General features: G+C 34.7%; 51 protein-coding genes and 1 riboswitch (2 of these 52 cut by a window edge). Of the genes, 34 read left to right on the top strand and 17 right to left on the bottom strand.

The features are described 5' to 3' along the window. On the top strand, positions 1–634 hold the 3' portion of the coding sequence (locus NBE98_RS06940) for a 3-oxoacyl-[acyl-carrier-protein] synthase III C-terminal domain-containing protein (protein ID WP_250814040.1). It extends 371 nt beyond the left edge of the window; the window shows 634 of its 1,005 coding nt (coding positions 372–1,005); its start codon lies beyond the left edge, outside the window; the stop codon is at positions 632–634. A gap of 38 nt (positions 635–672) precedes the next feature. Further along, complete coding sequence (locus NBE98_RS06935; RefSeq protein WP_250814039.1) at positions 673–2,205, top strand: methyl-accepting chemotaxis protein; 1,533 nt, start codon at positions 673–675, stop codon at positions 2,203–2,205. A 101-nt stretch (positions 2,206–2,306) separates the two neighbouring features. On the opposite strand, the gene NBE98_RS06930 is transcribed toward NBE98_RS06935, so the two are convergent. Beyond that, a complete protein-coding gene (locus NBE98_RS06930) occupies positions 2,307–3,245 on the bottom strand; it encodes a sugar-binding transcriptional regulator (RefSeq protein WP_250814036.1) in 939 nt (312 codons plus the stop codon). A gap of 319 nt (positions 3,246–3,564) precedes the next feature. Here NBE98_RS06930 and NBE98_RS06925 point away from each other — a divergent pair, with 319 nt between their 5' ends. The 9 genes from NBE98_RS06925 (at position 3,565) to NBE98_RS06885 (ending at position 13,353) form a co-directional block, all read left to right on the top strand. Next, positions 3,565–4,365, top strand: coding sequence for a class I fructose-bisphosphate aldolase (locus NBE98_RS06925; RefSeq protein WP_250814034.1), 801 nt, complete (start codon positions 3,565–3,567; stop codon positions 4,363–4,365). A gap of 56 nt (positions 4,366–4,421) precedes the next feature. Next, positions 4,422–5,456 (top strand): zinc-dependent alcohol dehydrogenase, encoded by a 1,035-nt coding sequence (locus NBE98_RS06920; RefSeq protein WP_250814032.1) that lies wholly within the window; start codon positions 4,422–4,424, stop codon positions 5,454–5,456. Positions 5,457–5,684: 228 nt separating this feature from the next. Then, positions 5,685–7,025 carry an APC family permease gene (locus tag NBE98_RS06915; protein WP_250814029.1) on the top strand — a complete coding sequence of 447 codons (1,341 nt, stop codon included), beginning with the start codon at positions 5,685–5,687 and terminating at the stop codon, positions 7,023–7,025. A 106-nt stretch (positions 7,026–7,131) separates the two neighbouring features. After that, positions 7,132–8,019, top strand: a complete 888-nt coding sequence (ribF, locus tag NBE98_RS06910) for a riboflavin biosynthesis protein RibF (protein ID WP_250814025.1) — start codon at positions 7,132–7,134, stop codon at positions 8,017–8,019. Between the two features lie 40 nt (positions 8,020–8,059). After that, complete coding sequence (locus NBE98_RS06905) at positions 8,060–9,550, top strand: aldehyde dehydrogenase family protein (protein WP_250814023.1); 1,491 nt, start codon at positions 8,060–8,062, stop codon at positions 9,548–9,550. Between the two features lie 62 nt (positions 9,551–9,612). Continuing rightward, positions 9,613–10,929, top strand: coding sequence for a glycine/betaine/sarcosine/D-proline family reductase selenoprotein B (locus NBE98_RS06900; RefSeq protein WP_490016183.1), 1,317 nt, complete (start codon positions 9,613–9,615; stop codon positions 10,927–10,929). A 4-nt stretch (positions 10,930–10,933) separates the two neighbouring features. Beyond that, positions 10,934–12,244, top strand: a complete 1,311-nt coding sequence (locus tag NBE98_RS06895) for a glycine/sarcosine/betaine reductase component B subunit (RefSeq protein ID WP_250814021.1) — start codon at positions 10,934–10,936, stop codon at positions 12,242–12,244. A 263-nt stretch (positions 12,245–12,507) separates the two neighbouring features. Beyond that, positions 12,508–13,053, top strand: a complete 546-nt coding sequence (locus NBE98_RS06890; RefSeq protein WP_250814016.1) for a ribonuclease domain-containing protein — start codon at positions 12,508–12,510, stop codon at positions 13,051–13,053. A 15-nt stretch (positions 13,054–13,068) separates the two neighbouring features. After that, positions 13,069–13,353 (top strand): barstar family protein, encoded by a 285-nt coding sequence (locus NBE98_RS06885; protein WP_250814015.1) that lies wholly within the window; start codon positions 13,069–13,071, stop codon positions 13,351–13,353. Positions 13,354–13,487: 134 nt separating this feature from the next. Here NBE98_RS06885 and NBE98_RS06880 read toward each other — a convergent pair whose 3' ends face one another. Then, positions 13,488–14,516 carry a DUF2804 domain-containing protein gene (locus NBE98_RS06880; protein ID WP_250814006.1) on the bottom strand — a complete coding sequence of 343 codons (1,029 nt, stop codon included), beginning with the start codon at positions 14,514–14,516 and terminating at the stop codon, positions 13,488–13,490. An 82-nt stretch (positions 14,517–14,598) separates the two neighbouring features. Next, entirely contained in the window at positions 14,599–15,459 is an 861-nt protein-coding gene (locus tag NBE98_RS06875) for an AraC family transcriptional regulator (protein WP_250814004.1), read from the bottom strand. Positions 15,460–15,724: 265 nt separating this feature from the next. On the opposite strand from NBE98_RS06875, the gene gnpA reads away from it, so the two are divergent. Then, complete coding sequence (gene gnpA / locus NBE98_RS06870; RefSeq protein ID WP_250814000.1) at positions 15,725–17,887, top strand: 1,3-beta-galactosyl-N-acetylhexosamine phosphorylase; 2,163 nt, start codon at positions 15,725–15,727, stop codon at positions 17,885–17,887. Positions 17,888–18,010: 123 nt separating this feature from the next. Here gnpA and NBE98_RS06865 read toward each other — a convergent pair whose 3' ends face one another. The 5 genes from NBE98_RS06865 to NBE98_RS06845 all read right to left on the bottom strand — a co-directional run bounded on the left by NBE98_RS06865 (position 18,011) and on the right by NBE98_RS06845 (position 23,928). Next, positions 18,011–19,306 (bottom strand): TldD/PmbA family protein, encoded by a 1,296-nt coding sequence (locus NBE98_RS06865; RefSeq protein ID WP_250813993.1) that lies wholly within the window; start codon positions 19,304–19,306, stop codon positions 18,011–18,013. Between the two features lies 1 nt (position 19,307). After that, complete coding sequence (locus NBE98_RS06860) at positions 19,308–20,681, bottom strand: TldD/PmbA family protein (protein ID WP_250817490.1); 1,374 nt, start codon at positions 20,679–20,681, stop codon at positions 19,308–19,310. 410 nt (positions 20,682–21,091) lie between these two features. Beyond that, positions 21,092–21,967, bottom strand: coding sequence for a sugar phosphate isomerase/epimerase family protein (locus NBE98_RS06855; RefSeq protein ID WP_250813990.1), 876 nt, complete (start codon positions 21,965–21,967; stop codon positions 21,092–21,094). Positions 21,968–21,990: 23 nt separating this feature from the next. Next, complete coding sequence (locus NBE98_RS06850; protein ID WP_250813987.1) at positions 21,991–23,058, bottom strand: Gfo/Idh/MocA family protein; 1,068 nt, start codon at positions 23,056–23,058, stop codon at positions 21,991–21,993. A 27-nt stretch (positions 23,059–23,085) separates the two neighbouring features. Further along, positions 23,086–23,928: a sugar phosphate isomerase/epimerase family protein gene (locus tag NBE98_RS06845; protein WP_250813979.1), complete on the bottom strand. Its 843-nt coding sequence runs from the start codon at positions 23,926–23,928 to the stop codon at positions 23,086–23,088. 192 nt (positions 23,929–24,120) lie between these two features. Between NBE98_RS06845 and NBE98_RS06840 the strand changes: the two genes are divergently transcribed. From NBE98_RS06840 to NBE98_RS06820, 5 genes are all read left to right on the top strand, one after another. Continuing rightward, entirely contained in the window at positions 24,121–24,948 is an 828-nt protein-coding gene (locus tag NBE98_RS06840; RefSeq protein ID WP_250813977.1) for an AraC family transcriptional regulator, read from the top strand. A 275-nt stretch (positions 24,949–25,223) separates the two neighbouring features. After that, positions 25,224–26,036 carry an ABC transporter permease gene (locus NBE98_RS06835; RefSeq protein ID WP_250813975.1) on the top strand — a complete coding sequence of 271 codons (813 nt, stop codon included), beginning with the start codon at positions 25,224–25,226 and terminating at the stop codon, positions 26,034–26,036. 57 nt (positions 26,037–26,093) lie between these two features. Then, positions 26,094–27,113, top strand: a complete 1,020-nt coding sequence (locus NBE98_RS06830; protein ID WP_250813973.1) for an ABC transporter ATP-binding protein — start codon at positions 26,094–26,096, stop codon at positions 27,111–27,113. Positions 27,114–27,115: 2 nt separating this feature from the next. Continuing rightward, a complete protein-coding gene (locus NBE98_RS06825; RefSeq protein ID WP_250813971.1) occupies positions 27,116–27,931 on the top strand; it encodes an ABC transporter permease in 816 nt (271 codons plus the stop codon). 53 nt (positions 27,932–27,984) lie between these two features. Beyond that, positions 27,985–29,034, top strand: coding sequence for an ArsR/SmtB family transcription factor (locus tag NBE98_RS06820; RefSeq protein ID WP_250813969.1), 1,050 nt, complete (start codon positions 27,985–27,987; stop codon positions 29,032–29,034). Between the two features lie 72 nt (positions 29,035–29,106). Here the strand turns inward: NBE98_RS06820 and NBE98_RS06815 are convergent, their stop codons facing one another. The 3 genes from NBE98_RS06815 to NBE98_RS06805 all read right to left on the bottom strand — a co-directional run bounded on the left by NBE98_RS06815 (position 29,107) and on the right by NBE98_RS06805 (position 31,521). Further along, positions 29,107–29,649, bottom strand: coding sequence for a tyrosine-type recombinase/integrase (locus NBE98_RS06815; RefSeq protein WP_250813959.1), 543 nt, complete (start codon positions 29,647–29,649; stop codon positions 29,107–29,109). 119 nt (positions 29,650–29,768) lie between these two features. Beyond that, entirely contained in the window at positions 29,769–30,407 is a 639-nt protein-coding gene (locus NBE98_RS06810; RefSeq protein WP_250813950.1) for a pentapeptide repeat-containing protein, read from the bottom strand. Continuing rightward, positions 30,394–31,521 (bottom strand): DEAD/DEAH box helicase, encoded by a 1,128-nt coding sequence (locus NBE98_RS06805; protein WP_250813948.1) that lies wholly within the window; start codon positions 31,519–31,521, stop codon positions 30,394–30,396. Before NBE98_RS06805 ends, NBE98_RS06810 begins: the two co-directional genes overlap by 14 nt. A gap of 547 nt (positions 31,522–32,068) precedes the next feature. On the opposite strand from NBE98_RS06805, the gene NBE98_RS06800 reads away from it, so the two are divergent. The 4 genes from NBE98_RS06800 to NBE98_RS06785 all read left to right on the top strand — a co-directional run bounded on the left by NBE98_RS06800 (position 32,069) and on the right by NBE98_RS06785 (position 36,670). Then, complete coding sequence (locus tag NBE98_RS06800) at positions 32,069–34,291, top strand: MASE3 domain-containing protein (RefSeq protein WP_250813946.1); 2,223 nt, start codon at positions 32,069–32,071, stop codon at positions 34,289–34,291. A gap of 228 nt (positions 34,292–34,519) precedes the next feature. Next, positions 34,520–34,900 carry a DUF2750 domain-containing protein gene (locus NBE98_RS06795; RefSeq protein WP_250813944.1) on the top strand — a complete coding sequence of 127 codons (381 nt, stop codon included), beginning with the start codon at positions 34,520–34,522 and terminating at the stop codon, positions 34,898–34,900. Positions 34,901–34,991: 91 nt separating this feature from the next. Continuing rightward, positions 34,992–35,711 (top strand): gamma-glutamyl-gamma-aminobutyrate hydrolase family protein, encoded by a 720-nt coding sequence (locus NBE98_RS06790; protein ID WP_250813941.1) that lies wholly within the window; start codon positions 34,992–34,994, stop codon positions 35,709–35,711. An 86-nt stretch (positions 35,712–35,797) separates the two neighbouring features. Then, the gene (locus NBE98_RS06785) at positions 35,798–36,670 is read left to right on the top strand and encodes a DUF1002 domain-containing protein (protein ID WP_250813933.1); all 873 of its coding nucleotides are present in this window, start codon (positions 35,798–35,800) and stop codon (positions 36,668–36,670) included. Positions 36,671–36,762: 92 nt separating this feature from the next. On the opposite strand, the gene NBE98_RS06780 is transcribed toward NBE98_RS06785, so the two are convergent. Continuing rightward, positions 36,763–37,779 carry a LacI family DNA-binding transcriptional regulator gene (locus NBE98_RS06780; RefSeq protein ID WP_250813931.1) on the bottom strand — a complete coding sequence of 339 codons (1,017 nt, stop codon included), beginning with the start codon at positions 37,777–37,779 and terminating at the stop codon, positions 36,763–36,765. A gap of 162 nt (positions 37,780–37,941) precedes the next feature. On the opposite strand from NBE98_RS06780, the gene NBE98_RS06775 reads away from it, so the two are divergent. The 9 genes from NBE98_RS06775 to NBE98_RS06735 all read left to right on the top strand — a co-directional run bounded on the left by NBE98_RS06775 (position 37,942) and on the right by NBE98_RS06735 (position 48,951). Next, on the top strand, positions 37,942–38,367 hold the full coding sequence (locus NBE98_RS06775) for a GNAT family N-acetyltransferase (RefSeq protein ID WP_250813929.1): 426 nt from the start codon (positions 37,942–37,944) through the stop codon (positions 38,365–38,367). Further along, complete coding sequence (gene rbsK, locus NBE98_RS06770; RefSeq protein ID WP_250813927.1) at positions 38,364–39,275, top strand: ribokinase; 912 nt, start codon at positions 38,364–38,366, stop codon at positions 39,273–39,275. The genes NBE98_RS06775 and rbsK overlap by 4 nt, the downstream gene beginning before the upstream one ends. An 18-nt stretch (positions 39,276–39,293) precedes the next feature. Further along, entirely contained in the window at positions 39,294–40,217 is a 924-nt protein-coding gene (gene rihC, locus NBE98_RS06765; protein WP_250813925.1) for a ribonucleoside hydrolase RihC, read from the top strand. Between the two features lie 22 nt (positions 40,218–40,239). Next, positions 40,240–41,646 carry a C4-dicarboxylate transporter DcuC gene (gene dcuC, locus NBE98_RS06760; protein WP_250813923.1) on the top strand — a complete coding sequence of 469 codons (1,407 nt, stop codon included), beginning with the start codon at positions 40,240–40,242 and terminating at the stop codon, positions 41,644–41,646. A 266-nt stretch (positions 41,647–41,912) separates the two neighbouring features. Further along, on the top strand, positions 41,913–43,994 hold the full coding sequence (locus NBE98_RS06755) for a sensor histidine kinase (RefSeq protein ID WP_250813921.1): 2,082 nt from the start codon (positions 41,913–41,915) through the stop codon (positions 43,992–43,994). Positions 43,995–44,233: 239 nt separating this feature from the next. Then, positions 44,234–45,622 (top strand): MATE family efflux transporter, encoded by a 1,389-nt coding sequence (locus NBE98_RS06750; RefSeq protein WP_250813920.1) that lies wholly within the window; start codon positions 44,234–44,236, stop codon positions 45,620–45,622. A gap of 261 nt (positions 45,623–45,883) precedes the next feature. Beyond that, entirely contained in the window at positions 45,884–47,593 is a 1,710-nt protein-coding gene (locus NBE98_RS06745) for a methyl-accepting chemotaxis protein (RefSeq protein ID WP_250813917.1), read from the top strand. 105 nt (positions 47,594–47,698) lie between these two features. Further along, positions 47,699–47,875: riboswitch (cobalamin riboswitch) on the top strand. Between the two features lie 118 nt (positions 47,876–47,993). Then, complete coding sequence (locus NBE98_RS06740) at positions 47,994–48,446, top strand: hypothetical protein (RefSeq protein WP_250813913.1); 453 nt, start codon at positions 47,994–47,996, stop codon at positions 48,444–48,446. A 1-nt stretch (position 48,447) separates the two neighbouring features. Continuing rightward, positions 48,448–48,951: a hypothetical protein gene (locus NBE98_RS06735; protein WP_250813908.1), complete on the top strand. Its 504-nt coding sequence runs from the start codon at positions 48,448–48,450 to the stop codon at positions 48,949–48,951. A 77-nt stretch (positions 48,952–49,028) separates the two neighbouring features. On the opposite strand, the gene NBE98_RS06730 is transcribed toward NBE98_RS06735, so the two are convergent. From NBE98_RS06730 to NBE98_RS22515, 3 genes are all read right to left on the bottom strand, one after another. Next, positions 49,029–49,787, bottom strand: coding sequence for a DUF975 family protein (locus NBE98_RS06730; RefSeq protein ID WP_250813906.1), 759 nt, complete (start codon positions 49,785–49,787; stop codon positions 49,029–49,031). Between the two features lie 382 nt (positions 49,788–50,169). Next, complete coding sequence (locus NBE98_RS06725; RefSeq protein ID WP_250813902.1) at positions 50,170–50,817, bottom strand: DUF4318 domain-containing protein; 648 nt, start codon at positions 50,815–50,817, stop codon at positions 50,170–50,172. Then, complete coding sequence (locus NBE98_RS22515; protein WP_250813894.1) at positions 50,814–51,266, bottom strand: LytTR family DNA-binding domain-containing protein; 453 nt, start codon at positions 51,264–51,266, stop codon at positions 50,814–50,816. Before NBE98_RS22515 ends, NBE98_RS06725 begins: the two co-directional genes overlap by 4 nt. 407 nt (positions 51,267–51,673) lie before the next feature. Between NBE98_RS22515 and NBE98_RS06715 the strand changes: the two genes are divergently transcribed. The 3 genes from NBE98_RS06715 to NBE98_RS06705 are packed head-to-tail and all read left to right on the top strand — an operon-like array spanning position 51,674 to position 55,363. After that, positions 51,674–53,011, top strand: coding sequence for a putative bifunctional diguanylate cyclase/phosphodiesterase (locus NBE98_RS06715; protein WP_250813892.1), 1,338 nt, complete (start codon positions 51,674–51,676; stop codon positions 53,009–53,011). A 46-nt stretch (positions 53,012–53,057) separates the two neighbouring features. Then, positions 53,058–53,651, top strand: a complete 594-nt coding sequence (locus tag NBE98_RS06710; protein ID WP_250813890.1) for a TetR/AcrR family transcriptional regulator — start codon at positions 53,058–53,060, stop codon at positions 53,649–53,651. Positions 53,652–53,689: 38 nt separating this feature from the next. Beyond that, positions 53,690–55,363, top strand: a complete 1,674-nt coding sequence (locus NBE98_RS06705; RefSeq protein ID WP_250813886.1) for a methyl-accepting chemotaxis protein — start codon at positions 53,690–53,692, stop codon at positions 55,361–55,363. 144 nt (positions 55,364–55,507) lie between these two features. Here the strand turns inward: NBE98_RS06705 and NBE98_RS06700 are convergent, their stop codons facing one another. Beyond that, on the bottom strand, positions 55,508–56,449 hold the full coding sequence (locus NBE98_RS06700) for a helix-turn-helix transcriptional regulator (RefSeq protein ID WP_250813879.1): 942 nt from the start codon (positions 56,447–56,449) through the stop codon (positions 55,508–55,510). An 88-nt stretch (positions 56,450–56,537) separates the two neighbouring features. On the opposite strand from NBE98_RS06700, the gene NBE98_RS06695 reads away from it, so the two are divergent. After that, complete coding sequence (locus NBE98_RS06695; RefSeq protein ID WP_250813875.1) at positions 56,538–57,488, top strand: quinone oxidoreductase family protein; 951 nt, start codon at positions 56,538–56,540, stop codon at positions 57,486–57,488. 164 nt (positions 57,489–57,652) lie between these two features. On the opposite strand, the gene NBE98_RS06690 is transcribed toward NBE98_RS06695, so the two are convergent. Next, a protein-coding gene (locus NBE98_RS06690; protein WP_250813872.1) for a VOC family protein crosses the window boundary here: on the bottom strand, positions 57,653–57,671 show its end. Its footprint extends 404 nt past the window's final position; 19 of the gene's 423 nt are visible here — the last part of the coding sequence; its start codon lies beyond the right edge, outside the window; its stop codon occupies positions 57,653–57,655.

Below are 57,671 nucleotides of genomic sequence, written 5' to 3'. Positions count from 1 at the left end.
CACAGGAATAGATATAGCTTCTAGATATTTAAAAACTGATAAGAAGTACAAAAGAATTCTAGTAGTAGGCTCAATGCACATAAGTCCTTTTGCTAAGGAAAATGATTTAGTTGTTTATGGATGTATTTCAGATGGAGCAGCAGCTGTAGTCCTAGAGGTAAGGGAAGAGCAGGAGGAAAGAGGATTTTTAGGCTCTAGAATGGATACTGATGATACCTATAATGAAACTATAAGGTTCCCTGCATGCGGTTTGTCTAACATACCTAACAAGGATATAGAGCCAGACGAAAAGAAGATGGAGTGGAATCCTTTTGACTTTAGCTTCCTTTCAGAAAAGTGGTCGGAATTAATAATTGGTCTCTTAGAGGAAAATGGATATACAGAAGAAGATGTTACACATTATTTCATGTCTCAATTTTCAAAGTTTGATTTAGGATTGACTATGGAGAAATTGGGCGCTTCTTTTGAACAGGCGACTTTTGTTGGAAATAAGTACGGATATACAGGCTGCACAAGCCCCATTATGGCATTGGATGACAGGCTAAATAAAGAGCAATTTAATAAGGATGAAATTTCAATATTTTGTTCAGTAGCAGGTGGATATACCATGGCAGCATTATTATATAAATGGTAAAAAAGTAAACAAGCATACTGAAGCGAAGGAGGATGTATATGGAAAAATCCGCAAGTATTTTAGTTGATTATCAAAAGAGAACTTTAAAATTTGTTTTAATTATTTATTCAATAAGCGCCTGCTTAGCAGGAGGATTGTTTGCATTTATGAAGTATATTGGCTTATACAGCGAAATGAGCTGGACTCCTATTTTAGGACTAATGGGGTTGGTTTTAATTGAACTAATAACCTTTAGGCTTATGTATAAAAACATCATGAAGGATGAGAAGAATTGGAATAGAAAGCTAATTGTGCTTAAAGCTGTTATATTACTGATTTCTTATACTAATTATATGTATATAACTCTTTTATTCCCATCTAAGGAGCTATGGATAAGTGTTTTTTATTTTGTAATCCTTGGTGCTATGTTTTTAGATACAAAGATGAATATAATATCATTAACAATAAGCATAATGTGTCAAATAGCTTTGTTTTTATTAAACCCAGTAGCGCTTCCAGATAAGCAAGTGCTTGTTAGAGAGCTAATTATAAGAGCTGTAGATATAAGCCTTGTTTCATTTGGTATCTTTATCTTTACCTTGTTTTCAGCCAGACTTCTTAAGGAGGTTGAGGAAAATCAGAATATACTGAGCGAAAAAAATAACAGTATATCAATGCTGTTTAATAAGATTTCTGAATTTTCAAAGGCTCTCTTAAGTTCTAGCGATTCATTAACAAATATTATAGAAGAAGAAAATAGTTCCATGCAAGAAATCGCAGGTGCTAGTATGGCCGTAAGCGAGGATGCAAATGAAATGCTGAATAATTCTCATAGAAGTAGACAAATTCTTGAAACTCTTCTGGATATAAATAAAACAGCATCTTCAAAAATTAAAGAAACTGAGGCAATTTCTGAGGAGCTGATGGAAGCTTCCAATAGCAATGAGAAATCTGTAAAGAATGTGCTTGATATTATGAATGGCGCAATGAAGAGTATAGTAATAACTTCAGAGGCAACTAAAATTCTAAAAGAAAAATCAAGACAAATGGATGAGATACTTTCAATGATTGGTGATATTGCCGACCAGACAAACCTTCTTGCACTAAATGCAAGCATTGAATCCGCAAGGGCAGGGGAAGCTGGAAGAGGTTTTTCAGTTGTTGCAGAGGAAGTTGGAAAACTAGCTGAACACAGCAGAAAGTCTTTAAGTGATGTAAGTGTTATCGTTAATGAGTTTAAAGAAAAAACATCACAGGTAGAAACACTTATGGTAGACAGCAATGAAAAGATAGAGTTTGGAAATAAGATTTTGAGTGAAACAGTTTCTAGTGTAATGAACATGCTAAATAAGCAGAAACTATCAGGTGAGAATATCAAAGAGGTTAATCAACTGATGACTAACCTGTTAGAAGAAACAAATAATGTTGTAGCCTTTAATTCAAACATAGTGGAGACAACAGAAAATACACTAAGCAGATTTGAAACAGTAACAAAGTCAGTAAATCAAACTGCCGCTGTAAGCGAAGAGATTGCTGCGAGCGCAGAAGAATTAAAAAATACTGCCATTGAAATGAATAGTTTGATAAAGTAAAAAAGGTGCTGCGGATTTTATAGTCTGCAGCACCTTACTTTGTCTAATGGGCGTAGCATGTCTTATTCATTATATACACAAGACTACAATTATAATATTAACTATAACATTTCAGATAGAGCTTGTGCTGTTTTAAAGTCTGTTATAAGTACATTTATTAGTTCTCCTCGTGCGGCGCCAAGTATGGAAGAAAGCTTTTCTGGGCCACAGCCAACCCCAATACGAATAGGAATGCTCTTATAGCTTTGCAAATCTATGGATAACACTCGGTCATTTAAACCGCTATCAATTATTTTTCCGTTTACATCAAAATAATGTGTACATATCTCCCCTACTGCATTTTTACTCTGAAGAATATAGGATTCTGATTTCGATATGAAATTTTTTTGCACAAAGTTAGATTTATCAGACATATCTCCAATACCAACAATTGCTATAGTACAAGACTTCATGACATCGTATACGCTAGAAAAAAAGCTTTCATTCATTAGAGAATCACGGAGCTTTTTGTTTTCTAAAATAATAGGAGCATACATAAAACATGGCTTTGCATTTAGAACTTCTGAGGAGTGAGCCACAATATAATCTGAATTAATATGGGATTCATCAGCATTAAGTCCGCCAACGAGTTGTGTGACTGTAAGATTCTTTTTATCCATTGGTCGAAGATTTTGTACTAGAGAAGACAAAGCTCTTCCCCTGGAGAAGCCAATTATATCATTAGCCTTTAAGACGCGTTCAAGGTAGGAGGAAGCTGCAGCTCCAAGGAATTCGTTGATTTCACCATCAGCATTATTTACAATAATCATCTCATTTAGCCCTAAAAGGGTTTCTAATTCAATTTCCAAATCCACATTTTGATTATCATATTCTTGTATAACGATTTTTACAATTCCTGTTTCAAGACACTTTTTAAGAATTCTATTAACTCTTTGCCTAGACGTGGACATTTTTTTTGCAATCTCATCTTGAGTCATTCCTAACTTGTAATAGTAGTAGGCAACCTTTGTATACTCATTTCTTATATTTATATCTTGCACAGTATCACCTTCCAAAATATGTTAAATTAGGCTTTTATTATACCATCTTATTATTAGTGCGTACAAGCTTATTGAGTTATATTTTTGTTAGTATTTAGAAATTAGGAGTTTAGAAATAATAGGCTAAATAATTTATTAAAAATAAATACAAGAGTAATGTTCTGTTACAAACGCTCATATAATGTACAAATGTAACATTTAAATATGTTTCTTTAAGCCTGTTATAGGGGAGCAAGCAGCTTGCAATATATTAAAACACTTTATATGTTAAAAACTTTACAGTCTATAATACATTTAAAAGAAAGGAAGTTGATTCAACATGGCAAACAAAGTACATCGTCTAAATCACGTATTCAGAGAGGATAAGAGAACATTTATCATGGCTATGGACCATGGAAACGGCTTTAATGTACTTCCTGCAATGAAGTATCCAGGAAAGATAATAAGCGAGGTAGCAAGAGCAGGAGCAGATGCATTTTTAGCAACAGTTGGACTTGCGGAAAAATTCGCTGATGATTTTCATGGCAAGGGCATTATTTTAAGACTTGACGGTGGTTCATCATTTTTAGGTTCTAAAGATAAGCCTCTTCAAGCTGTAGTAAATGTAGAAGATGCAATTAGGCTTGGAGCAGACTCCGTAATAAGTATGGGGTTTCCTGGCTCTAAGTGGGAAGATCAAACCTTAAAGAATTTATCTAGAAATATTCTTGACTGCAACAAATGGGGAATTCCTCTAACTGCAGAGATGCTTCCAAGAGGCTTTGAAGGCGGAGAAGATTCACGTACTCCAGCTAATATAACCTTTGTATGTCGCATGGGTGCGGAAATGGGGGCTGATATCATAAAGACTGAATATACTGGCGATCCTGAAAGTTTTAAGGAACTCTGTGAGAGTGTATATGTTCCGGTAGTTATATTAGGAGGCAGTAAAAAGGTATCAGAAGAAAAGCTTCTTACCGAGATTAAGGAAGCCCTTAGTGCAGGTGGAGCGGGAATCGCAATGGGGAGAAACATATGGAATCATGAGAATCCTGCTCGATATGCCAGTGCAATAGCTAGACTTATTCATGAAGACTGTAGCGTTGAATCAGCTTTAAAGGAATTAAATAAAAAATTCTAGGAGAATAAAATGAGGCGTGAAGACTGGTTATCTTTATGCTTTTACAGGAGGGTATTATGTCTAACACATATAGAGTTGCAATTATAACTGATGAGAAGAAAATAGAAATCACTGAAAAGGAACTTAAGCTGCCTGAAGGCAGCCAGGTTCTCATAAAGGTAGACAGCTGTGCTATTTGTACACTTGAGCAGAGGATATTTAACGGTGTTATGAAACGTTATCCTTTTGCTGGTGGTCACGAGGCTTCAGGTACAGTAGTTGCAGTTGGCAGCAAGGTAAAAAGTCTTAAGGCAGGAGATAAAGTTGCAGCAAGACTCTTAACAAGTTGTGGAGAATGTTATTACTGCAGAAGTGGACATGAAAATCAATGTGTTATATCCTTTATAGCGAATATCCATGAAGGAGTAGGAGGACCTGGTGGCTTTTCAGAATATATGATGATTGATGCAAAAGCTCTTTATAAGATGGCTGATGATTTGGATTTAACTTATGCAGCATTATCTGAACCATTAGCCTGCTGTGTACACAGCATTAACAATGCAGATATAGAACTTGGTGATGATGTAGTTGTTATAGGAGTTGGAATCATGGGAGCTTTTCATATTCAGCTGGCCAAACTTAAAGGTGCACGTGTTATAGCCTGTGAAGTTGATGAAGACAGATTGGAAATAGCAAGAAAAATGGGTGCAGATATCTTGATTAATTCTAAAGAAGTTAATGCAGCTGATAAGGTTAAAGAGTTTACAGATGGTAGGGGAGCTGATGTTGTATTCTGTACGGCTGCTATACCGCAATTAGCTGCAGATAGTATTCAAATGACTGGAAAGACAGGGCGCGTTATAATGTACTCTTCCTTCCATCCCAATAAGCCTGTTGAGTTAAACGTTAACAATGTGCATTCTACAGAAATGAATATTACGGGAGCTGTAAATGCAAACACACGTGATTTCTTAGCTGCGACAAGATTGCTTTCATACAAGATGATAGATCCATCACTGCTTGTTTCAGACATTGTGCCTCTTGAAAATATTGAATATGCTTTCGAGCAGGCAATAGATCCAAAAACCTATCGTATTATAGTTAAAATGTAGGCCGTTTCTTCATATTAGTATTGCCGGAACGAAAAAACTTTCGGCATACTTATTGAAGGAAGGAGTTGCTGAGCTGATATATAATGGAGTAAATTGGGGCTGAAAATAATTAGGTGATAAGCGCAGTAGAATGCGTTTACCAATATATTTATCCATGCAAATGACTTCGGGTGTCTGCTTCAAGGTAAAAACTGCAATCATAATAATAGTAAAAAGGGGAGAGGGGTTATGTCAAACAATCAAAACGGCAAACTAGGATTACTAGACAGTTCAACTATTCTTATCGGCGGTATGATAGGAAGCGCAATTTTTTCTCTTTCAGGTATGACAATTTTAAATGCTGGTCCTGCTTCAATTTTATCTTGGATTATTGCAGCTGTAATTTTATTTGCTTACGGTCTTCAAACAGCTGAACTTTCATCTATTTATCCGCGTTCAGGAGGCATATTTGTATTTCCAGCAAAGTCACTAGGCAAAAATGAAAGGCAAGGCAGAATATGGGGTTGGATTTCAGCTTGGGCGTATCTTTTTGGGTGCTGGGCAGGAGCTGCTTTTTCAGCAATTTATGTAAGTATTTATCTTGGTGTTGGTTTCCCAGCTCTAGGAAAATATCAAATACCTCTTGCTATAGCTGCAGTTGTTGTGTGTGGATTACTAAACCTGGTGAATATATCTATTACAGGTAAAGCTAATACAATACTTACAATCGGTCTTGCTGCCACAATGCTTATATTTATTGTTATTGCGTTGTTCAGTGGCAAATGGGATGCAGGAATGCTAAGTCCATTCTTTACTCAGGGGGTTGAAGGTACGTGGGGATTCATGAGTGCTATTCCAATTGCGATGGTAGCTTATGGCTCAATAGTAGCTGTTGCATTTATGGTAGGAGAGATTAAAGATCCTAACAAGACAGTTCCTAAAGCTATGACAATAGCTATGGTTGTTGTTGTTACACTTTATATTCTAGTTATACTTTCAGTATTAGGACTTATTTCCTCGCAGTTCTTGCAAAAAAATCCTGGCATGGCTTATATCCCGCTATATGCTGCTGCATTTACAAAACTGCAGGCTATTCCATGGTTAGCAAAGCTTATATCAATATCAGCTGTTTTGGCACTCATAACAACAATTCTTGTAGTTATGACTTTATCAGCTCGTGCTCTTCAAGCATCTGCTGAAAGCGGAATTCTACCTAAGTTCCTTGCGAAGAACAATGAAAAAACAGGTGTTCCAGTAAATGCTCAAATAATTGTCATACTTATTGTTGGAATAATTTCTGCGTTTCCAAGCTTTACTAATTTAATCGTAAATCTTGGTTCTTTATGTAATGCAGTAGTAGTTGCAATAGTTTGTTTAACTGTTGTTGCGGCTCGCAAGAAAAATCCATCGGCACAAGGCTTTAAAGCTCCTGGTGGGAACATTCTTCCTGTTATAACTTTAATCGTTATCATAGCTGCATATATTCCTGGCATTCTTAGTGGAGGCTGGAAGCTTTGGGCGTGGACAGCTGGATACTTCTTAATTGGCATGATTATTTACTTTATTAGCACAAGAAAACTAGATTCATAAAATTTATATATTATTGGTATTCATCTCATAAATATAACCCTTTCATTCTGCCATGCAGTCAAACTGCATGGCGGAATTATTAAGTAAAGAAAAGGAGTCGATTACTGTGAGATATATTAGCGGAAATGATTTCATTATGAAAAACACCTGCGTTGCTTTCGGTAGCTTTGATGGTGTGCATACTGGACACCATGCAGTAATAAATAGATTAATTGATGCATCAAAAGAGAGACTTACTTCTGTTGTTTTAAGCTTTGAATATGATGAATCACTGCTCAAGGATAGAAAAGTTCTCTCTACCGAAGAAGAAAAGCAATATCTTTTAAGCAAGAATGGTCCCGAGGTTATGATTTCATATAAAATTAGTGAGGAAAATAAAGATATTTCAATTGAGCAATTTATTAAAGATATTTTACTTGATAAGTTAGGGGCGCAGGTTATTGTTGCAGGAGAGAACGATAGTAATATTTGTGTGCTGAGAGAATGTGCACAAAGATATGAGTATAAGCTTGTTGAGTGCGGTACTGTATTAACCGATGATGAGCCTGTAACATCGAGGCGTATTATAAAGGAGCTTGAAGAGGGAAATCTTCAAAAAGCAAATGAATTGCTCGGACATCCATACCTTCTCATGGGTAAGGTTATGCATGGTAAGGCTCTTGGCAGAACCGTTGGCATGCCAACAGCTAATCTAGGGTATGGCGAGCATAAGCAGCTGCCCACATATGGAGTTTATGGAACGCTTTCTGAAATTGAGGGTGAAAAAGTAAAAGGTCTTACCAACATTGGAAAGAGGCCATCTGTTGATAACTATAATTATGTCACAATAGAAGCTTTTCTTCTTGATTTCTCAGGAGACTTATATGATAAGACAATAACTCTTGAAACTCATGTATTTATCAGAGGAGTTAAAAAATTTAATAATCTTGATGAGGTTAAAGCGCAAGTTAATAATGATATAGAATCAATTAGAGCTTATTTAGATGGAATATAAAAGTCAATTTTAAATTATATGTTCAAATGGGGGGATGGCATTGAATCCGTTATTATATGTAAGAAAAGAGCCCTATAAGCTGTATATTAATGGTGAATTTACAGCGTCTGAATCAGGTAAAACTTTCGATATTATAAATCCAGTAAATAATGAACCGTTTGCAAAAGCTTATAAAGGCGGTACTGAAGATGTGCAAAAGGCCATACTTGCTGCACGCAAAGCCTATGATGAAGGTCCATGGGGGAGGATGTCAGCAAAAGAAAGAAGTAAACTACTTATTAAAGCTGGACAAATCCTTTCTAAAAGGGTTGAAGAGTTTGCAGTAATTGAAACGTTGGAATGTGGAAAACTTTTTATGAGTGCACTATATTATGAAGCACAGATGAGTATTGATGCCTTTGAGTACTTTGCAGGCAAAGCTCGCTGCCTTGAGGGTAAAGTGGTTCCTTCTGAGGTCGGGCACTTAAACTACGTACTGTGGCAGCCTTGTGGAGTAGTTGGAGAAATTCTTCCTTGGAATGGTCCCATGATGATGGGGTGTCAAAAGGTATGTGCCATACTTGCTGCAGGCAATACTGTTGTTATTAAGCCATCATCCTGGGCTTCACTGAGCATGCTTCTAATTGCTGAAGTTTTTCATGAAGCTGGATTCCCACCAGGTGTTGTAAATGTTGTTACTGGTTCTGGTAGCGAAGTAGGAGATGAACTAGTAAAAAGTCCTCTAGTAGATATGGTATCCATGACTGGAGGAACAGAGGTAGGAAAACAGATTATAGGCAGATCTAAGGATACAGTAAAGGATATTGCATTGGAGCTTGGAGGAAAAAGCCCAAACATAGTTTTTGATGATGTCAATATAGATGAGGTTGTTAAATGGGCAAGAGCCGGCTTTACTTTAAATTCTGGTCAAGTGTGTGTATCCGGTACAAGATTGATACTTCACAAAAATATATATGAAGAGTTTATAACAAAACTAAAAGTAGAATGTGAGAAATTTATACCTGGCAATGGATTTGATTATGAAAAGGGTGTAAATTTCAGTACTTTGATTTCAAAAGAACACGCAAATAATGTTTGGAGTTATATTGAAAAAGGCAAATTAGAAGGTGCAAGGTTAGTCATGGGTGGAAAACCATATATTGATGATGAACTTTCAAAAGGTAATTTTGTGCCTCCCACAATCTTTACAGATGTAACGCAAGATATGACAATATTCCAAGAAGAAATATTTGGACCAGTCTTATGTATAACACCTTTTGAGACAGAGGAAGAGGCTATTCAAATTGCTAATTCCACGAAATATGGATTGGCTGGTGCCGTATTCTCTACAAATATTAAACGAGCTTTAAGAGTAGCGGAGAAGATAAATGGAGGACAAATTTACGTTAATACGTATTTCAGCAAGGGTATGATAGAATCTCCTGGCACTGGATGGAAGGAAAGCGGAATAGGTGTGGCAGGTATTTATAAATATATGATATCAAAGACAGTTTTTATTGACATGATTGATGACAGTGCACCACCTATGTAAGTTTGCCATAGTCTAAATAGCGTAATTGAAAGGAGAGATTTTTTTTGTCAGTACTTAAAGCAGTGCATTATATAAATCAGTTTTATGCAGGCCTTGGCGGTGAAGCTATGGCAGATACAGGTCTATGCGTTTTGGAAGAAAAGAAAGGACCAGCAATTGGATTAGAAAAGCTTTGGAAAGGCGAGATGGAAATAGTAAAAATAATCGCATGTGGAGACAATTATATTAATAATGATGAAAACTTCCAAAGTATCCTTCCACATATTAAAGAGATTATAGAAAAGGAAAAGCCTGATGTGTTTATTGCTGGACCGGCATTTAATGCAGGACGTTACGGAGTAGCTTGTGCAAAGATATGTGATTATGTTAGAAAGGAATTTAGTATACCAAGTGTAACGGCAATGTGGCATGAAAATCCTGCTGTAGCTATGTATGTGCAAGACAATTATATTGTAGCAACTACCGAAACAGCTGCAGGTATGTCAAAATCTCTGCCTGCCTTGGCAAAGCTTTCTCTAAAGCTTGCAAGGCAAGAACTCATAGGACCAGCGAGGCTTGAAGGGTATATTAGGACCGGGCATAGATACAATGAATACCATGAAAAAGCGGGTGCTGAAAGAGTAGTTGATATTTTAATAAAAAAGCTTAATAATAAGCCATACACTACTGAGGTACCTTTGAGAGGATTTGAGAAGATTGCTCCTGCTGCAAAGCTTGAAAATCTCGAAAACGCAGCAATTGCACTTATCACAACAGGTGGACTTGTACCTGTAGGGAATCCCGACAAGATAAAACAGGCATTTGCAGTTACTTATGGAAGATATGATGTGGAAGGAATTGAATCGCTCAATAAAGGAGTATATGAGTCAATTCATGGAGGATATGATACTACCTTTGCCACAGCTGACCCCAATCGCCTTATTCCCTTAGACGAAATGAGAGTTCTAGAGAAGGAAGGAATAATAGGAACAGTATATAGATATTTCTTTACGACCTGTGGTGTAGGGACTAATATTGAAAGCAGCAAGGCTATGGGAAGAAATATAGCAGCTGAATTGAGAGAGGCTGGTGTAAGTGCTGCTATTTTAACTTCTACCTGAGGAACTTGCACACGTTGCGGCGCAACGATATCAAAAGAAATAGACAGGGCAGGAATTCCTAATGCACACATAACAGCTTTTACGTCAATAGCTTTTAATGTAGGAGCAAACAGAATTATATTCGGAGGAGATTTTACTTCTCCAGTAGGTAATCCTGCTCTCCCTCTTGAAAGAGAAAAGGTATTTAGGCGAAAAATTTTGGAAAAGGCATTAGAAGCAATAACAAATGATATACAAGGCCCTACTATATTTGAAGTTGATGAAAGCAGGGAGGGGTAGAGGAATGCAGCTTATAAGACAGTATTTTAATATAAAGGATGTATTATGGGGAGATAGAACCTTCCTATTAAATGGTATTCTCACTATTTGCAAGCAGGATTTAAAAGACCATGTCAGAAATCTTTTCAAGGCTGTTGAGGATGTTGATTTTGAAATCGTGAAGCCGGGAGAAAATACCCGTATTATACATCTTCTTGATACTCTTCAGCCTATGTATAAAATAGAAGGAAGCGGTATTCAGTATTCAGGTTTTTTCGGAAGCCCAATTACAGTTGGGGAAGGCACTACAAATCTTCTCAGGGGTTTTAGTGTTATGGAAAGTGCAGCACTGCCCTGGGAAGAGTCAAGCGCAAGCAGTGGGCTTCTCTACCCGAGAGATGCTATTATGGATATGTCAGGGCCTATATCTGGTTTTACGCCTTTTAGTGAAACCATTAATCTTGTTATTTTATATAAGCTTACAAAGGATAAATCATCTATAGAGTATGATAATGATATACGGCTTATTGGAATAAAGATATCTAGCTATTTAGCATCCCTGACAAAAGATATGCTGCCAGACGAAAAAATCTATTATACAATTGATGACATCAATCCAGAACTTCCGAGCGTTGTTCTTGTATGGCAGTGTCAAAATCAGGGACCATACGCAAACACATTTTTATACGGTCAAAGTATCGACAATCTTGTGCCTACATTGCTGCATCCCAATGAACTTTTAGATGGCTGCGTTGTAAGCGGAAACTATGTATGGCCGGCCTTTAAGGTGCCAACTTACCTCCATGTAAATCACCCTATAGTTATGGAATTGTTTAAAAGTCACGGTAAAACTTTGAATTTCCGTGGAGTAATATTCTGCCGCAGTCATAATCCAAGCAACTGGCATAAGGAGAGATGCGCCAACTTCAATGTAAAGCTGGCAAAGTATCTAAATGCGGACGGGCTTATTATGGCATGGGAAGGCGGAGGCAATGCTGCAGTTGATGGCATGCTTACTATTCAATGCGCAGAGAAAAAAGGCATAAAAGCCTCTGCTATAACCTTCGAGTTTGGTGGAGTTGACGGAACAGAAGGAATACTTCTAGTTGATGATGTTCCAGAAGCTGATGCTATTATAAGTGGTGGTTCTATCGAAAAGCATTATAGGCTTCCACAGGTTACCAGAGTGGTTGGAGGAGATGTTCTAAGACTTGATAAGGAATCAGGTGGATATTTCCCACCTTCTGATGATGAAATAGAGTTTGACAACACCACCCATCTTTATTTATCTGGAAATCAATCGGGATACAGCAAGCTTTTTGCTGAATCTTACTAAAACATTAAAAAACTCATTGCTCTACTCTTTGGAAAGACTTGAGTTTTAGAAAATAGTTTATTCAAGAAATATTGCAGAGAAAATATAAACACCATGATTTCAATAATGAATATAGTTGATATAAGAAGGTGCTGCGGATTTTATAGTCTGCAGCACCTTACTTTGTCTAGTAGCTATAGCATGCTATAATTGTATTACCCATTGCAAATGCATACTAATATAAGGTCTGAAAAGGTTAAAAGACAATAGAGAGGAGAATATAAATGCAAAAAAACAATAAATGGAGCCATTGGCTAATAAAAATACTTACGTTTTTATTTTTAATAACCTTATCAGGATGTCAAACAACTAAAATAGCAACACAGCCGCAGACACCAAATACAAATGTTTCTGTTCCTAAAGAGTCAACATCTGTAAGTGAAGCTCAAAAGGAACAGCCAACAAATAAAACGGAATCAGCTGCGGTTCAAGTAAAGAAGGGACAAAATTATTCAACTAAGGATGAAGTAGCTGCCTATATTCATGAGTTCAAGGAGCTTCCACCAAATTTTATTACGAAGAAAGAAGCTGAAAAGCTGGGTTGGGATAATTCAAAGGGAAACCTTTGGAAGGTAACGGACAAAAGGTCTATTGGTGGAGATACTTATGGCAATTTTGAAGGGCTTCTGCCTAAAGCAAATGGACGTAGGTACTATGAATGTGATATCAATTATAAGGGTGGCTATCGAGGAGCAGAAAGAATAGTTTATTCTAATGATGGTCTCATTTTCTATACTAATGACCATTATAAAAGCTTTAAGAAGCTTTAATAGGGAGGCGCTAAAATGAAAGAAATTCTTTTAAATGGGGATAAAATGCTTAACAAAGCTTCAACTCATGCTTATTTAAAACAAGAATTAGCTTTGCCTGATTATTATGGTGAAAATTTGGATGCCCTGTGGGATTGTCTAACAACAGATTTTTCCCCTAAAAAAATTATTATCTGTAAGCCAGAGGCTATACTAGAGCAGCTAGAAGATTACGGAGAAGCTATAATTAATCTATTTGAGCAGGCTGCAGAAGAAAATGAAAACATAAAGGTGTATATAGAAAGGGACAATGGTATCTAAGACCATTGTCCTTTTTTAGGCTTTATATAAATACTTGAGGGATACAAATATATTCTAATTATTGAAGGTGTTTTGTATAGCACAAACAATTTTTAGCTCTGCTTAAACTTTACTGTATATGTTTATGAGATACTCTACCACTTGTTTACAACTTTTTCTGCGAAGCCAAGAAAATTTTTAACCTGTATTTCTTCTCCGTTATCTAATACAACTCTTCCAGTAAACAATCCAAAAATTTGATGTTGAAGAGATTTTAAAACTAGTATATTTGTGTTTGAATTTCTATCAATGATTGGTTGAAAATCCATTTCAAATCTATTATCACTGCTTGTAAATTTCCAAGGTTTTAAATAATCATCCTCTGGAATATGAAATTTAACATCTGCTAGCTTGTGAGCCTTGTTATCGTAGAACACTACATTCTCAGTTGCCTTGTTATTATCGCCAAAGCCATATCCAATATTAAAGCCAAAAGGGATATTGGATATGGACCCTGAGGCAGAGCCCCAATACCAAGTGTTTGAATATGTCCAAACGCCTCTTCCCCAGTCTAAAACTCCAAAGGAATTTTTGCGTTCAAATAATACTTTCTCATCCCCAAAATAAAGTTCTCCAGAAGCATCCATGCAATTTATCTTATGATTATAATAAAAGGCTTTTTTATCCTTGTTAAATGGAGTTGCAATAACCATCGTATCCATAGCATCAGGCTGGTGAAGTGTTATTTCGCCTTTTAAATTAAAACCTTTATGAAAATATGGGCAGTCCACTTTCAAAATTCTGCTAGTGTTGTCCTTTTCAAAGCTTATATAAAGGCCATCTTGAGTTACACTGATGTTTCCGGATTTTGAAGTCTCGGGCATATTATAATTTCCATTAGTCAAAGCTTTTATTTTAGTTTTTGTTACTTGCATTGGTTTATTTAAGTCAAGATAGGTTGCGGAGAGAAGTCCCATATAGCTGTTATCTGCAATAGTTAGAGCAATAGCTTTTTTAGTTTCATGATTTATAATGCAGTAGTAATCCCACTCCTTTATGCGAAATTTATTTGCTCTAATCGCACTTCTTTTATAGTCAAGTATCAAATCTCTTGCCCAGCCTGGATTAGTCAGCGAACCTTCTTCAGTTAAAAGAGGACCTTTCTCTAATATCTCATTTTGCATACTTTAAAACCCCCATATATTTATCAAAGTTATCTATACTTTAATTGTAATGCAATTCTGATATTTTTAAGAACTATGTTTTTTAGCTCTGTATTTTTTTATCAGTATATTGTTTTTTATATTTAGTTGGACTTATCCCTACTCTTTCTTTAAACACTTGATTAAAATAGGACTGGCTATTAAAACCAGAGACTTTGATGATTTGATCTATAGAGTAGTCAGTGGTTTCAAGTAAAAGCTTTGCTACGGATATTCGTTTGCTGATTAGATACTCAATAGGAGACACTCCCATAAACTTTTTAAAGACCCGTACTAAGTAGTATTTACTCATATGAGTAATTGAAGCTAGATAATCAAGATTTAAATCTGAGGAGTAATGAACATCTATATAGTTTTTTATATAATTACATTCCTTGGTAGTCTTTTTTTCAGCTGAAATTACTAGGTCGGATTTTATTCGCCTTTTTACATTTAAAATCAACACTTCTAAAAGGTTTTGACATATCACCTCGTAGTGTTCATTTTTGTTTTCAACTTCATAGAGAAGATTGTTCATATAAGACAACATTTCATGCCTATATCTGCTGTAATTGTGTATGCTGAAAGAGCCGTGGTTTTTTAAATCCTCTTCATTAATAGCTTCAGCTAAGGATATGCCGTCAACTCCAACAACTATATATTCTAAGGGACTAGAATCTTTAGAGGATTCTGTGTGAGCTACGTGAGGGTTTACTATAACTAAATCATCCTCTTTTACAGTAAATATCTTATCTTCTATCCTGAAGCTGCCGCGCCCGCTTACAACATAAAAAAGCTCGGTGAAGGAATGGGTGTGCATTATGCTGTGCCAGTCATAATCATATTTTGATTTTGAAATATAAAGAAACTTAATGTTAATTCTGTTTACGTCGCTATGCTTAAATTCAAATAAACTACTTGACATAGGTTTACCTCACAATAGTTATTATAATTTAATTATATTGCTTTATTATAAATAAACGCAAGATATATAAAAATGATAGCAACATAATTATAGTAAAGGTTTTTCAGCTATCTTATAATTAGCATATAAAAGATAAAGTAGATTAGATTTAAGAAAATAAGCAAGCTATAAAGCTATGACAGATGTAATTGATGTGCAGGTTTAAGGGACAAGACACTGGAACAACGACAAACAAATATGTGTAACTGATAACAAGGAGGATAATATGAGCAGAGAATACAAAAATGGGCAAGTTACTATACCAACAGATATGGATGTAGTGCCTCAGACTTTAGAATTAATGAAAAAATGGGGAGCTGACGCTGTTCGTGATTGCGATGGAACAGAATTTCCACAGGAATTGAAGGATACAGGAGCTAAAATTTACTCCACTTATTATACAACACGTAAAGACAACAAATGGGCAAAAGCAAATCTTGATGAAGTTCAACAGATGTATCTTATGACGCCTTTTTACACAGCAGTGGAAGAAAAACTTGAAATCCATCTAATGAAGGGTCTATATCCAGATATGCTAGAAGTTAATGCAAAAGATTATAGACGATGGTGGGAAGTTATAGATAGGACAACGGGAGAAGCAGTAGAGACAAGCCGATGGGAATACGATGAGAAAAAAGGTAATGTAGTAATAAGCTCAATACCTTTCCATGACTATACGGTAAGCTTTCTAGCATATATTATGTGGGACCCAGTTCACATGTATAATGCTGTTGTGAATGATTGGAAGGATGTAGAACATCAGATAACCTTTGATGTGAGACAACCTAAAACACATGAATTTACAATGAAACGTCTTAGAAAATTTATCGAAGACCACCCTTATGTAAATGTAATTAGATACACTACGTTTTTCCATCAATTTACTTTGGTTTTTGATGAACTTGCAAGAGAAAAATTTGTAGACTGGTACGGCTATTCAGCTTCCGTAAGTCCATATATTTTAGAGCAATTTGAAAAGGAAGTAGGCTACAAATTTAGACCAGAATATATAATTGACCAAGGCTATCATAATAATCAGTATAGAGTGCCAAGTAAGGAGTTCAAGGATTTCCAAGCTTTCCAAAGAAGAGAAGTTGCAAAAATAGTAAAAGAAATGGTAGCCATCACTCATGAATATGGAAAAGAAGCAATGATGTTTTTAGGTGACCATTGGATTGGGACAGAGCCTTTCATGGAAGAGTTTACAAGCATGGGCTTAGATGCTGTAGTAGGTAGTGTAGGTAATGGTTCTACTTTGCGTCTAATAAGTGATATACCAGGTGTTAAATATACAGAAGGACGTTTTCTTCCTTATTTCTTCCCAGATACCTTCCACGAAGGCGGAGACCCTGTAAAGGAAGCTAAAGTAAACTGGGTTACAGCAAGAAGAGCAATTTTACGTAAGCCAATTGATCGTATAGGTTATGGCGGATATCTAAAGCTTGCTTGTGATTTTCCTGAGTTTATAGATTATGTAGAAAGTGTGTGCAATGAGTTCCGTGAGCTTTATGAAAATATTAAAGGCACCACACCACATTGTGTAAAAACTGTAGCAGTATTAAACAGCTGGGGAAAAATGCGTGCTTGGGGAGCTCATATGGTTCACCATGCTTTATATCAAAAGCAAAATTACAGCTATGCTGGAATTATAGAAGCTTTATCAGGAGCACCTTTTGATATGAAATTTATTAGCTTTGATGATATAAAATCAAATTCAGACTGCCTAAATGATATAGATGTAGTTATTAATGTAGGCGATGCTGATACAGCTCATACAGGAGGAAATGTATGGGAAGATGCTGATATCGTAGCTTCTATAAACAGATTTGTTTATAACGGCGGAGGCTTTATAGGAGTTGGAGAGCCTAGTGGTCACCAGCATCAAGGCCGTTTTATACAGCTAAGAAGCGTATTAGGCATAGAAAAAGAAAATGGATTTACTCTTAACTACGATAAGTACAACTGGGAAGAACATAAGAATCATTTTATTTTAGAAGACTGCACTAAGGCTGTAGATTTTGGAGAAGGTAAAAAGAATATCTATGCTTTAGAAGGAACCAACATACTTTGCCAAAGAGAAAAGGAAGTTCAAATGGCAGTGACAGAGTTTGGCAAGGGAAGAGGAGTATATATAAGCGGCCTTCCATATAGCTTTGAAAATAGCCGTATCTTATATCGAAGCATTCTATGGAGTACTCATGATGAAGCAAACCTTAAAAAATGGTTCAGCACAAACTTCAATATAGAAGTACATGCTTATGTAGATAACGGCAAATATTGTGTTGTTAATAACACCTATGAGCCTCAGTCAACTGTAGTTTATACTGGAGATGGAAAGAGCTTTTCATTAGATATGCAGGCTAATGAAATTAGATGGTATGAAATATAGGACGAGACTTCTATAGTTTTTATGATTGCTGAATAAATTTATTTATATATCAACTTAATTAAAGATGCAGATAGGTTTGCAAATTACAAATCTATCTGCTTTTTTATAGGTGTTAATATACTTTTATTTCCCTGAAATTGTTGCACCTGAAATACAGACATATGGCAGTATAGTGTAACCATTGTCTATTCTTTCTTTTGAAATTCCTTTTATATTATTGAAAGCCTCATAGAGATTTCCGGAAACCATTGTTTCACTTATAGGGTATTTGATTTCTCCATTTTCGATATAATAGCTGTTCTTGGCAACTCCTGAGAAGTCGCCATTGGAGCTTGGCTGCCCTCCTGAGAACCTTGAAAGCACTATACCTTTTTCAACACCTTTAATGATATCAGTAAAGTTCTCTGTTCCAGGATCTATGACATAACATTGTCCAGCATTCTTTGCTCTTTCTCGGTTTGTTTTCTTTGCTCCATACTGGCTAAGCATAAAGCTCTTTAGAATTCCTTTTTCGATTATTGCTATATTTTCAGCTTCAAAGCCGTCTCCAGTTACATGATAGCCATCGCTTATTTCTTTTGAAACAGGCCTTGAATAGATTGAGAGTAATTCACTTGCAACCTTTTCGTTTAGTTTATCTTTAAGTATGCTTGTTCCAGATATTAAAGAACCATCACTGAGGAAAATATCAATATATTCATTAATCAAATCGCTGAGGCAGTCCGGAGTTATGATAATATCTCCCTGGAACTTTCCTTCTAAAACCTCTGTATTTAGTTGCTCTACAGACTGCTTTAAAAGAGTCTTGACACTCGCGCAGTCCATCAAGTCTTTTTCTAGCTTAAGCATTGAAGCACCGCTGTAATTAAAGGAGGAACTCTTGTCACCTTCTTTTGCAGCAAACATTGATCCGAAGTTGTATATACCTTTGCTCTCTTTAAAATCCACGCCGTTGGAGTTGACTAAATACATAACGCCAGCATCAAAGGACATAGTGGTATCCATAAGATTTATAACTGGATAAGCTTCTTTAACAGCTGCAATATATCCTTTTAAAAGGCTATACATTCTATCCATGTCAGGCTCGCTGTCTCCTGTAGAAAATTCCTTTGAAGCTTGATAAGGAGCTATATCATAAGCCTCATCAGCATCTGAGTTTAAACATAATTCAAAAACGTTTTTAATAGCTGCCTTTATAGATTCTTCATCAGTTTTATTTATTGAAATGATACCTTTTTTATTATCTTTGATTACTGTAAGGCTTAAGGAAGTATCCAAGGTTGTACGAAGCAGTGAGATTGCTCCGCTTTCTACATTCATTTCATATTTTTTATTTTTGTGTAGAAGACATTGAGCTTTATCAGCTCCATTATTTTTAAGAGAGTTTAGACAGTAGTTTACTATTTCTCTATCATGCATTTTATCTACCCCCTATATTAACTTTGCACTTAAGGGCAGGTCCGCCCATACCTACAGTTATAGGTTGCTTCTTGCCGCACATTCCACCATTTAGCCAAATCATATCATCAGATACCATAGTTACGCTCTTTAATACATCGAAGGCGATTCCCGAGATTGTGGTATCCTTTATAGCTCTTCCAAGCTTGCCGTTTTTTATTTCATAGCCTAATACAATTCCAAACATAAACTCGCTGGTAGTATCAGCCTGGCCATTGTTTGTACTCATAAGGTAATAACCATCTTCTATAGATGCAATCATATCCGAAAGCTTGCTCTTTCCGGGAAGAATCGCAGTGTTTCTCATTCTTATAAGCGGCTCATCATTAAACTGGAAAGCTCTTGCATTGCCTTTTGGAATATCTCCAAAGTGTCTGGCAGTTTCTTTATTGTGCATAAATCCCTTAAGTATGCCGTTCTCTATTATAACAACATCCTCTGCCGTTACCCCTTCATCATCCATGAATATAGGGACAGGACATATATTTCCCTCGTAGGTATGAGCATAGTCTACAAGACTAATCAATGGGCTTGCCACTTGCTTATTTAGATTGCTTCCTGCTACAGAGCCACCAAGTACTAAATCTGCTTCAGTAGTATGACCTATAGCTTCATGGGCAAGAATTCCTGCAAGATTTGCATGAAGCACACACTCTTTTAATCCAGCCTCAGCATATACACCTTCACTTTTATCAATTAAATGCTCATATAGGATGTCAATTTTATTGTATAAATCCTTAGGAGAAAGGAATACATCTTCAAATTGGCCCAGGCCTCCAAAAACCTCATAAAGGCTTATAGGCTCTCCATTCTTGTCTACAGTCATACTAACTATAAAGTTTGTACGAGGTAGAAGAGTGTATAGGTGAGCGCCATCTGAGGTTATAAGAGATCTCTCCATATCAAGACAACGTAAGCTAACAACTCTCTCGCTTAGATTTGGATACTTGGAAGCTATATATGTATCAACTTCCCTTATGAAATTCATAATCTCTTGTTGTAATAATCTACTTTTTTGTGTGCCTAAGTTCTTTTCAAAGGAGCCGGCAGTTCTGTTAAAGAAAGGCTTGTTCCTTTTTTCCCTTGAGTCTAGAAAAACTGCATTTTCGCTAGCTGACTTAATAACAGCCTTTATAGCTTCTTCAGAAGCTTCACTGCTTGAGGCAAAACCCCAGGAGCCATTCTTATAAGCTCTGGCGCTTATACCATTGGTAATATTCTTAGCATTGCCAACCAAATTTCCGTTTAGGAAGGTTATGTTAAGAGAGCTATTCTCCTGAATCCTAAGCTCAGTATATTGAGATATAAAGCTTGAATATTGATCTAGATTTTTCATTATCAAAGTTAATTCCCCCCTTGTATTCCTTTCTTGTACGTAAGAATTAATAATTGTTGCATCCTTTCCAATACAAATATTATATCATTTTACAATAATTAGGCAAACAGTATAGAGTAGTATATTGGTTATTTTGGCATGATAAACATATTAATTTACAAAAATCTCTTATACCTTATTGACAATATACAAGCACCTCTTTATAATACCCGTGCTCCAATATATGGGCTCTTTTGGTTAACTAAATAGCTAATCAAAGTATACGAGAGGGAATTATAAAAAAGAAAGGACAGTTGCATATTATTGGCTTTTGATAAAACCAATAATATATAACTGTCCTAACTGTGATAAATTTAATCGAGTAGCAGAGATTGTCAGAGTTAATGTCAATCTCTGCTGCAACATTTAAATTATTCTATCTCAGTAAGGTATCTCCTCAAGTTTTCAAGTCCAATTGACAAAGCCATTATTGGTTCTTCCATGCCCTCAAATTCAATTGCAATATAGCTGTCGTAGCCTGCTTTCTTTAATGCAGTAAGGCAATGGCGTACAGGAACATCACCATGGCCGATGATGGCACCTCTTAGGTAATTTCCATTTCTTGATTTGAAGAAGCCTTGACCGGGATTTGGTCCCATACAGCTTTTTACATGGAAATCCTTTGCGTGGGCATAAAAGGCGTAAGGAGCAACTCTGCCAACGGCTATGGCTGGGTCTTCGTCTGCGCACAGGAAGTTGCCCATATCTACAAGTAAGCCAAAGTTTTCATGAGCCACAGCGTTCACAAGTTTTTCAACTCTTTCGCTGTCCTGGCTGAAGAAACCATGATTTTCAACTGTTGTCCTTATACCTTTAGCAGCGGCATACTCTGTTACTTGGCGGCAGGCATCTGCAAGTATCGGAAGTGCATCCTCAAAACCCCTATATTTTCTTAAGTTTTGCGGATAGCCGTAAGTTGCATCGTGTCTCACAATTTTTGCCCCTAAAGCCTCTGCTATATCTATCATTCCTTTTACTCTTGAAATCTCTGCATTTACATCACCGTTGCTGCCTGTGAGGAAATCTGCACCAAAGGTAAAGCTAGATATAGGCATATTCAATAGCGCAGCCTCATCACGAAGCTTTTTTGCATATTCCATGGGAGAAGAATCATCATGTGGGCGAATGCTTTCAATTTCTATGGCATCAAAGCCCATTTCTTTTGCTTTACTTATACAGTCAAGCTGTGTTAAAACACCTTTGTTTATAAGCTGAATGTAGCTGTAGGTACTTACTGAAACTTTCATTAACTGAATACCTCCGTCATTCTTTAATTATTAATAACTACTTCATGCCCAGTCCTTGCGGATTCATAAACTGCATCAAGTATGGTCATAAGCTCAATTCCATCCTGAGCAGGGGCCATGCAAGTTATTCCATCCTTTACGCAGGAGACGAAGTGATTGATTTCTTTTTCAAACAGGCCGTTAAAATCCAGATCAGTTTTGGTGCATAACTGAACATTGGACATATAATTATTTATATTCGAGTATATTTCAAGAGATGGATCCAGCTTGGCACCTGCTTTGGTACCAAACAATTCAATCTTGCCTTCATCTTTTTTCAGGTTCAAACTGAAGCTTGCTTCTATGTGAAGTACTGCACCGTTGTCAAAGCGGATCATAGCACTAGCTAAATCCTCAACATCACAAATGTCATTGTCAGTTTTTGAAGCGGCAGAGTAGCCTATAGAGTCCTTAACATCCTTTCTGTCAAATAACTTTTGAAAGGTAGCGCCATAAACAGATACAGGCTTCGGATTTCCAAACAAATACCTTACCAAATCGATAACGTGTACTCCAAGGTCGATTAATGGACCTCCTCCTGAGCGGGACTTATCACCAAACCATCCTCCAGGATTCCCTTTTCTTCTTAAGTAGGTAGCTTTGGCATAATATAAATCGCCGAAATAACCATTGTCTATAAAATCCTGCAGAATTGCACAGTCATTACCGAAGCGTCTAACAAAACCAATCATTAAAAGCTTGCCATTTTTTTCAGCAGCGGCATTCATTTCTCTAGCCTCTTTTGCAGAGGTAGCCATTGGTTTTTCACATAATACGTGCTTGCCAGCGTTAAGTGCTGCGATGGTGCAAGGGGCATGCTGTGAGTTCCAGGTGCATACGCTGACTGCATCAATTTCTTCAAGCTTTAACATTTCATGCATATCAGTAAAGGTTCTTGTAACTCCATACTTTTCAGCCATAGTCTTTAAGCGTTCTTCATTGATATCACAAAAGGCATAAAGTTCAACATTAGGGTTTTTACTGTATGCCTGCAAATGAGTATTGGATATACTTCCTGTCCCTATAATACCTATTTTAATCTTCTTATCCATGCTTTTCACTCCTGTTACTTTATATATTTATCTCATATGAGCTTTTAAAAAATCTACAGCAAGCTTGATATCAGCTTCAGGTTTGTCTCCAACTTCACGTTCGATTGTTAGGAAACCCTTGTATCCAATTTCATCAAGGGCTTTTAAATAGTTTTTAAAGTCCACATCCCCTTTGCCCAGAGGCAGTTCAATAAAGGCTTGACCGGATTTAATTTCATCTTCAATAATGCCGTATATAATCTCCGGATCCTTTACCAAAAGACGTCTGCCATCCTTTGCATGAGTATGAACAATATAATCCTTAAGGGTATAAACTGCAGCTACAGGGTCATCACCTGTTACCATTACAAGGTTTGCAGGGTCCAGATTTACTGCAACACCCTTTGAGTTTAGGCTGTCAAGAAAGCCTTTTAGTACTGCAGCAGTTTCAGGACCTGTCTCAACAGCAAAGTGTGCTTGAAGGCTGTCTGCATAACTGGCAAGCTCAAAGCAAGCTTCCTGCATAATTTTGTACCTGTCGTGATCTGAATCCTGTGGAATAACTCCTATATGCGTAGTAACAACATCGGTGCCTAATTCTTTAGCAAGGTGAAGAATTTTCTTTGACTGCTCAATTAAATGCGGATTTTTCTCAGCATTTCCAAAGCCATGGCCAAGGTCTCCGCAAAGAGCTGCTATTGTAAGTCCATGGGATTTGATAATATCAACAAATTCTTTTTTCTTAGCCGCTGTCAGATTATCAGGAGACATTTCTCCATAGGTAGAATACACTTGAATGCCTTGTGCACCAACCTCTGCAGCTTTTTTTATTGCAGAGGGAATGTCGGTTCTAAACGATTCCAAAATGACGCCGATTGAAAAATTGGACATGATAAAATCTCCCTTAAATTATATTTTTGTTAAGGTCTTTTTAAATATGAAATATACTAAAAAGATTGCTGTTAAATTTGGTTAAATTGACCATCAACTATTTTAATTATATAATGTTAGTAATAAATGTATAGGAAACATTTTGCCTTGAATTAACATTATATTGCTTTTTTTCACTAAGGGGGTGGGCGCTTGCATGCTTTTTACGAGAATCATGTTCATGAAGATTTGGAATTTCCATTTATATTCCATTTAGATACTTTAACACAAAACGGCAGTGATTTTCAAATGCACTGGCACGAGAATCTTGAACTGCTGTACTTTATTGAGGGCAGTGCAATAGTAGCCTGTGATGCCAAACAGCATACTGCCAATACAGGTGATATTGCAGTAGTTAACTTAAACAATCTTCACTGGATTAAGCCGATTACTCCAAAGTGCAGGTATTATTGCCTGATAGTTGACAAGTCGTTCACCGACAGCTTTGACCTTTTTATTAGTGATATTATCTTGAAAAATATAATAAATGATAGCCTTGCAAGAGAGTATTTTGATGTAATTATTCAAGAAATGCTTAATGAGCGTCAGTATTATAAAACTGCTGTAAAATCAACTATTATACATTTATTGGTACATATGTGTCGAAATTATGCAGTACGTGGAAATGTTCTGGAAGAAAGGAGAAAAGGCGAAAATAAGATTGAAAGAATTAAGGCATCAATCAGCTATATAAGAAAGCACTATACAGAGAAATTATCAATAGATGAAATCTGTCATAATATCGGCTATAGCAAATACTATTTTTGTCGTGAGTTTAAGGAAATTACCGGAAAAACTGTAGTGGATTATATTAATTCTCTTCGGTGCAGCTATGCCAGGATACTGTTGGTATCAGCCAAGTATAATGTAGGTGAATGTGCTGATGCCACTGGTTTTAACAATCTGTCTTATTTTTGCAAGACTTATAAGAAGTATATGGGAATGTCACCCTCTGAACAGATCCGTGAAAATAAATTGTAATAAATAGTACCTTCCGTTGCTAGCCTTATTTTAATGAAAATAATCATTAGTCATATATGTGCTGTGAAAGTTTTTCTAGATATCAAAGAACATGCGTGATTTTAACACTATTATTAAACATAATCCAAAACAAAAAGTATGCTTTAAAATTAGCATGCTTTTTATTTTTATCCTTATTGACAAATACCACCCCCCTCTTTATAATACCCCTGACCTAAAATAAGGATACTTTTGGTTAACCAAACAGCTAATCAAATTGAAAAGGGGGAATTATAATGAATTTCAAAATCCTAAAGGCAACCTTTAAAAGAAACTTCATTATGCAGCTGAGAGCCTATCCAAAGGATTTCTTCATTGGAAACACACTAACAGGCATCTACACAGTGCTTTCAGCTTATTTCATGTATCAGCTTTTGTTTAAGGGGAATCTCGATGCCAGCTTTAAAGCTTACTCAGGGACAGGAGATTATATGAGCTATGTCATAGTTGGTACTGCTCTTTATCTGTTTGCTGTAAGAACCTGCCTTAACGTTAGCAGAAGTCTTATAACAGAATTGAGGGAAGGTACCCTGGATAGCTTGATGATTGCACCATTTAACAGAGTTCAATACCTTTGCGGCAACATGCTTCAGCAGACTATAACCACAAGCCTTGAAATCATGGTTATGGTGATTATAAGTCTATTCTTTGGAGCGAATTTTTCCCAGGTTAATCTGCTTTCTTTTATTCTAGGCTTTATAACTTCAATGTTTGCTTATTTTTCATTATCTTTAGTACTTGCAGTAATAATGCTTTATTTTAGAGACACCTATATATCTCAAAACACCCTGTTTGCACTTATGTTTTTAGTCTGTGGGGTTACCTTCCCAGTTGAGTATCTGCCAGTGCCTCTTAGATATCTAGGAACGTTTATACCGGTGACTACTTCCTTTGAAATTATGAGAAACAGCACTATAAGAGGAATGGGAATATTAGGACAGGCAAACTCATTCTTATATCTTATATTTATAAGCACAATATATTGCATTTTAGGCTTTGTGCTGCTTAAAAGGGTAGAAAAAATAGTACTAGAAAAAATATTTGCATAGGGGCGCAACAATTAATAATTGTTGCGTGCACATTAGGAATACAGGAGGGAAAAGTTAATGTTAATTGCGGAAAATCTAAAAAAAGTTTATATACAAAAAACTAAAAAGGGGTTCTTTAAAGCTGACAAAAATACTGTAGAAGCAGTAAAGGGGATTAATTTTAAGATAAACGAAGGGCAAATCGTTGGCCTTCTAGGGATAAATGGAGCAGGAAAAACCACAACTATAAAGATGCTTTCGACTCTTCTAACACCCACAGAAGGAAAAATTACTGTAGATGGCATAGATGCAGTGAAAAACTCTACAGTGGTAAAGAAGAAAATAAACATGGTAGCCGGCGGAGAGAGAATGATTTATTGGAGGCTTACGGGAAGAGAAAATCTTTGGTATTATGGGCAGCTTTATAACCTTGAATACAAGGAGCTTGACAGGAGAATTGACTACTTGATGGAGCTGGTTGGACTTGAGGAAAGTCAGCATATTCCTGTTGAAAGGTATTCAAAGGGTATGAAGCAAAGACTTCAAATAGCCAGAGGTTTAATAAATAATCCAAGCTATATTTTTATGGATGAGCCAACCTTAGGGCTTGATGCTGCTATTGCAAAGGAGCTTAGGGAACATGTAAAGAGAATAGCCTATGCCGAAGGAAAATCCATACTTCTAACCTCACACTATATGCCAGAGGTTGAAGAACTTTGTGAATATATTTATATCATGGACAAAGGCCTTATAATTGCAGAAGGTACACCAAAGAAACTTGCCTTAATGGGAATGGAAGAAAAGGTGCTTTGCATGGAAACCTATATCATTAATAATAATCTCAATGAAGAAATCTTTAAGATATGCGGAAATATTGAGGGCTGCAATATAGAAATAGACGAGAAGAATATGCTTTATACCTTTAAATCAAAGGAAGACTTAAGCAATGAAATCGCAAGTCTATTAATAAAGCACAAAATGCCTATAAAGAGCTTCTATACAAAAGAGCCAAGGCTAGAGGACGCTATTATTAAGCTGTCAAAGGGCGTAAGGATTAATAATCCTTGCGTACAAAAAAGGAATGCAGAGGGGGCTTAACCATGAGATATTTTTTTAAGGTTGTAAAAGCTGAAATGGTGAAGCAGCACAAAAACTATTTTCATAATAAATCAATATATATTTCCTTATTCCTATGGCCTATGCTTGTATTTTTATCAACCTATTACGGCTACAAGCCTTTTAATATGGACAGGATAAGAAACCATATATCCTACCTAAACAGCTCAAATGTTATTTTATTTGTACTTATAGGCTATGTTTCCATGAGCTTTTTCAGATCTCTTGTTCAATCAGCCTGGAGATTTTCCTCAGAGAGAATTTTTGGCACTCTTGAACTTATTTATCTGACTCCAGGAAACAGGCTTGCTTTTGTACTTGGCAACGCTATTTCCTCTGTGTTTGAAAGTGTGTGGCTTTTTGTAGTTTTTTCTGGAGTTATTTTAATCCTAAAGGGAAAAGCTTTTAATGCTAACATAGTTTCAACTCTACTTGGAACTTTGCTTGTAATAGTACTTTCCTTGCTATGGGGAATGTTTTTAAATTCACTATTTTTGTATTCCAGAGATTCGGGATTTCTTTTTACAATACTTGAGGAGCCTATGGAAATCTTTGCTGGAGTTAAAGTTCCAACAGCTGTATTCCCATTATGGGCAAAAGGCATAAGCTGTGTTTTTCCTTTAACCTATGCTGCAGAGTTTTTAAGAAGAGCTTTATTAAACTCAGAAAGTATTTATGCTTTAAGATACTTTATTCTATCAAGCGTCCTTATAGGAATTATAATGCTGTCCTTAACTATCTTCTTTCTTAAGATAGGTGAGGCTCATGCAAAGAAAACAGGGAGCATGTCTTTGTTTTAGCAGAGGTATGTTATAATAATTCTAAAAGTGCAATTTGCAAAAGGAAGATGTCTATGAAGCTTTATGAATACAATGAATCTAACTGGCAGGTGGAATTTATATATTCACCTTACTTTGAAATGCTCTGCAGTCTTCATGTTATAGCAAAGCCTGAGCATCATTTAAGCAGGCTTAATTGGTATAGAGAAATTCGAGAAAGAATGGACCCAGAACTATATGAGGAAATAATGTACTTTGGAAGCAATTATTACGAGTGGCTCACAGCTATGGATTTTAAAAAGGTTATCTATGGAGTGAATGACCTGGATGTTATTGCTTCACTGGACTGTATAGCCGAAATGGATAATGTGGATTTTATTTTCGCAATGTTAAGAGGAAATTTAAGCAGAGAAGAGATTGGAAGGTGTATTAATAAAGCTTCCTATAAAGGTGATTCTACAAAAATAAGCGAAGTGCAGGCGAGAATTTTTAACAACCCTGAGGGGTTTAAGAGGAGGTTTATTGCCTGCCTAAAAAAATATTATTATCTTTATTTTGAAAGGGAGCTTAGGTTTATTGAACCTCTACTTGTTAGAAAGCTTAAAAAGGAGGCGGCCCTATGCGAGGATATAGGCATAAAGGAGTATGTCCCCAAAATTCATACTAGAATTGAAGTTACTAACAAGGCTTTTCTTTTCCATAAGTATACTTTGTTTACTGTGCCCTTTGACTCTATAAACAAAATATATATAGCTATAAGCAGCTTTATTGACCCGCATATGCTTATAGATGTAGATGATGGTCAGAGCATTCAGCTTACTATAAGAGTGAACCTAGAGAAAACTGCCGAGGAAGTGCCCCTGGATTTATTTATTACAATGAAGGCTTTAGGAGATGAGACAAGACTTAAAATACTAAGATGCATATATAAGAAAATTAACAGCACCCAAGCCATAGCAAAGGATTTAGGCATAACAGAGGCAGGAGTGTCAAAGCATCTGAAGCTTATGTACGAGGCAGGAATTCTTCGCAAGAAGAGAGATGGAAATTACATTCATTATATAATTGAAAGAGAAATCATAGACAGAATCCCTATGGATATTTATCAATATTTGGACAGCTAGAAAAGATAAATTATATTTAATTAAAAACGAGAGCGTACATAACAAAGCTTATGTACGCTCTCAATGTATTCATTATTGAAAGAAATCCTCTATGGTCATATCTTCAATATCAGCAACTCCAATATATCTAAGAGTCATATCAGGAGTTGAGTGATTAAATATATTTTGCAGCAAAGCTATATCCTCATACTTTTTATAATGGTGATACCCAAAGGTCTTTCTAAGTGTATGAGTGCCAATATCATCTAAACCAAGCTTTTTGCCCGTTTCATTTAGGGATTTATAGGCTTGCTTTGTCGTTATAGGTTTCTTTCCACCTTTTTTCAGTGGAAATAATAATTCTCCCGCCGACATTCCCAATATAAACTTTTCAATTTCATCTTGAATTTCAAGAGATATTTTATAGTTCAATGGTTTATTGGTTTTGCCTTCCTTTATTGCAATTTGGGATTTATTTTTAACATCCCAAACAGTAAGATTAATTATATCTATAAGCTTTAAGCCTGTATTTATGGCTATATCAAATAGTAAATAGTCTTTTTGTCCTTTTTTAAATAAGTCCTCTTTTAGCTTGTTTATTAAGTTCATGTCCTTTATAGGTTGAACTAATTCCATATTGTTTCACCCTCTCAATGGGAAACCAATAAGTACCTTCTGGTTGCCATATCCTTTAATCATATACTATTGAGAAGGAATATACAAATAATTTGCCTAAATGTGTAAGTTTATATTTTCTACATGCTCTTCAAAAACTTTATTATATAGCTCAGAGTGTAGAATTCTCTATCTATCTTTTCTACAATTAGCTTCAGTCCCTCAATTATTGTTTCTTCCGTAAAGTTCTCCAATAGAAGCATAATATTTAATGTATTAAGACCTCCATCTTTTGTATCTAGAACTCGTGCTTTCTTTACGTATTTGTTTTCCATAGCTGTTAAAACGGCTGTCCTTAGCTCTTCGCTGATTTCTAATTTAGGCATTTCCTCAAAAATTCTAATGCCAGGAGTATTAGTATCTAAATTCTTAGCTTTGCTAATATCAGTAGATAAGAATATAGTGTTTATAAACTTTGCATCCTTAAAATTAGCACCTTCAAGCTTTACAGAATCAAAAACAGCATTTTCAATAACTGCACTTTTAAAGTCGCTGTCCTTTAAGTTTGTTCCAATAAATTCTGCATATGTAAAGCTGCACCTATAAAAATTGGTAGATTTAAAATGTGCTCCTCTAAAGCTCACAAAATCAAAAATTGAGCCTGAAAAGTCGCAGTTATAGCAATTGCTTCTTTCTAGGTTTTTGTACATAAAGTTTTTGTCTTTTTTCTCTATATTATTGTAATTAAAATTTCCCGGTACACTTCTATTTGTAGCCATGCTTTTCTTCACCTAAGTCCCTTCTTGGTATTTTGAATTTAATAGCCTTTTCTATTTCGTCAAGTCGTAAGCTATCCTTCGGATCAATAAATAGGCAGGTGTAGCCTTCCTCTCCAGCTCTTCCCGTTCTGCCAATACGATGTATATAGCTTTCTACGCTTTCAGGTATGTCATAGTTATATATATGGCTCACACCGCTTATGTCAAGGCCTCTAGCAGCCACATCCGTTGCTATTAAGTATTGAAAATCACCTTTTTTAAAGGCTTTCATTATTCTTTCACGTTTTGATTGAAGGATGTCGCTATGCAGCTTTTCGCAGTTATAGCCTCGTTTATATAGTGCAACCTCTAGATCGTCTGCTCTTCTTTTAGTTCTGCAGAAGATTATAGCCATATATGGATTGTCTTGATCTAGCACAGTGCACAAAGCATCTTGTTTTCTTCTGTCTGTAGTTTCTACTACCTGCTGCTTAATGGCTTCAAGAGTTACTTCCTCCTTACGGATAGCTACTGTTGCTGGATCTTTCATATATCTGTAGGCTAATCTTTTTACATCTGAATTTATGGTTGCAGAGAAACAAAGGGTTTGACGCTTTTTAGAGGTTTCTTTCATAATTGACTCCACCTCGTTCTTAAAACCCATTAAAAGCATCTGATCTGCTTCGTCTAGTACAAAGGTCTTTAATCTGCTTAAATCTATAGATTTTCTTTCTAGATGATCCAGAAGTCTTCCTGGTGTTGCGATGATAAGATGAATGCCTGTTTTTAGTTTTTTTAGCTGAGACCCCACATCCTTGCCTCCGTATGCAGCTAAAATATTGATATCCTTAGCTGGTTTAAGCTTTAGGGCTTCTTCAGTTATCTGAAGGGCAAGCTCTCTTGTAGGAGTTAAAATCAGGGCTTGAACTGCGTCTACTTTGGATGAGAGATTTTCAAAAATCGGAAGCAAGAATGCCAGCGTTTTTCCTGTTCCTGTTTGAGATTCTACTATAACATCTTTTCCTTCTTTTATAAGGCTGATGCTTTTTTCCTGAACTGGTGTAGGCTCAGTAATGCCGCTATTTTTCAATATTTTTACTATATCTTCGTTAATTCCTAATTGGTTAAAATTCATTATCTTATACCTCCCTTGTTATAGGGTTCCATTTTAAAAGTTAAATTAATACATGCTCAATGCACTATATAGGGTTTTAACTATGAAACTAAACTTATACATGTCATTAAACAGGCAGCTTTAAGCCTTTTTAGGACATGTATAAGTTAATAGTTGAATTTAAAACCATATATTTTAAATATGTTAATACTGATGCTGAAGCTAGTTAATAATACCATACTGTAATAATTATTGCTAATAATAGTATAATTTTTAATGAGCAAACTGCAAAAGGGAATAGAGATATAAGATTTTAAGTTCAACTATTAACTTATCAACATTAATTGTGAATAATTCTGTGGATAAAATGTTGAAAATTGTTGATAATTAATTAGAATATTGGTATAATATATGGAAAATATCGGAAATATTTAATCGGTGTTTGATTATGTCTTTTTGTGGAACTAGTCTGAACAAGGAGGATATATTTTAGATTTTTATTTATTTATTATAATTAAAAATGCATAAAAGTTTGGATCATAGGGACCGTCTAAAGGAGGACATATCCATGTATAAACATGCTAAAAAATATTATAACCTCGTAAAAGAAGATAAGTTCTATATTATCTTTTTAAAAACAATGGTGATTGGAATAGGAATTGGATTTCTTATTGACAGATCTTTGTGGAGAGTGAATAGTGGAGCTGTCCATGCAGCTCTAGATTTAATATGTATAGTTTTTAACATGTCTTTATTTTTTGTGGTTTGGAATAAATATGATAGCAGTCCGTTAAGCAGCAGACTTATCGCATTTGGATTGCTAACTACCTCCATATATGATACTTTACATATTTATAATCTTAATTCTTTAGGTGTTTCTAGTGCTAGCAGCAGTGATTTATCCATTAAGTTTTGGGTGTTAGGCAGGCTTACAGAAATTATAATGATTTTTATTGCTTCCCTAAATTTCAGAAATAAAAAAATTAAGCTAGATAAAAGACTAATTTTAATCATTTTTCTATTTTTACCTGTAGCGGCATCATACATAGTTATCAACTATGATGCTTTGTTTCCGCTACTTTACAATGACAATGGGTTAACCTCTATAAAAATTATTCTTGAACTAATAATAATCGCTCTGGCTATAATTAGCTTATTAAGGCATAAGGGAAAAATCAAAGAGAGAGGGTATGTATCCTATAAATACTTATCCATTGCTCTCATATTTATTATACCAACAGAAATATGTGTTATGTTATATAAAACTCGTACTTCAGCTTTAATAGAGTATGCACATGTGTTTAGAATATTGTATTGCTATTTTCTATATAAAAGTATTTTTCAAGGAAGTATAAACTATACCTACGAGGAGCTTGACAAGTCAAAGAAAAGGCTTACAGATATACTTGATGCAATTCCAATTGGTATAAAAACCTTTGATAGTAATCTTAAATTAGATTTTGCCAATAAGCAATTTGAAAATTTATTTGGCTGTAAAAGAGAAGAAATAATTGGGTTAAGCAATAATGAAATTAGTAACATATTTAAGAATACTAATATATTAAGCGTTGTAGAGAAAAATAAAGAAACTAAAAATTCTATTGAAACTTTCCTTAGAAAGGATGACAAAAATATTAAGCTTCAGGTTGAATCCCAAATAATTGAAGATGGAATGATGCTTATAATTAAGGATATAGAAAAAGAACAGGATATTAATACTCTCCATATTCAAACGCACACTATTTTAAACTCAATGCAAAACCCTTCAGTTATTATTGATAACAACTATAATATAGTTTCTGTAAACAAATCCTATGAGGAGTTGATTGGATTATCAAGTGATAGGCTGATTGGAATGAATATGATGAAATTATATAAGTTAGTAAATTATATTTACAAAGAAGTATACACAGACCAAACTGAAAATGACATTCATGAAGAACATTTTGAAGGAATGTTTACTAATTTTATTGGCATTAAAAAATCAGTAATTGTACGCAGGTCCGATATTTTGAATGTATACGGCAATCCTATAGGCAGGATTTCAGTTATAACTGATATAACAGACCTAAGAGAACAGCAAGAAAAAACTCTCCATCAGGAAAAGCTGGCCTTATTAGGACAGATGGGGGCAGCCATTGTCCATGAAACTAGAAATTTTTTAACTACAATAAAAGGATGCGGTCAGTTAATTATGGCTACGTCGGATCAGAGCAAAGTTATTGAATATGCAACTAAGATTGATGTTAATACAGATGAAGTAAACAGAATAATAAGTGATTTTTTAAGTTTATCAAAACCCAAGCAGGCAGCCTTGGAGGAAATTGCTGTTTGTGACCTTTTAGAATCAGTGAAAAGTATTATTGAAACCTCATCTTTAATCAGAGGGGTAGATATAAAATTTATCTATGATATCGATGAAAGATATATCATTTGCGATGAAGCACAAATTAGGCAGGTTATATTAAATATGTGCAAAAATGCTGTTGAGGCTATGGCCGAGTTATCAAACCCAATATTAACTATTGAAGCAGGTATTATAGAAGAAAATAATAATATCTATATTAAGATTTCTGATAATGGTAAGGGAATGAGCAAAGAAACTTTGGAGAAGATTGGGACTCCTTTCTTCACAACAAAACAAAGTGGTACGGGGCTTGGATTAAGTGTCTGTTACGATTTAGTAAAGCAGCAGGGCGGCTGGATTGATATCCACAGTACTGAAGGTTTAGGGACAACATTTACTATTAATTTACCAGGGTTAGAAGATGATGAAGAGGAGAGCGCGTAAGCGGCACTTAGAGGAGACTACATATTCTTATAAATATATAAATAAATAATCTTATCTCCTATAAATCCATCTTGATATCGCGATATCAAGATATCTTCTTTTCATGAAATCAAGATAGTATGTTAAATTAAAAATGCAGGGATAGTAAAGTCTATGCCCTCTAATATTTTTCTTATAAAAGCTGATTTTAAATTGTCAGCTGGAAAATACAATACTAAGGAGTAAACTATGAATTACAGCGAAGTAGAAGAAATATTTTGCCTAACTGAGAACAAAAAATATAAGTATTTTTTTAATAAGTTAGTTGAATCAGAGCATGTTTGCGGTTTAAAAGATAAAAATGGATGGATTACCGCTAAGGATAACGAGGGTAGGATTACCATGCCCTTGTGGCCCTCTTATGAATTTGCTAAGTACTGCCAAGAAAATCAGTGGAAGGAAACTCAAATAGAAACTATTGATTTATATGAGTTTTTGGAATACTGGCTTGAGGGAATGAAGAGAGATGGCTGCAGGATACTTGTATTTGCAGATACTGGTGGTGGGGGAATCTCCGTTGATGCATTAGATTTAAAAAATGAGCTGCAGGATTTTTTAAGCAAATATTAAATATAGTACTAGGCAAAAAAGTACAAGTACTAATCAAACAGAATGTCTCATATAACTTTAGCAGTATATGTTTGTGTAGGAGGTAATTTGATTGAAAGCAAAAAAGCCTATAATCCTTATAACTGTAGACTATGATTATAATAGAGACACATCACAAATTAAAAATTTATATTGTGAAGCTTTAGCAGAGGCAGGAGCTGCACCTTTGTTGGTTCCAATTTCTGAAAGAGAAGATTTATTTGATGCCTATATTGATAGCTGTGAAGGAGTTATGATTACAGGAGGACCAGACGTTGACCCATTTTATTATGGAGAAAGTACCATGCCTTGCAACGGTGAGGTTTCTCCTTATAGAGATTTTATGGAGCTAGGGCTTATTAAAAAGGCCTTTCAAAGTAAAAAGCCAATGCTGGGAATTTGTAGAGGTATTCAATGTATTAATATAGCTTTAGGAGGAACAATTTACCAAGACATTCATGAACAGCTAAAGGACAAGCAGCTTATAAAGCATTCACAAAGTGCTCCTCGCTGGCATGTTACTCATGAAATATCTATAAAGAAAGGCTCCCTTTTGAGTCACATATATAAGGCTGAAAAGACATATGTTAATTCCTTTCATCACCAAGCAGTAAAGGACATTGCTCCTGACTTTGAGGCAACCTCTTGGGCTGAGGACGGCACTGTTGAAAGCATTGAGTACAGCAAAGATTGTTTTACCGTAGGAGTTCAGTGGCATCCTGAGGATTTGTGGAAAAAGCATGCTGCTCAGAAGGAGCTGTTTGTAAAATTTGTGGAGCAGTGCAGAAGATAGAGTCAGTATAATTTAACATGTTGTGTTAATACTTAGTTTAACTTATAATCGTCTTGTGAAATAACTTAAAAAAGGATGGTTAACCTATGAAAAGTAAGAGAATATTAAATAGAATATTAGTAGGCTTTATGACCGCGGCGCTAGTTATGTATGTTCCTGCAAAGGCGGTTTATGCTGATGCTTATAAAGTTGTAACTATAGGAAAAGACCTAACTGATCAGCAAAAGAAGGATATGCTTAAATATTTTGGAGTTGATGAAAAGACTGCAAATGTAATCGAGGTTAATATTGACGAGGAGAGAAAGTACCTATCCGATTCAGTAAGTAGTGACAAGATTGGAACAAAGTCCATATCCTCCTCATACGTGGAGCCAACCTCCAGTGGTGGGCTAAATGTGTCTGTTAACAATGTATATTGGGTAGATAGCAATATGATAAAAAATGCTCTTATTACAGCAGGGATAAATAATGCTAATGTAAAAGTATCAGCACCATTTAAGGTATCTGGTACAGCTGCGCTTACTGGCATTATAAAAGGTTTCGAAAACAGCAGTAAGGGAGCCAAAATTGATGAAGATAAAAAGAAAACTGCTAATCAGGAGCTTACTACTACGGCAGAATTAGGAGATAAAATAGGAAAAGACAAGGCTTCTAAGGTTATAAACGATATAAAAACGCAGGTAATCAAGGATAAGCCTAAAGATAAAGAAGCAATAAAAAAGATAGTTGAAAAGGAAGTAAGGAACTATAATTTAAAATTGAGCAGTGAAGATATTGATAAAATAACAGAGCTAATGAACAAGATAAATGGGCTCAATTTAAATTTCTCAGATATAAAAGACCAGTTAACACAGGTTTCAAATCAGTTAAAGGGTGTTTTAAGCAGTGAGGAAGCACAGGGGTTTTTCAGCAAGCTAGCTTCTTTTATTAAAAGTTTATTTGCAAAATTATTTGGCTAGCAATTCTAACCTGCAAAGAAAAAACACTCCAAGGTCTATGGTTAATCCTATAGACTTTGGAGTGTTTTGTATTATGTCCGTAAAATATTCATTTAATAAACAATATTTCTTACACTATTATTTATTACTAATTTAGGCTCCAGACAAATATTAGCAAAATCAGATTGTTTATTTTGAACAAGATTAATCATAACATCGGAAGCTTTTTTTCCTAAGTTTGCAATATTTTGTTCAATAGAAGTTAGCTGCAGAGTTATTATAAAATCATTTAAGGTATTATCATAGCTCACAATTGACAAATCTTCAGGAACCCGTACCCCCTCTTCCTTTAGGCGCTTGAGTAGACCAAGTGTCATCATGTCGTTAGCTACAAATACAGCGGTTGTATTATTTCTCATTATTATATCTCCAGCGTCATATCCGCTTTCAATATGATAATTTCCTTTGATTATATAATCATCTTTTATTTCAAGACCATATTCCTGCATAGCTTTTTTATAACCATCGAATCTAAAAGCTAAACTATGAGAATTAATAGAATGTACAACGCAAGAAATTCTTTTGTGACCTTGCTCAATTAAATATTTTGTTGCCAGGTAAGCTCCTAGTGTATTGTCAAAGTACACCTTATTACAATCAAAGTCATTGAAAAATCTATCTATTAAAACATATGGAATTGTTAACTCGCTTAATTTAGCACATAATTCTTCTTCATGCTTATATGCCGAAGTAGAAAAAGTGATAAATAAACCATCAATACCTCTGGACAGAAGCAAGTCAATTAAATACAAATCCTGCTCATATTCATCGTTAGAATTCACAATGATAAGAGTATATCCAGCTTGCCTGCAGTAACTTTCAATAGATTTCGTAAGCCTGGAGAAAAATATATTTTCTATATCAGGAATAATAAGCCCAAAGGTTTTGGTTTCTTTAGTAACTAGACTTCTTGCATTTATATTAGGAGTATAGTTATTTTCTTTTGCAATTTGTTTAATCAGTTCTTTTTTTTCATCGGAAATTCTGCAAGGCTTATCATTTAAAACCAATGAAACAGCAGTTATGGATACATTGGCTTGTTTAGCAATGTCTTTTAACGTATAACTCATATCAATCACCCACGTAATTATATCATACTTTTAGCAGTATTTAAAATGCCAAAAATTGCTTTCAAAAAAGATGATAAAACGATTTACTTCTATATTGACAATGTTTACAGAAGGTTGTATTATATAAACAAAGATAAAACGTTTTATCAAAGAGGTGATTAGATGAGGCTTGAAAAGAACGGTTTAACTTGGGAAATATTTGATAGTATAAGAAGATATGCAAATATGCCAATCTATGAGAAGGCCGACATTATTGAAGCACTAAAAAATACACTTTACAGTGTTGTAGTTTATGATGATAAAAAGCCGGTAGCCATTGGCAGAATTGTTGGAGATGGAAGAATAGCATTCTTCATAAAGGATGTTGTAGTTCATCCTGATTATAGAAACAAACACATTGGAGCTATGGTTATTAATGATTTACTTGACTATATAGAATCATGTTCTTGTGAGAATCCATATATTGCTTTGATGGCCATGCCTGATACTGAGGCGTTCTACGAGAAATTTGGGTTTGTTAGAAGACCAAATGAGAATTTTGGATCAGGAATGATATGTCTGAATAGAAGGAAGGTTAAGCTAACATGAAAAAAGTCGTTGTAGCAGGAAGTCTTAATATTGATCTTACAATTAGAGTGGACAGGATGCCAAATGAAGGTGAAACCATCCATGGCCATGAGTTTTTAATAAATACCGGTGGTAAAGGCGGCAATCAGGCAGTGGCAGCAGCAAAGTCTGGTGCTGAAACAGTTTTGATAGGAAGCATAGGGGGAGACACCTTTGGAAATCAAATACTGGAATCTCTAAAAAGCTATGGTATTAATACTGATTCTATAAAGGTTCAAAAGGATGAATATACTGGCTCAGCAATGATTATATGCAGCAATAATGATAACCGAATAATATTAAACCCTGGAGCAAACTTTTCTCTAGATTTTAATTTTGTAAAGGATAGGCTGGACGATATTTCAAGCAAGGAAGATTTATTCATAACACAGTTTGAAAATGAGTTTAATACTACAATAATGTTGCTTGAATATGCAAAGACTATTGGCATGAAGACTATATTGAATCCAGCACCTGCAAAGCTTATACCAGAAGAAGCCTATAAATACATCGATATACTTGTTCTAAATCAGAGTGAATGCGAAGTGCTGACAGGAGTTTATCCTAAAACTTTAAAGGATTGCGAAAATTTAGGAAAGCTAATAAGGAATAAAGGAACAGAAAATGTGGTTATTACCTTAGGAAAAGATGGTAGTGTAACGGTAGCTCCAGAGGAAACTATTAAAATTGAAGCCTATAAGGTAGACACTGTAGATTCAACAGCAGCTGGGGATTCTTTTATAGGAGCAATGGCAGCTAAGCTTTCCTTTGGCAGTTCTTTAAGAGAAGCCTTGGAGTATGCTACAAAGGTATCAGCTATAACTGTTACAAAAAAGGGTGCACAAATATCTATTCCTACCAGTGAAGAAGTAAACAAATTTTTTAAATAATATAGAGGAGGATATATTATGGAAAATAAAAGGAAGTTAATTATTGATACGGATCCAGGCATTGATGATGCAATAGCTATTGCAATAGCTCTTTTCTCAGAGGAACTGGATGTGAAGCTCATAACTACTGTAGCTGGAAATGTTAGTGTGGATTTGGTTACTGATAACACACTAAAGTTATTAACCTTCTTCGGAAAAAATATACCTGTAGCAAAAGGAGTAAACGAACCTCTAATCCAAAAGTTTGATGATGCTAAAAATGTTCACGGGGCATCAGGAATGGATGGTTATGATTTCGGTGAACCAAACCGCAGCAATCTTATTAAGGAGCATGCTGTAAATGCAATGAGAAACACCATTCTTGAAAGCGATACTCCTGTAACCATTGCAGCTATTGGGCCGCTTACAAACATTGCTCTATTATTAAAAATGTATCCAGAAGTTAAAGAAAACATTGATGAGATAGTATTTATGGGCGGTTCTTTAACAAGAGGAAACAAAACAGTTATGGGAGAATTCAATATAGCCACTGATCCTGAGGCTGCTAAGATTGTATTTTCTAGTGGAGTGAAGCTTGTAATGGCAGGCTTAGACATGGGCCTTAAGGCGTTAGTTTATCCAGAGGATAGCGAAAAGATAAAAACCTTTGGTAAAACTGGTGACATGATGTATTCCTTGTTCCAAAAGTATAGAGGCGGCAGCTTTAAAACTGGACTTAAGATGTACGACAGCTGTGCTATAGCATACTTACTATGTCCTGAAATGTATGAGCTAACTGACACATATATAGATGTAGAAACTCAAAGTCCGTTAACACTAGGATGTACTATAGTAGATTTAAAGGGATATTTAAAAATGGAACCTAATGCTAAAGTATGTACCGAAATAAATCCGGAGACTTTTAAAGAGTGGTTTTTAAATTCAATAAAAAAATGTATATAAAAAGTGAGGGGGAAATAGTATTATGAATAATTTTATTATGTACGCATCAGCAATTATAGCGGTTGTATTAGTAGTTTACATGCTGATAAAGAAAATGGACATTAAGATTACTTTATTTGCTACAGGAATTATACTTCTTTATATCGCTATTGCAATGGGTAACGGTCTAGGCATTAAAGATTTTGCTTCAACTAAGTCCTGGATACTTGATCCTTTAAAGGTTACTGCAGATATTTTTAAATCAACCTTAAATGGAGCAGGCTTTGTAATACTAATATTAGGCGGATATGCTGCCTACATGAGTAAAATCGGAGCAAATGATGTTACTGTTAGTGTTTTAACTAAACCTATATCCAAGATTAAATCAGCATATATTTTAGTTCCAATAGTATTTTTAATAGGAAACATGCTTTCATTAGTTGTTCCTAGTGCGTCTAACTTAGCTATTATATTGTTAGCTACTTTATATCCAGTATTAAAGAAATCAGGAATGAGCACATTAACAGCTGCGGCAGTTATAGCAACAACTGCAACTGTAATGCCAACTCCTCTTGGAGCAGATAATGTTGCTGTAGCTAAGGAACTTGCGAAGTTTTCTGCATTTTCAGGTATGTCAGTAACTGACTATGTAATAAATTATCACGCGTTGGTATCAGTTCCTACTTTATTCGTAATGGCAGTATTGCACTATTTCTGGCAAAAGTATATGGATAAAAAAGCTTTAAATTCTATGGTAGACGAAGAAATTCAAGTTCAAAATATAGAAGAGGTTAAAGGCTCTGCATTATTTAAGACAGTTTATGCTTTACTTCCTTTACTACCAATATTACTGCTTATAGTTATGTATCTTACAAAATCAAAAGTAGTATTATCTGTAGAAGTAGCATCAATAGTAAGCTTTATAGTTGCTATTATCTGTGAATTAATTAGATACACAGGAAATAAAAAGGTTTTAGATGATACAGAGGGCTTCTTTAAGGGAATGGCAAACGGAATATCAATAGTAGCTTTACTAGTAGCTGCAAGCGTGTTTGTACAGGGGTTACAGTCCATAGGATTAATAAAAACTTTACAAGCAGCAATGACCTCTACTAAAGGTACAGGCATGGGAATAATTCTGCCACTTATATTAGTAGTACTGACATTAGTAATTGTACTTCTTTCTGGAAGCGGAACAGCTTTATTCTATGCAATGGTTCCATTAATGGTGCCTCTTGCTGAAGCAGCTGGAATCAATCCTATTGCACTTTCAGTTCCAATGGGACTAGCGGGTAACCTTATGAGAGCAGTTTCTCCAGTTGCAGCGGTTGTAGTAATAGTTGCAGGTACTACAAAGAAACCAGCCTTGGAAATCGTAAAAAGAACTTCTGTTCCAATGATTGGTGGAGTTATATTTATGTTCGTGTTATCAATGATAATGTTCTTATAATTTGAAAAAGCTACTATAAAATGATAAGAAACTGTGAGGTTTAGACTTCACAGTTTTTTTGTGCAATATCAAAGGATTTTGCTTTGTTTTTTGTAAAATTGCCAGAAATCAACTTAATTTTACTAATACGTTATACAAATAAATAAAATAAGTGTAGAATAATATTTATAATGTATTATGTTAGCCTAAAATAATTATTATATAGATGTTTGTAGAATTTTTATATCAGGCAGAATATTTTCAAGTATTTCGAAAGGAGCAGTGATATGAAAACGAAAACAAAGCTCAGTCTTTTCAACAATCAGAAGAATAGATTAACAGGTTTTATAAGTAAGTACATTATAAAATACAGTTTATTATCAATTGTAGTGATTTATAATACTGTTATTTTAATTACATCAGCTACACTTTATAAACTAATACCGATATTGCTGGGTTATGAAAAACATGTAAAAGAGAATAGCAGAAAGATAGGCTTTAGCTATGATATGCAGTTTATAGTAGCCACTATTGCGGTAATTGGATTAACTACAATTGTTATAATAGTTCTTTTTAGAGATATTAATAAGTACAAGCTGTTGTCATTAGATGATAAAAACTCAGCTAATATAAAAAGCATAAGAAAAAAGTGCATGAATTTGCCTTATATAATCTATGTTGTTCAAATAACAATTCCAGCAGCAGTTGCATTTCTAACCGGTCTGACAGGTTTTTTTCTGCTTGGCTATTCTTACATAATAGTTTTGGAAGTTACAGGGGTAGTATTTAGTTTTTGTTTTCTTTCTGCAATAATTACCCATACCTTTTCTAGACACATATATTCTAGCATTTTGTACGATACATATATGGGACAAGAAATTGAGGGGTTTAGAGTTAATATTAGAACTAAGATACTATTACAGATTATACCAATGATAATTACATCTATTATCATAATTTCACTGCTTGGCTATTCAAAATTAATTGATGAGAAAGGCAGCTTGCTCCAAGAAAGCTTTAGAATAAAGGTTGATGACATACTTAAAAATTCAGGGGACATTAAAAGCTCGTCACATCTTTTTGAAGCATTAAAGGATGTGAAGTTCCAAGGCATAGAAAACTCCTGCTTCGTTGTTGAAGCAAATGGTCAAATCATTACCTCGGATAATACGACTTATCCAGATTATTTAATTAACCTTATAAAAGAGCCTATAGATGGTTATAAGGTTTATGGGTATACTTTAGAAACCCAGGGAATTGTAAAGAGTGTAAGCATAAATGGTGACAAGGTAGCAGCAGGTGTTATTTTTCATGTTGAATCTCCTGATACTGTGAAAGCTCTTCTTATAGCCCTAGTTTTCATGCTGTTAGTAAGTGTATTAGTAATTTACTTTTTCTCAGACACCATATCTAAGGATGTATCTCAAGTTGCAGACAGCCTTATGAAAATCGGTAAAATTAAAAGCATCAGAGACAGAAAAGATATACCGGTAGTTTCAAATGATGAGATAGGCGATTTGGTAAATGCTTTCAATAACATCCAGCATATAGCAGCTGAGCAAGATGAAATGAAAAATGAGTTTTTTGCTAATATATCTCATGAATTAAGGACGCCGCTTAACATAATACTCTCCTCAATTCAGCTTTTACTGCTTAAGGAAAAAAAACATAAGGATGATAACTTTGCTGAGGAAATAGCAAAAACTTCACAAATGATAAAACAAAACAGTTATCGTTTATTAAGATTAGTTAATAATTTAATTGATTCTAGCAAAATCAGTACATCTTTCTATGAATTAAACATGAAAAACTACAACATAGTAAATGTAGTAGAGGAAATTTCTTTATCCGTAGCTAATTACATAAAGGAAAAAAACATTGACTTTATATTCGATACTGATGTTGAGGAAAGAATTATGGCTTGCGATGCTGATATGATAGAGAGAATAATGCTGAATCTTTTTTCAAACGCTGTTAAGTTTACTGAACCTGGAGGAAATATACTCGTAAAGGTTCATGAGGTAGATAACAATATTGTGATATCTGTTAAAGACAGCGGCATCGGTATGAGTGAGAAGGAACAGAAAGTAATATTTGAACGATTTAAGCAAGTTGATAAATCCCATGCAAGAAAAAGGCAAGGAAGCGGTATAGGCTTATGGTTGGTTAAGCTTCTAGTAGAAATGCACGAAGGCTCCATTGCAGTTAAATCAGAAACTGGCAAGGGAACTGAATTTATTATTACTCTTCCAATTATAACCGTTAAGGAACAGGAAGATTTAGATTGCCTCGAGAAACATGCTTGCACTGAAAAAGCAGAAAATAATTTTGAAAAAGTAAAAATTGAGTTTTCGGATATATATTTTTAATATGTTTATGTGAATAAACAAATAGAATAGTAAATGATATGTTGAGAAGCTATAAGTTTCTCAGCATTTTCTATTTTAAGCTTCTTTTTCACTACATACTCTGGATTATTTAGAAAAGTTATTATTATAAGCTTTTGATACAGAAAAAATAATCTTTCTAGTTAGCTTGTCTAAAAGTACAGATAAGCTATAATTATATAGTGACATAAATAAACTGTTAAATATCAGGGAGGTAGTGAATGGCTAAACTTAAACAACTTTTTTCACCAAAGGACATGACCGAGGGTACGCCTTGGAAACGTATTGTTGAATTTTCAATACCAATGCTTATTGGTAATATTGCTCAACAATTTTATAATACTGCTGACTCTATTGTTGTCGGTAGATATGTAGGTGATAATGCATTGGCTGCTGTTGGCAGCGCAGGTCCTATATTAAATCTCCTGCTTGTGCTATTTGTAGGAATTTCCGTTGGTGCTGGAATTATGGTTTCTCAATATTTTGGGGCCAAGGAGAGAGAAAAGCTGTCCCGTACTATTGGTGTATGTATAACACTTACAGCTATAGCGTCCATAATAATTATGATAATTGGGCCGTTAGTAACCCGTCCATTGCTTTCCTTACTTAATACGCCAAGCACCATTATTGATTGGTGTGAGGATTACCTGGTTATTATTTTTGTAGGTATAGCAGGCTTTGCTTACTACAATATTTTATCTGGAATTTTGAGAGGACTTGGGGATTCTTTATCAGCTCTTGTATTCTTGCTTGTTTCTACAGTTTTAAATGTAGGACTCGATATATGGTTCGTTGCAGGGCTTAATATGGGTGTTGCGGGTGTTGCTTTAGCCACAGCTATAGCACAGGCAATATCTGCAGTGCTGTGTTTTATTAAATTAATGAGAATGAACAGTACCTTTGACTTGAACTTAAAGATGTTAAAGCTTGATAAGAAGTATACTTCTAAGCTTATAAAGCTTGGGTTGCCATCAGGTATAACACAGGCTATATTTTCTCTTGCTATGATTGTAGTACAATCCTTGACTAATAGCTTTGGTGAAATGGTTATAGCTGCAAATGTAATCATCATGCGTGTAGACGGATTTGCAATGATGCCAAACTTTAGCTTTGGTGCGGCAATGACAACTTATGCAGGACAAAATATAGGAGCAAAAAAGCTGGATAGAGTAGTAAAGGGAACAAAAGATGGTACAAGAATTGCCGTTATAGTTTCTACTGTAATAACTATTTTGATTTTAATCTTTGGTAAATATATTATGGCAGTATTCACGGATACAAAAGAGCTAGTGGATTTAAGCATGTCTATGATGAGAATTCTTGCAGTAGGCTATATTGCAGTAGCAGTAACACAGAGTCTATCTGGAGTTATGCGTGGCGCAGGGGATACTATGACACCAATGTGGATTTCTCTTATTACTACTATAATTCTTCGTGTTCCCACAGCTTATGGTATTGCTTATTTAACAAGAAGTGCAGCTTATCCAACAGGAAGACCAGAATCTACTTTTATTTCTTTGCTTGTTTCTTGGACAATGGGAGCTGTTATAACTTTAATTTTCTACCAGAGAGGCAATTGGCGTAAGAAAGGCTTTGCAGGCAAGGCTTAGTATTAGAACAAATTGTATATAAATATTTTCATGAGAAGCCGTATTAACTAGTTTAATATGGCTTTAAATTTAAAGCATAGCTTAGAATAAGTTACAAAAAGAAAACTAATAATAAATGCTGCATTTTGTATTTATATTATTTTTTACAGCAATAACTTAGCAAGCCATTTCCTTTAAGTTCCCTTGAAGACATATTTGTTTCTCTGTATAATATAAGCTAACCTAATTTACTGATAGGAATACTTCATAGGAGGAATATTTATGTTTAAAAATTTTAAGGTAAAGCATAAAATTTTTGCTTTATCACTTACACTCATGTTTTTCGTCATTTCCATTTCAGGAGTAGGCTATCTAATCATGTCAAGGCTTAATTCCGAGATCAGTTCTATGTATGGTAATAACTTAAAAGCAATACAGTGGCTTAATGATAACAGAAATCAAACGAGAGCAATTGAAGCGGACATGTATTTTATAATACTTCATCATGGTGACAAAGCTTCTCAAGATGAGAGATTAAAAGATATTGAAGTAAGAGTAGAAAAGTTTGAGGATAATTTTAAGCAATATAAAGATTCTGAGCTAGATAAGTATGAGACAGATTTAATTCCACAAATAGAGAAGAAATGGACCGAATACTCTGCGAAGAGACAAGAAGTTATAAATCTTGCGATGAATGGCCAAGCTGATCAAGCCTTAGAAAAGTTTGAAGTCTTGGAAGCCAGTCTAAGTGAATTTCAAAATAATCTAAAAGAATTGTCTGATTATAACGTAAAAGATGCTGAGATAATAAAAAATGAAAATGAGGCTTATTACAAAAAAAGTGTTATCTTTTTCCTTGTAATGTTTACTATAGCCGTTATATTTGGTACTGTACTTACCCTGTTAAACATAAAACATATTATTACACCTCTTAATTTGATAAAGGCTTTTTCCGAAAGAATGAAAATTGGAGATTTTTCAACTCCTATTTCACTAACTAGAAAAGATGAGTTTGGACAGATAGGCAAAGCCCTTAATGAGTCACAGAAGCAAGTAGGAGGGCTTATAGGTGAGGTTCTCAACACTATAAAGGATATAAATTCAGGCAGTCAGGAACTTTCTGCAACAGTTCAAGAGATGACCGCAAGGCTTGAAGATATTAATAAAGAAACTTATACCATAGCTATATCTACTCAGGAAGCGAGTGCAGGAAGTGAGGAAGTTTCTGCTAGTACAGAAGAGGTAAATTCCAGTATTCAGGTACTTTCAGAGCAAGCACTTGAAGGAAGTCAAAAGGCAGAGAGTATTAAAAATAAGGCTGTGGAAATAAAAGAAAACAGCAGTAAATCAATTAAGCGAATTCAAGACCTTCATAGTTTAAAGGATTCTAATATAAGAGAAGCTCTAAAAAGAGCAGAAGTGGTTGAAAATATAAAAGTAATGGCAGACACTATTTCAAGTATTTCAAGTCAGACTAACCTGCTTGCTCTAAATGCTGCTATAGAGGCAGCCAGAGCTGGTGAGCAGGGCAGAGGCTTTGCTGTGGTTGCTGAAGAGGTTAGAAGACTTGCAGAGCAATCTTCTGAGGCTGTAGTTGAAATACAAAAGACTATAAAAGAGGTTAGTGAAGCCTTTCAAGATTTAAAAGATAACAGCTTTGAAGTGTTGAATTTCATAAGCGAAGATATAAATCCTCAAATCATTAAATTTGCTGAGATAGGTAATGATTATTATATGGATGCGGACTTCTACTCAAATATCTCAGAAAATATTGCTTCTATGTCAGGTGAAATAAATGCAACAATGGAGCAAGTGAGCTCTGCTATCGAAGGGATGGCGCAGGAGGCGCAAAGTTCTAGTGAAAGTTCTGAAAATATTAAATCTGGAGTGAGTGAAGCAACCTCAGGTATGGAGCAGATAGCAGTTACAGCTCAAACTCAAGCAGAGTTAGCCCACAAGCTGTATGAATTAGCTAAGAATTTTAAGTTATAAAATGAACAATATAAAGTCGAATTGCTAAATATTATAGTGCAACAAAGCAGTGAATTTTTATTGTAAAATCCTTTTTCAGGATGTATAATAAATTTGACAAAATAAAACTGAATAAAACTTTTTGGCGTCCGTTGGACTTAATAGGGAAATGCGTAAAACGCTGCAGCCCCCGCTACTGTATATGGTGATGTTTGGTCGTTATGCCACTGTAGGAAACTATGGGAAGGTGTATCAAATGAATAAGCCATAAGCCAGGAGACCTGCCTTGAAGCTATAATTATTCACTTTCGGAGGGAAAGGAGGAATTTGTGTATTAAATGTGCTGCTTATATAGTAATGTAGCTTTAGTCACTACAACTCCTCTTATAGAGGAGTTTTTTTATTGAAAGGAGTTATTAATATGAATAAAGGAAGTAAAATCAAAATAGGTGTAACCCTACTTGCAATTTTAATATTTGTTGGAGGGTATTTAGTTTTAGGTAAGCTTACTGGAGGACAAAAAGGAGACAAGACAATTATTATTACTATTAAAGATGAAGTGAATAAGAAGACTATAGTAGAGAATAAAAAGTATAAGACTGATGCTGCTAATCTAAGCGACTTTCTTATTCAGTACAAGGATGAACTTAAAGTAGATATGCAAACTTCTAAATATGGAAGATTTATTGAAGCTATAGGTGGAGTTAAAACAGAGGATATGGCTAAAGGCCCATGGTGGATGTATGGCTACAAATCCCCAAGTCAGAATAAGGAAATGAAGGTTGGAGAGGCGCCGGGGGCTGATCAACTCGTATTATATGATAAGGACGAGATAAATTTAGTATTTACAAGCAACATGAATGTAGGAAAATAATATGAAAACTCGAGAACTAACACGAATAGCGTTACTTGCAACAATGCTTTATATAATACATCGTATAGGTGGCATGATACTATATGCAGAATGGGTTAATTTTACTATTATGATGTATGGAGTATATGTTGATAGAAAAGAAGCATGGCTTTCAGTTATAGTATTTTGTTTGCTGGTTATGCTGACTGAAGGCATAGCACCCTGGAGCTTGGCTTATTTAATTGTATTTCCTCAGTACGTTCTCATATACTCATTTTTTAAGAATAAACTTAAAAATGAGTATTATATGGCTGGTTTAGGATTTATACTAGCTTTCATGTGCGGTACGTTAATAGACCTGCCTTTTATGCTTAGCGCAGGGCTAGATTATAAAGGGTTTATTGCTAGACTTTTATTAGGCTTTCAAGTATCTTTAGGGAATGGGTTAGTAACATTCTTATCAGCTATATATCTTTTAAAGCCTATGAAGAGAGTGTTTACTGCTGCTAAGCTTTCCAATTTTTAAGTAGTCTAACATTGGTTATATTGTTTTTTAAACAAAAAAGGCTTTTAGTGAAGCCTTTTTGTTTTGTGAAAATTAATTTACCATATATTTTTATTTTCATATAAATTTGATTGATCAAGCAATAAGTCTTCTCGAGCGCATAAGTTAGCTTCTAAAGCATTTTTTCTTAACACTAAATATAGCTCTGCATCTGTAGCATTTTCATAAGGCATTACAAACAGAACACCGATACCTAAAGCTATTGCACCTAATATATACCAGCCTAAAAATGATAAGTCTAATATAAACATATCAAATTTATGGCCCATAGTCATTTTATTACTTAAAGAAATGGCTTCCCTAGCGCCAATATTTGGGTTGTCTGCAAGGATATATGGTACCATGCTATAGGAATAGGATTTAATGATACCTGGCACGATAAAAAGCAAACTCCAAAGGAAAACAAAAATATTTGTTAATAGCATTGTCTTTAATATTCCCATATAGTTATCTTCGTTAAAAGCAAAGCTAAAACACTTTTTATTATCTACATGTTGAGCAGATTTAATAAAGAATCGTCTTCCACCTACTTCTAAGAAATATCCGAAGAAGATACGAAAAGCAATTAACAATGCAGCAGCAAATAAAACTATAGTTACAAGCTTCCAATTTACAAAATCGCCGTTGTAGATTTTATGAAGCAAAGATTGTTCTGAGTTTCTAGAGCGAGAGTTATTTCTACTACTCCAACCACTACCGGTTGCCAACGCAATGACTATACTGATTCCAAAAGCACTCCAATAGATTTCTCCTAAAACAGCTTTTGCTTTGTCTTTTAATTCTTTTCTAGACCACATATCCATACCCCTCTTAATTAATATATTTTATTATCTTCCATATAGGATATTAAAACAACGAAGCTAAGTGATTACTGTAATAATATTATAGGGTATTATAAACCATATAACAAGTTAATGAAGTATCTATTTTTGCACTTGTTGCCTTGTTTTAACTGATATGTATGAGCAATCTCGTTGTTTCGAATAATTGCTTGTTTTTTCTCATAATTTCTAGGTTAGGGAATTTGAAGAAGGTAAATATGGAATTTATGAAATAGGTTATTTGTGAAAGGTAAGAAATTATCTAAAAAAATACCCTATAGACCGATTTTTCATTATGACAATCTATAGGATATTTTTTAGCTAGTCTGAAACCATTAAGAAATTATATTAGCTAATGCTATTTAGATACAATATTACGGAATTCCAAGGTATATACGATAGTGCCCATCAGAGTATAGTATTGTCCTAATTTCACTGTATATAAAGTGTTATTCATTTTAATCTTAGCTGGAAGCCCATATTCCAAGACATCTAAGGAAAGATGATTCTTCTTGCAGTAGTTTTCAATTTCATCCATAAACATATCTTCTGAATGGGGTCTTGATCGAAGATCTTCAACTAAGATACGTCTAGAGTATCCTAAACCTGAGTTCAATTCTTTAGCAACGTTTTTTAGATATAAATAATCTAGATACCAAATTAGAAATAGTGCTGCAGCATTTGTAAGGACTATATACCTAATCACCTGAGGAATAAAATAAGCAGAAACCATAAAGATTATGCAAAGCATTTCTACCCAATAAAGTATGGCTGGGCCTGAGAACAGAGAAAATTCTTTTCTTCTTAGGGTACTTCTATATCTCATCCATCGTATAAACATACCCAGAAGACCATAACCAATTATAATTGGAACAAGATAGGTTCCAACGATTAGTAAGTGCTCCATGTCTTTGCTTATTAACAAATTAATAAGCATGCTTACAAACAATATAAAACCAAGAATGGCTCCTTTTATTGTTATATCCTTTTTATCTTCGATTGTCATAACTTTTTACCTCCAATCTTTGCTCTGAGAAGGCGGAGATATTTTCTGGAAATATACGTCTCCTCACCATTATAAAAGGTTGCTTTCATCAAACCATTTGCCAAGGGACTATAATATTCTACGTGTTCAAGGTTAATTATTACCGACTTAGATATACGCGCAAAATGTTCAGAAAGGATTTCTTCCAGTTCATAAAGACGTTTCTTTGCCTCGTACATTTTACTGCCAGTGTGCACGAACAGCTTATCTTGGATTGTTTCAAAGTACAAAATGTGTTCACAAGAAATTGAATATATCTGTTCTCTAAGAAAACAAGGAATAGTGAGAGTCTGATAGGTGCCCTTTTGAATTATTTCCTGAAGCTTTATAATTCCAGGATGATTTTCACAAATCTCAAGAACTGCACATTCCTCTTCTAGAGAATTTACATAGTGGATTTCTACTTTCACGCTTACCACCCTCCTTTACTATAGAATACCTTTTATTACATAAAGTTTCTATAATTTGCATGTTAGTGGTCTGAATTTCCTGGTAAGTGGAAGCCTTAATAAAGCTTAGGTAGAGTAGTTCCTTGTATGAAGAAGAATAATGGAAATTTAATTTTTTACAAATATATCAGTACAAAAAATCAAAAAAGTGTTAAATATTGTCGTATAGTAGGGTAAAACAACAAAAAATAGCTATATATGGTTGAAAATACACTTATTATATAATATAATTTTTAATATACCTATCAATTGATAGATAGGTTAATTATATCTGCAAATATAGAAAGATGATTATTATGATGCTTTTATAGAAGGCTTTTTATATTAATACGGTAGCAGGGGTAAATCATAGGGATGGGATTGCATAAATGAACATATGTAAATTAATGAGCCAATGTAGGGAAATCCAGCATAACAATAAATTGACAAGGTTTTCAGATATAAGTCATCTTAAAAGGTTGTTTCCTAGCAATGGAAATAACAAATATCATGAAGGTACATTTTTAATTATTGAAATATATGACTTTAGCATAATAAAAAACACATATGGATATGAAATTGGACAAGAGGTGTTAAAGAATGCAGCATATCTTCTGAACAGTATTGTTACTATTGATTCTATAGTTTGTAGAGGAACAGGGGATGGAATTATCGTTTTTCTGCCTCGTCTATCAGTGTGGCACCAAGTAAACTCCTTCTGCGAAGGAGTTTTTAGTATATTTAAAAAGCCCCTTTTTATATCTGGAAAGAGTATATACATTGATATGAGTATAGGTGCAGCTATATATTCAAATAATGCTGATAGCTTGACAACAGTATTGAAAAAGGCTGATTTAGCATTATATAAATCAAAAAAAGATGGTGTAAATAAAGTTGCCTTTTACTATGAGGAATTACAGGAAGAGGTTTTGAGAAAGATTATGATTTGTAATAATCTCAGGAGTGCCGCTTCTAAAAATGAGCTAGAAGTTTACTATCAACCGCAGGTAGAAGCAAAATCGGGAAGAGTTTTGAAATTTGAGGCATTACTCAGATGGAAAAATGAAGAGTTGGGAAATGTACCACCTTCAGAGTTTATACCAATTTCAGAAGAGACAGGAATTATCATTGAGCTTGGCGATTGGATTATTCGGACGGTATGTCGGCAAATCAAAGAGTGGATTATTAAAGGTTATTATTATACGGTAGCTATAAATGTATCGCAAAAGCAAATCCAAGGCTATAGATTTTTAGATAATTTAAAGAGCATATTAAGGGAATTTGATATACCACCCAATTTAGTTGAAATAGAAGTTACTGAAAGTATGATGGTATCATCATATGAGTCTATTGCTGAAATACTTCAGCTTACACAAAGCTCAGGCATAAAAATTGCCTTAGATGATTTTGGAACTGGATATTCCTCCTTAAGTTATTTAAAACGGTTGCCTATAGATACTATTAAAATTGATAAAAGTTTCCTGGACGATATAGTTTTTGATAGTACCTCAAGAGAACTAGTAAGTGGAATAATTATGCTTGGTAAAAAGCTTAAGCTTAATGTTATAGCTGAAGGAGTTGAAAGCAAGGAGCAGGTAGATTTATTAGAACGCATGGGTTGCAATGCAATTCAGGGATACTATTATAGTAAGCCTTTGCCTGCAAAAGCGATTGAGAGCATATACTTAGGCTGCGAATTTGCTTTAGGCTTAGAAGGAGTTAGATGAGAGCTTTCAAAGTAGCTAGATTAAGTTTGAAGGGAGAAATTGAATTTTGAATACAGAGGTTGATACACTGTCTAGAATTAAATTGACCGCACTTATCTTGTTTAATGAAAAGGGTTATTATGCTACCACTACTAGAGAAATTGCAAATGAGGTTGGAATAAAATCTTCTACCTTGTATTTTTATTTTAAGTCTAAAGAAGAAATATTTTTTATCTTATACAAAGAGGCTAGAGAATTGTATGAGATAAAGAAAGATAAAGCTTTGAGCCAAAACGGAGCTAGAGATGTGGAAGAACAAATATATAATTTGTTTAGCATTTCAATGGAGTTTTTTAGAGAGCATAATCTTTATTCAAGATTTTTGTATAGGCACTTAATTTATCCTGTATATGGTGTTCAAAGCAAAATTGAGTCTGAGCTTCAAGAGTGGAAAGGTATAGCATCAATTTATTTGTTTAATTTGTTTGAAAAGGGTATACAAGAAGGCCTATTTAGAAATTTATCTTCAGATGATTTATCTAGAACATTTTATCGCAATTTAAATGGATATATTTACGAACTGATAACGAGCAACAGAATACCAAGTAAAGAAGAAGTTGATAAAGTATGGCGGGTATATTGGGATAGCATAAAAGCATAGTAGAAATTTTAAAGTCAGTATATAGGGAGTGATAATTAGTGTTTAAGTTTATGAAGAATTTTAAGATCAAGACAATAATAATTTTCCTAGGAGTTTTTTCACTTATATCTGTTGCATTAACTAATTTTCTTGGATTATCAGGAATTTATACCGTAAATAAAAATATGACTGATATGTACCAGAATAATTTGATTGGTATTTCAAGACTTGCTGCTGCAAGAGGAGACTTTTTAGCAGTTAGGCTAAATGCAGAAAAAGCAATGCTGCAAAACGACGCTAAATACGAGCAGGAAATCAAAGAACACTATGAAAAAGCAGTAGGTAAATTAAGGGAATATGAAGCAACAAAGCTAGATGAATATGAGAAAAATAAAGTCGCAGAAATTAATGAAGACATAAATAAGTATATTGCTTCATGGGACAAAGATAAATCTCAACAACAATTAAGTGACGAACTTGCTATGTTAGGAGACAAAATTGAGAACAATATTGTTGAATTAAGGGAGTATAATGAAAAGTTGGCAGCAGATAAAAATTCCAGCAGTGATAAGGTGTATCAATCAAAAATCAGAATGGTATTTTATATCACTGTCATCATAATAGCTGCAATATTATTACTTGGATACATAGTAACTGCAACTGTTATGAGAGCCATTCGAGCAGCTATTGCAAATTTAAATACTGTAGCTTCTGGAGACTTATCTGTTTCTGTAGTTATAGATGAAAAAAATGAATTTGCTCAAATGAAAAAGGCTTTAAATAAGACAATAGAAAATATCAGAGGCATGATAGAACTTATAAAAAACCAAGCTTCAGCTCTTGAGGATAAGTCTAAAGGGCTAAGTGCAGTATCTAAGGAAATGTCACTAGGAGCAGAAAATGTTTCAAAAACAATTCAAGATGTGGCACATGGGACAAGCGGACAAGCAAACGAGATTATTGATACAAACATGATGCTTAACGATTTTAATGAGCAATTGGAAAAGGTTATAGAAGCTATGTCTAGCGTAGCATCTAGCTCAATCAATGTTGGAGAAATGGCTGAAGATAGCAATAGCAAAATGAATAACCTAATAGAGTCGATGCAAAAGATTCATGAAATGTTCAGTGATTTTGCAAAAAAAATAAACAACGTAGGAACTAGTATAAATAAAATTGATGAGATATCAAGCCTAATAAATGCAATCGCTGACCAAACAAATTTGTTGGCATTAAATGCTTCAATCGAGGCGGCTAGAGCTGGAGAAGCTGGCAGGGGATTTGCGGTAGTGGCTGACGAAATAAGAAAGCTTGCAGAACAAAGTAAAGCCTCATCTGAAAATATAAATTCTGTCGTTAAGCTGATTTCTAATGAGACAGATATAATGATTAACACTTCTGACCAGGTGGGTCTGGAAATGTCGGAGCAATTGAAAACTATAGGTGTAGCTGCAAGCTCTTACAACAAAATTATAAAGGCAATTAAAGAGATGAATCCTGAAATTAGAGAAGCCAGTGAATCTATGAGTTCTATACAAGAACAAAAGGATGCTATTATACAAAAACTTGAAACTGCATCTGCTGTTTCACAGGAGGTAGCAGCAAGTGCAGAGGAAATTGCCGCTAGTGCAGAGGAAATGGAATCTTCAACAGAGGATGTAACAGACACTGCTTTCGAATTAAGCAATATGACAATAGAAATAGTTGGTGCTTTGAATAAATTTAAGTTATAAGCAACACTACTTCCAATCTTTTATAAACGGTTATGAAATTATCAAGTAAATTAGATAATTAAATCAATACAAAAAGCGTGCTGCGTATAGTCAGCATGCTTTTTGTATACTCAGTATATATCCGGATTAGGCTGCAGAAGACAATTATGAGTAATGAAGTAAAATATCCTGAGATTGCTTACGAACATTATCTATAACTTCACTCGGCTCAATCACTTTTGCGGCAGTACCCAGCTGATAAAAGTATATAGAAACAAAATCTAAGTCGCTATTATCTATTATTGTGTCGATATATCCATGGTTTTCATCGCTTAATATAATATGATTCTCAAGCCAAGGCTGGCTTCGGCATTGTCGTATCCCTTCCCGTGTAAGCTTCACATATAATCGGACTGGATCCTTTGGTACGTTTTTTATATGGCTATCCAACCAGTCTATTAAGGTTATTTGAGGATTGAGCTTTTCATCAGTATTTTCTAAGGATAAAATTCTATCCGTTCTAAAAAGCCTTATTTTATTATGATGCAAATCCAATGCAGGCATATACCAGAAACCATTATATGCATACACACCTATGGGGACTATTTTCTTTATGGTATTTTCTGATTTTGAAATATACTGGATGTGAAGTATTTGATTATCCATAGCTGCCTCAATTATTTCTATTAGAAACGGAGATGAAATACCTCTTTTATTATTCCAAAATGAAAGAACAGAGCCTAACTGATCTACTTTTCTTCTAGAATCATTAGGAAGATTAGCGTATAGTTTTCTTGAAACAGAATTAATATTAATATCAAAGGGCAGTGATTGATAATATTTTAAAGATTGAAAAGCAAAAAATATAGAAAATGCCTCATCTTCATCAAAAATAACAGGTGATAGCATTCTATTGTTTAGTATTCTATAGCCGCCATTGCGACCAGGCTCTGTATAGAGAGGGACACCCATTTCACTTAACTCCAAGAGATATCTATGAGCAGTTCTTACAGAAATATTAAACTCGTAAGCTACTTCCTGCGCAGTAAAATTACGTTTGTTATTAACATACATAATAAGATCAAATAAAAGTTTTGTTTTTGACATATCATTATCTCCTAGTGTTAAATCATGACAGCTATTGTCATGATTTAACGATATACTATTTTTAGAAGATTAACAAGGAGGTAAGTATATGAAAGCTGTTGTACTTGATAGATTTGGCGGACCTAGTGAATTAGTTATGAGAAATATCCCTGTATCTGACGTTGAACCTGAGGATGTCCTAATTAGAGTTGAATATGCTGGTGTGGGTCAATGGGATATCTTTGAACGTGAAGGTGGATATGCAGAAATGCTTGGAATGAAGCCAAACTTCCCATATGTTGTAGGGTCTGAAGGAGCTGGAACAGTTGTCCGTACTGGAGGTAATGTCACTGGTTTTAATATTGGAGACAAGGTTTATGCTTCAGGATTTCTTAATCCTAAAGGAGGTTTTTATTCTGAGTATGTTGTTGTAGAGTCCAAGTATGTATCTCACATTCCAGAGTGTATTACAATCAAGGAGGCAAGTGCAATTTTAGGGGTTGGAATCACTGCACTACGTGGGCTTGAAGATATCCTAAAACTTAAACAAGGTGAAGCTATAATAATTGTTGGAGCTAGTGGAGGAGTAGGACATTTGGCTGTGCAAATTGCTAAAAACAAAGGCGCTCGAGTTTTTGCTGTTGCTTCGGGGGACGATGGTGTTGATATGGTTAGGAGTCTTGGAATTGACACTGTTGTGGATGGATATAAAGATGATATATTATTAGCAGCCAAATCATTTGCGCCTGCAGGCTTTGATGCTGCATTAATTACAACTGGTGGTGAAATAGCTGAAATAGCATCTAAATGTGTACGTACTAGAGGGAACATTGCCTACCCAAATGGAATATATCCAGTACCTAAGGCTCACTCTGAGGTTAGCATAGTTGAATATAATGGTGAGCCAGATTCAGATATAATAAATAGACTTAATGATTTTGTAAAACAAGGTATTTTAAAATGCCACATTGACCAAGTTTTCTTACTTAAAGACGCCTATGAAGCTCATATAGCTCTAAGCAAACATTATTTAGGCAAGCTTTGCCTGCGCATAGATTAGTAGAAATGTAGTAAAAGCTAAGAAAAACCATACTACTAGTTCAATTGAAAGAGTATGACAAAACTATCATCGCTCCAAATAAAGCAGAATTTATTATGTAAAAAATGATTATAGCTATAAAAATAGATTAAGAGGGTGTCTAAAAAGAGACCCTCTAATTATATTTATTGTCTATTAGTATAA

It is taken from the genome of Clostridium swellfunianum (assembly GCF_023656515.1).
GTDB lineage: Bacteria > Bacillota > Clostridia > Clostridiales > Clostridiaceae > Clostridium_AT > Clostridium_AT swellfunianum.
This window is presented reverse-complemented; position numbering and strand designations above follow the sequence as displayed.

Excerpts from the sequence above, each read along its gene's own strand:
- NBE98_RS06935 (WP_250814039.1), top strand. The coding sequence starts at position 673 with ATGGAAAAATCCGCAAGTATTTTAGTTGATTATCAAAAGAGAACTTTA.
- NBE98_RS06890 (WP_250814016.1), top strand. The coding sequence starts at position 12,508 with ATGCAAAAAAACAATAAATGGAGCCATTGGCTAATAAAAATACTTACG.
- NBE98_RS06725 (WP_250813902.1), bottom strand. The coding sequence starts at position 50,817 with ATGACAATCGAAGATAAAAAGGATATAACAATAAAAGGAGCCATTCTT.
- NBE98_RS06830 (WP_250813973.1), top strand. The coding sequence starts at position 26,094 with ATGTTAATTGCGGAAAATCTAAAAAAAGTTTATATACAAAAAACTAAA.
- NBE98_RS06885 (WP_250814015.1), top strand. The coding sequence starts at position 13,069 with ATGAAAGAAATTCTTTTAAATGGGGATAAAATGCTTAACAAAGCTTCA.
- NBE98_RS06715 (WP_250813892.1), top strand. The coding sequence starts at position 51,674 with ATGAACATATGTAAATTAATGAGCCAATGTAGGGAAATCCAGCATAAC.
- NBE98_RS06755 (WP_250813921.1), top strand. The coding sequence starts at position 41,913 with ATGAAAACGAAAACAAAGCTCAGTCTTTTCAACAATCAGAAGAATAGA.
- NBE98_RS06775 (WP_250813929.1), top strand. The coding sequence starts at position 37,942 with ATGAGGCTTGAAAAGAACGGTTTAACTTGGGAAATATTTGATAGTATA.
- NBE98_RS06800 (WP_250813946.1), top strand. The coding sequence starts at position 32,069 with ATGTATAAACATGCTAAAAAATATTATAACCTCGTAAAAGAAGATAAG.
- NBE98_RS06745 (WP_250813917.1), top strand. The coding sequence starts at position 45,884 with ATGTTTAAAAATTTTAAGGTAAAGCATAAAATTTTTGCTTTATCACTT.
- NBE98_RS06865 (WP_250813993.1), bottom strand. The coding sequence starts at position 19,306 with ATGCATGATAGAGAAATAGTAAACTACTGTCTAAACTCTCTTAAAAAT.
- NBE98_RS06920 (WP_250814032.1), top strand. The coding sequence starts at position 4,422 with ATGTCTAACACATATAGAGTTGCAATTATAACTGATGAGAAGAAAATA.
- NBE98_RS06915 (WP_250814029.1), top strand. The coding sequence starts at position 5,685 with ATGTCAAACAATCAAAACGGCAAACTAGGATTACTAGACAGTTCAACT.
- NBE98_RS06805 (WP_250813948.1), bottom strand. The coding sequence starts at position 31,521 with ATGAATTTTAACCAATTAGGAATTAACGAAGATATAGTAAAAATATTG.
- rbsK (WP_250813927.1), top strand. The coding sequence starts at position 38,364 with ATGAAAAAAGTCGTTGTAGCAGGAAGTCTTAATATTGATCTTACAATT.
- gnpA (WP_250814000.1), top strand. The coding sequence starts at position 15,725 with ATGAGCAGAGAATACAAAAATGGGCAAGTTACTATACCAACAGATATG.
- NBE98_RS06750 (WP_250813920.1), top strand. The coding sequence starts at position 44,234 with ATGGCTAAACTTAAACAACTTTTTTCACCAAAGGACATGACCGAGGGT.
- NBE98_RS06925 (WP_250814034.1), top strand. The coding sequence starts at position 3,565 with ATGGCAAACAAAGTACATCGTCTAAATCACGTATTCAGAGAGGATAAG.
- NBE98_RS06845 (WP_250813979.1), bottom strand. The coding sequence starts at position 23,928 with ATGTCCAATTTTTCAATCGGCGTCATTTTGGAATCGTTTAGAACCGAC.
- NBE98_RS06860 (WP_250817490.1), bottom strand. The coding sequence starts at position 20,681 with ATGAAAAATCTAGATCAATATTCAAGCTTTATATCTCAATATACTGAG.
- NBE98_RS06855 (WP_250813990.1), bottom strand. The coding sequence starts at position 21,967 with ATGAAAGTTTCAGTAAGTACCTACAGCTACATTCAGCTTATAAACAAA.
- NBE98_RS06835 (WP_250813975.1), top strand. The coding sequence starts at position 25,224 with ATGAATTTCAAAATCCTAAAGGCAACCTTTAAAAGAAACTTCATTATG.
- NBE98_RS06815 (WP_250813959.1), bottom strand. The coding sequence starts at position 29,649 with ATGGAATTAGTTCAACCTATAAAGGACATGAACTTAATAAACAAGCTA.
- NBE98_RS06695 (WP_250813875.1), top strand. The coding sequence starts at position 56,538 with ATGAAAGCTGTTGTACTTGATAGATTTGGCGGACCTAGTGAATTAGTT.
- NBE98_RS06700 (WP_250813879.1), bottom strand. The coding sequence starts at position 56,449 with ATGTCAAAAACAAAACTTTTATTTGATCTTATTATGTATGTTAATAAC.
- NBE98_RS06895 (WP_250814021.1), top strand. The coding sequence starts at position 10,934 with ATGCAGCTTATAAGACAGTATTTTAATATAAAGGATGTATTATGGGGA.
- NBE98_RS06875 (WP_250814004.1), bottom strand. The coding sequence starts at position 15,459 with ATGTCAAGTAGTTTATTTGAATTTAAGCATAGCGACGTAAACAGAATT.
- NBE98_RS06820 (WP_250813969.1), top strand. The coding sequence starts at position 27,985 with ATGAAGCTTTATGAATACAATGAATCTAACTGGCAGGTGGAATTTATA.
- NBE98_RS06795 (WP_250813944.1), top strand. The coding sequence starts at position 34,520 with ATGAATTACAGCGAAGTAGAAGAAATATTTTGCCTAACTGAGAACAAA.
- NBE98_RS06880 (WP_250814006.1), bottom strand. The coding sequence starts at position 14,516 with ATGCAAAATGAGATATTAGAGAAAGGTCCTCTTTTAACTGAAGAAGGT.
- NBE98_RS06740 (WP_250813913.1), top strand. The coding sequence starts at position 47,994 with ATGAATAAAGGAAGTAAAATCAAAATAGGTGTAACCCTACTTGCAATT.
- NBE98_RS06810 (WP_250813950.1), bottom strand. The coding sequence starts at position 30,407 with ATGGCTACAAATAGAAGTGTACCGGGAAATTTTAATTACAATAATATA.
- NBE98_RS06785 (WP_250813933.1), top strand. The coding sequence starts at position 35,798 with ATGAAAAGTAAGAGAATATTAAATAGAATATTAGTAGGCTTTATGACC.
- dcuC (WP_250813923.1), top strand. The coding sequence starts at position 40,240 with ATGAATAATTTTATTATGTACGCATCAGCAATTATAGCGGTTGTATTA.
- NBE98_RS06780 (WP_250813931.1), bottom strand. The coding sequence starts at position 37,779 with ATGAGTTATACGTTAAAAGACATTGCTAAACAAGCCAATGTATCCATA.
- NBE98_RS06735 (WP_250813908.1), top strand. The coding sequence starts at position 48,448 with ATGAAAACTCGAGAACTAACACGAATAGCGTTACTTGCAACAATGCTT.
- NBE98_RS06825 (WP_250813971.1), top strand. The coding sequence starts at position 27,116 with ATGAGATATTTTTTTAAGGTTGTAAAAGCTGAAATGGTGAAGCAGCAC.
- NBE98_RS06850 (WP_250813987.1), bottom strand. The coding sequence starts at position 23,058 with ATGGATAAGAAGATTAAAATAGGTATTATAGGGACAGGAAGTATATCC.
- rihC (WP_250813925.1), top strand. The coding sequence starts at position 39,294 with ATGGAAAATAAAAGGAAGTTAATTATTGATACGGATCCAGGCATTGAT.
- NBE98_RS06730 (WP_250813906.1), bottom strand. The coding sequence starts at position 49,787 with ATGTGGTCTAGAAAAGAATTAAAAGACAAAGCAAAAGCTGTTTTAGGA.